The organism is Bradyrhizobium sp. SOJA106, assembly GCF_059448745.1.
In genome coordinates, this window is the sequence record NZ_CM182549.1 from 8,090,882 (window position 1) to 8,147,403 (window position 56,522).

At 64.8% G+C, this 56,522-nt stretch carries 49 protein-coding genes and 4 pseudogenes (2 of these 53 running past the window's edge); 30 read left to right on the forward strand and 23 right to left on the reverse strand.

Annotation, left to right across the window (positions count from 1 at the left end):
- Nucleotides 1–1,909, reverse strand: partial view of a preprotein translocase subunit SecA gene (secA, locus tag AC5V87_RS38230; protein WP_495369542.1) — the 5' portion only. It extends 932 nt beyond the left edge of the window; the window shows 1,909 of its 2,841 coding nt (coding positions 1–1,909); its start codon is at nt 1,907–1,909; the stop codon falls past the left edge of the window.
- 353 nt (nt 1,910–2,262) lie between these two features.
- Between secA and AC5V87_RS38235 the strand changes: the two genes are divergently transcribed.
- Entirely contained in the window at nt 2,263–3,183 is a 921-nt protein-coding gene (locus AC5V87_RS38235) for a peptidylprolyl isomerase (RefSeq protein WP_495369543.1), read from the forward strand.
- A gap of 129 nt (nt 3,184–3,312) precedes the next feature.
- Nucleotides 3,313–4,554 carry a bifunctional glutamate N-acetyltransferase/amino-acid acetyltransferase ArgJ gene (gene argJ / locus AC5V87_RS38240; RefSeq protein WP_456842022.1) on the forward strand — a complete coding sequence of 414 codons (1,242 nt, stop codon included), beginning with the start codon at nt 3,313–3,315 and terminating at the stop codon, nt 4,552–4,554.
- Between the two features lie 117 nt (nt 4,555–4,671).
- Here argJ and AC5V87_RS38245 read toward each other — a convergent pair.
- Nucleotides 4,672–4,910, reverse strand: a pseudogene (locus AC5V87_RS38245) (pilus assembly protein); the annotation flags it as partial.
- Nucleotides 4,911–5,014: 104 nt separating this feature from the next.
- Between AC5V87_RS38245 and AC5V87_RS38250 the strand changes: the two are divergent.
- Nucleotides 5,015–5,425 carry a (deoxy)nucleoside triphosphate pyrophosphohydrolase gene (locus tag AC5V87_RS38250; RefSeq protein ID WP_495369544.1) on the forward strand — a complete coding sequence of 137 codons (411 nt, stop codon included), beginning with the start codon at nt 5,015–5,017 and terminating at the stop codon, nt 5,423–5,425.
- A gap of 126 nt (nt 5,426–5,551) precedes the next feature.
- Here the strand turns inward: AC5V87_RS38250 and AC5V87_RS38255 are convergent, their stop codons facing one another.
- The gene (locus tag AC5V87_RS38255) at nt 5,552–6,430 is read right to left on the reverse strand and encodes a methyltransferase domain-containing protein (protein WP_495369545.1); all 879 of its coding nucleotides are present in this window, start codon (nt 6,428–6,430) and stop codon (nt 5,552–5,554) included.
- A gap of 199 nt (nt 6,431–6,629) precedes the next feature.
- Here AC5V87_RS38255 and AC5V87_RS38260 point away from each other — a divergent pair, with 199 nt between their 5' ends.
- Genes AC5V87_RS38260 through AC5V87_RS38275 form a run of 4 tightly spaced genes read left to right on the forward strand, consistent with a single transcriptional unit; the run spans nt 6,630 to nt 9,100 of the window.
- On the forward strand, nt 6,630–7,439 hold the full coding sequence (locus tag AC5V87_RS38260; RefSeq protein ID WP_495369546.1) for a ComF family protein: 810 nt from the start codon (nt 6,630–6,632) through the stop codon (nt 7,437–7,439).
- Between the two features lie 34 nt (nt 7,440–7,473).
- Entirely contained in the window at nt 7,474–7,749 is a 276-nt protein-coding gene (gene grxC, locus AC5V87_RS38265; RefSeq protein ID WP_456843507.1) for a glutaredoxin 3, read from the forward strand.
- Nucleotides 7,746–8,624, forward strand: coding sequence for a carbon-nitrogen hydrolase family protein (locus AC5V87_RS38270; protein ID WP_456842018.1), 879 nt, complete (start codon nt 7,746–7,748; stop codon nt 8,622–8,624). The genes grxC and AC5V87_RS38270 overlap by 4 nt, the downstream gene beginning before the upstream one ends.
- Entirely contained in the window at nt 8,621–9,100 is a 480-nt protein-coding gene (locus AC5V87_RS38275) for a DUF1178 family protein (RefSeq protein ID WP_456842017.1), read from the forward strand. The genes AC5V87_RS38270 and AC5V87_RS38275 overlap by 4 nt, the downstream gene beginning before the upstream one ends.
- A 118-nt stretch (nt 9,101–9,218) precedes the next feature.
- On the opposite strand, the gene AC5V87_RS38280 is transcribed toward AC5V87_RS38275, so the two are convergent.
- From AC5V87_RS38280 to AC5V87_RS38290, 3 genes are all read right to left on the reverse strand, one after another.
- A complete protein-coding gene (locus tag AC5V87_RS38280) occupies nt 9,219–10,118 on the reverse strand; it encodes an EamA family transporter (protein WP_456842016.1) in 900 nt (299 codons plus the stop codon).
- A 182-nt stretch (nt 10,119–10,300) separates the two neighbouring features.
- Complete coding sequence (gene ubiG / locus AC5V87_RS38285; RefSeq protein ID WP_495369547.1) at nt 10,301–11,074, reverse strand: bifunctional 2-polyprenyl-6-hydroxyphenol methylase/3-demethylubiquinol 3-O-methyltransferase UbiG; 774 nt, start codon at nt 11,072–11,074, stop codon at nt 10,301–10,303.
- A 14-nt stretch (nt 11,075–11,088) separates the two neighbouring features.
- Nucleotides 11,089–11,556 carry a PH domain-containing protein gene (locus tag AC5V87_RS38290; protein ID WP_456842014.1) on the reverse strand — a complete coding sequence of 156 codons (468 nt, stop codon included), beginning with the start codon at nt 11,554–11,556 and terminating at the stop codon, nt 11,089–11,091.
- A 150-nt stretch (nt 11,557–11,706) separates the two neighbouring features.
- Between AC5V87_RS38290 and AC5V87_RS38295 the strand changes: the two are divergent.
- From AC5V87_RS38295 to prfA, 3 genes and pseudogenes are all read left to right on the forward strand, one after another.
- Nucleotides 11,707–12,962 (forward strand): annotated as a pseudogene (locus AC5V87_RS38295) (aspartate kinase).
- A gap of 348 nt (nt 12,963–13,310) precedes the next feature.
- Nucleotides 13,311–15,578: a phosphoenolpyruvate--protein phosphotransferase gene (gene ptsP, locus AC5V87_RS38300; RefSeq protein WP_456842012.1), complete on the forward strand. Its 2,268-nt coding sequence runs from the start codon at nt 13,311–13,313 to the stop codon at nt 15,576–15,578.
- Between the two features lie 60 nt (nt 15,579–15,638).
- The gene (gene prfA, locus AC5V87_RS38305; RefSeq protein WP_495369548.1) at nt 15,639–16,724 is read left to right on the forward strand and encodes a peptide chain release factor 1; all 1,086 of its coding nucleotides are present in this window, start codon (nt 15,639–15,641) and stop codon (nt 16,722–16,724) included.
- 9 nt (nt 16,725–16,733) lie between these two features.
- On the opposite strand, the gene AC5V87_RS38310 is transcribed toward prfA, so the two are convergent.
- On the reverse strand, nt 16,734–17,210 hold the full coding sequence (locus AC5V87_RS38310; protein ID WP_456843506.1) for a MarR family winged helix-turn-helix transcriptional regulator: 477 nt from the start codon (nt 17,208–17,210) through the stop codon (nt 16,734–16,736).
- A gap of 117 nt (nt 17,211–17,327) precedes the next feature.
- Between AC5V87_RS38310 and prmC the strand changes: the two genes are divergently transcribed.
- Together prmC and AC5V87_RS38320 are read left to right on the forward strand one after the other, a co-directional pair.
- Nucleotides 17,328–18,218: a peptide chain release factor N(5)-glutamine methyltransferase gene (prmC, locus tag AC5V87_RS38315; RefSeq protein WP_495369549.1), complete on the forward strand. Its 891-nt coding sequence runs from the start codon at nt 17,328–17,330 to the stop codon at nt 18,216–18,218.
- A 464-nt stretch (nt 18,219–18,682) separates the two neighbouring features.
- On the forward strand, nt 18,683–19,450 hold the full coding sequence (locus AC5V87_RS38320; RefSeq protein WP_495369550.1) for a DUF4167 domain-containing protein: 768 nt from the start codon (nt 18,683–18,685) through the stop codon (nt 19,448–19,450).
- Between the two features lie 111 nt (nt 19,451–19,561).
- On the opposite strand, the gene AC5V87_RS38325 is transcribed toward AC5V87_RS38320, so the two are convergent.
- Nucleotides 19,562–20,308, reverse strand: coding sequence for a methyltransferase domain-containing protein (locus AC5V87_RS38325; protein WP_456842008.1), 747 nt, complete (start codon nt 20,306–20,308; stop codon nt 19,562–19,564).
- Between the two features lie 108 nt (nt 20,309–20,416).
- Between AC5V87_RS38325 and gloB the strand changes: the two genes are divergently transcribed.
- Nucleotides 20,417–21,184: a hydroxyacylglutathione hydrolase gene (gene gloB / locus AC5V87_RS38330; protein ID WP_495369551.1), complete on the forward strand. Its 768-nt coding sequence runs from the start codon at nt 20,417–20,419 to the stop codon at nt 21,182–21,184.
- Between the two features lie 23 nt (nt 21,185–21,207).
- Nucleotides 21,208–21,630 (forward strand): cupin domain-containing protein, encoded by a 423-nt coding sequence (locus tag AC5V87_RS38335; RefSeq protein ID WP_495369552.1) that lies wholly within the window; start codon nt 21,208–21,210, stop codon nt 21,628–21,630.
- 134 nt (nt 21,631–21,764) lie between these two features.
- Here the strand turns inward: AC5V87_RS38335 and yddG are convergent, their stop codons facing one another.
- The 3 genes from yddG to AC5V87_RS38350 form a co-directional block, all read right to left on the reverse strand.
- On the reverse strand, nt 21,765–22,634 hold the full coding sequence (gene yddG / locus AC5V87_RS38340) for an aromatic amino acid exporter YddG (protein ID WP_495369553.1): 870 nt from the start codon (nt 22,632–22,634) through the stop codon (nt 21,765–21,767).
- Nucleotides 22,635–22,749: 115 nt separating this feature from the next.
- Nucleotides 22,750–23,475: an acetoacetyl-CoA reductase gene (phbB, locus tag AC5V87_RS38345; RefSeq protein WP_495369554.1), complete on the reverse strand. Its 726-nt coding sequence runs from the start codon at nt 23,473–23,475 to the stop codon at nt 22,750–22,752.
- 240 nt (nt 23,476–23,715) lie between these two features.
- Nucleotides 23,716–24,894, reverse strand: coding sequence for an acetyl-CoA C-acetyltransferase (locus tag AC5V87_RS38350; RefSeq protein ID WP_495369555.1), 1,179 nt, complete (start codon nt 24,892–24,894; stop codon nt 23,716–23,718).
- Between the two features lie 315 nt (nt 24,895–25,209).
- Here AC5V87_RS38350 and phaR point away from each other — a divergent pair, with 315 nt between their 5' ends.
- Nucleotides 25,210–25,800 (forward strand): polyhydroxyalkanoate synthesis repressor PhaR, encoded by a 591-nt coding sequence (phaR, locus tag AC5V87_RS38355; RefSeq protein WP_080140538.1) that lies wholly within the window; start codon nt 25,210–25,212, stop codon nt 25,798–25,800.
- Between the two features lie 108 nt (nt 25,801–25,908).
- Nucleotides 25,909–26,526, forward strand: coding sequence for a class I SAM-dependent methyltransferase (locus AC5V87_RS38360; protein WP_495369556.1), 618 nt, complete (start codon nt 25,909–25,911; stop codon nt 26,524–26,526).
- A gap of 97 nt (nt 26,527–26,623) precedes the next feature.
- Here AC5V87_RS38360 and AC5V87_RS38365 read toward each other — a convergent pair whose 3' ends face one another.
- Nucleotides 26,624–27,511, reverse strand: a complete 888-nt coding sequence (locus AC5V87_RS38365; protein WP_495369557.1) for a branched-chain amino acid aminotransferase — start codon at nt 27,509–27,511, stop codon at nt 26,624–26,626.
- A gap of 137 nt (nt 27,512–27,648) precedes the next feature.
- Between AC5V87_RS38365 and AC5V87_RS38370 the strand changes: the two genes are divergently transcribed.
- Nucleotides 27,649–28,584: an alpha/beta hydrolase gene (locus AC5V87_RS38370; protein ID WP_456842001.1), complete on the forward strand. Its 936-nt coding sequence runs from the start codon at nt 27,649–27,651 to the stop codon at nt 28,582–28,584.
- Between the two features lie 9 nt (nt 28,585–28,593).
- Here AC5V87_RS38370 and AC5V87_RS38375 read toward each other — a convergent pair whose 3' ends face one another.
- Nucleotides 28,594–28,842: a hypothetical protein gene (locus tag AC5V87_RS38375; RefSeq protein ID WP_456843505.1), complete on the reverse strand. Its 249-nt coding sequence runs from the start codon at nt 28,840–28,842 to the stop codon at nt 28,594–28,596.
- Between the two features lie 518 nt (nt 28,843–29,360).
- Here AC5V87_RS38375 and AC5V87_RS38380 point away from each other — a divergent pair.
- Nucleotides 29,361–29,558 carry a hypothetical protein gene (locus tag AC5V87_RS38380; RefSeq protein WP_456842000.1) on the forward strand — a complete coding sequence of 66 codons (198 nt, stop codon included), beginning with the start codon at nt 29,361–29,363 and terminating at the stop codon, nt 29,556–29,558.
- On the opposite strand, the gene AC5V87_RS38385 is transcribed toward AC5V87_RS38380, so the two are convergent.
- Nucleotides 29,555–30,115, reverse strand: coding sequence for a carboxymuconolactone decarboxylase family protein (locus AC5V87_RS38385; protein ID WP_456841999.1), 561 nt, complete (start codon nt 30,113–30,115; stop codon nt 29,555–29,557). The genes AC5V87_RS38380 and AC5V87_RS38385 overlap by 4 nt on opposite strands.
- Nucleotides 30,116–30,230: 115 nt before the next feature.
- Nucleotides 30,231–30,695: an Lrp/AsnC family transcriptional regulator gene (locus AC5V87_RS38390; RefSeq protein WP_036014765.1), complete on the reverse strand. Its 465-nt coding sequence runs from the start codon at nt 30,693–30,695 to the stop codon at nt 30,231–30,233.
- Nucleotides 30,696–30,855: 160 nt separating this feature from the next.
- On the opposite strand from AC5V87_RS38390, the gene AC5V87_RS38395 reads away from it, so the two are divergent.
- The 6 genes from AC5V87_RS38395 (at nt 30,856) to AC5V87_RS38420 (ending at nt 37,644) form a co-directional block, all read left to right on the forward strand.
- The gene (locus AC5V87_RS38395; RefSeq protein ID WP_495369558.1) at nt 30,856–31,872 is read left to right on the forward strand and encodes a 1-aminocyclopropane-1-carboxylate deaminase; all 1,017 of its coding nucleotides are present in this window, start codon (nt 30,856–30,858) and stop codon (nt 31,870–31,872) included.
- A gap of 296 nt (nt 31,873–32,168) precedes the next feature.
- A complete protein-coding gene (locus AC5V87_RS38400; RefSeq protein WP_495369559.1) occupies nt 32,169–33,767 on the forward strand; it encodes an ABC transporter substrate-binding protein in 1,599 nt (532 codons plus the stop codon).
- 36 nt (nt 33,768–33,803) lie between these two features.
- On the forward strand, nt 33,804–34,751 hold the full coding sequence (locus AC5V87_RS38405) for an ABC transporter permease (protein WP_495369560.1): 948 nt from the start codon (nt 33,804–33,806) through the stop codon (nt 34,749–34,751).
- A 9-nt stretch (nt 34,752–34,760) separates the two neighbouring features.
- The gene (locus AC5V87_RS38410) at nt 34,761–35,654 is read left to right on the forward strand and encodes an ABC transporter permease (protein ID WP_495369561.1); all 894 of its coding nucleotides are present in this window, start codon (nt 34,761–34,763) and stop codon (nt 35,652–35,654) included.
- Nucleotides 35,654–36,661, forward strand: coding sequence for an ABC transporter ATP-binding protein (locus AC5V87_RS38415; RefSeq protein WP_495369562.1), 1,008 nt, complete (start codon nt 35,654–35,656; stop codon nt 36,659–36,661). The genes AC5V87_RS38410 and AC5V87_RS38415 overlap by 1 nt, the downstream gene beginning before the upstream one ends.
- Nucleotides 36,658–37,644, forward strand: coding sequence for an ABC transporter ATP-binding protein (locus AC5V87_RS38420; protein ID WP_495369563.1), 987 nt, complete (start codon nt 36,658–36,660; stop codon nt 37,642–37,644). Before AC5V87_RS38415 ends, AC5V87_RS38420 begins: the two co-directional genes overlap by 4 nt.
- A gap of 93 nt (nt 37,645–37,737) precedes the next feature.
- Here the strand turns inward: AC5V87_RS38420 and AC5V87_RS38425 are convergent, their stop codons facing one another.
- The 7 genes and pseudogenes from AC5V87_RS38425 to AC5V87_RS38455 form a co-directional block, all read right to left on the reverse strand.
- Nucleotides 37,738–39,711, reverse strand: a complete 1,974-nt coding sequence (locus tag AC5V87_RS38425; protein ID WP_495369564.1) for an acetyl/propionyl/methylcrotonyl-CoA carboxylase subunit alpha — start codon at nt 39,709–39,711, stop codon at nt 37,738–37,740.
- On the reverse strand, nt 39,708–41,324 hold the full coding sequence (locus AC5V87_RS38430; RefSeq protein WP_456841487.1) for an acyl-CoA carboxylase subunit beta: 1,617 nt from the start codon (nt 41,322–41,324) through the stop codon (nt 39,708–39,710). The genes AC5V87_RS38425 and AC5V87_RS38430 overlap by 4 nt, the downstream gene beginning before the upstream one ends.
- 100 nt (nt 41,325–41,424) lie before the next feature.
- Nucleotides 41,425–42,291: a beta-keto acid cleavage family enzyme gene (locus AC5V87_RS38435; protein WP_495369565.1), complete on the reverse strand. Its 867-nt coding sequence runs from the start codon at nt 42,289–42,291 to the stop codon at nt 41,425–41,427.
- A gap of 198 nt (nt 42,292–42,489) precedes the next feature.
- Nucleotides 42,490–43,290 carry a helix-turn-helix transcriptional regulator gene (locus AC5V87_RS38440; RefSeq protein WP_456841489.1) on the reverse strand — a complete coding sequence of 267 codons (801 nt, stop codon included), beginning with the start codon at nt 43,288–43,290 and terminating at the stop codon, nt 42,490–42,492.
- A 207-nt stretch (nt 43,291–43,497) separates the two neighbouring features.
- A complete protein-coding gene (locus AC5V87_RS38445) occupies nt 43,498–44,154 on the reverse strand; it encodes a glutathione S-transferase family protein (protein ID WP_495369566.1) in 657 nt (218 codons plus the stop codon).
- A gap of 63 nt (nt 44,155–44,217) precedes the next feature.
- Nucleotides 44,218–45,373 (reverse strand): annotated as a pseudogene (locus AC5V87_RS38450) (acyl-CoA dehydrogenase family protein).
- A 117-nt stretch (nt 45,374–45,490) separates the two neighbouring features.
- Nucleotides 45,491–46,629 (reverse strand): annotated as a pseudogene (locus AC5V87_RS38455) (acyl-CoA dehydrogenase family protein).
- A gap of 264 nt (nt 46,630–46,893) precedes the next feature.
- Between AC5V87_RS38455 and AC5V87_RS38460 the strand changes: the two are divergent.
- A complete protein-coding gene (locus AC5V87_RS38460; protein ID WP_495369567.1) occupies nt 46,894–48,444 on the forward strand; it encodes an acyl-CoA synthetase in 1,551 nt (516 codons plus the stop codon).
- A gap of 75 nt (nt 48,445–48,519) precedes the next feature.
- Entirely contained in the window at nt 48,520–49,743 is a 1,224-nt protein-coding gene (locus AC5V87_RS38465) for an ABC transporter substrate-binding protein (protein ID WP_495369568.1), read from the forward strand.
- 153 nt (nt 49,744–49,896) lie between these two features.
- Here AC5V87_RS38465 and AC5V87_RS38470 read toward each other — a convergent pair whose 3' ends face one another.
- Nucleotides 49,897–50,667, reverse strand: a complete 771-nt coding sequence (locus AC5V87_RS38470; protein WP_495369569.1) for a helix-turn-helix transcriptional regulator — start codon at nt 50,665–50,667, stop codon at nt 49,897–49,899.
- Between the two features lie 185 nt (nt 50,668–50,852).
- Here AC5V87_RS38470 and AC5V87_RS38475 point away from each other — a divergent pair, with 185 nt between their 5' ends.
- The 4 genes from AC5V87_RS38475 to AC5V87_RS38490 all read left to right on the forward strand — a co-directional run.
- The gene (locus AC5V87_RS38475) at nt 50,853–53,114 is read left to right on the forward strand and encodes a marine proteobacterial sortase target protein (RefSeq protein ID WP_495369570.1); all 2,262 of its coding nucleotides are present in this window, start codon (nt 50,853–50,855) and stop codon (nt 53,112–53,114) included.
- 94 nt (nt 53,115–53,208) lie between these two features.
- Complete coding sequence (locus AC5V87_RS38480) at nt 53,209–53,778, forward strand: class GN sortase (protein WP_495369571.1); 570 nt, start codon at nt 53,209–53,211, stop codon at nt 53,776–53,778.
- A 143-nt stretch (nt 53,779–53,921) separates the two neighbouring features.
- Entirely contained in the window at nt 53,922–56,138 is a 2,217-nt protein-coding gene (locus AC5V87_RS38485; protein WP_495369572.1) for an acetate--CoA ligase family protein, read from the forward strand.
- A gap of 88 nt (nt 56,139–56,226) precedes the next feature.
- A protein-coding gene (locus tag AC5V87_RS38490; RefSeq protein WP_456841499.1) for an MlaD family protein crosses the window boundary here: on the forward strand, nt 56,227–56,522 show its beginning. It continues 526 nt past the right edge of the window; 296 of the gene's 822 nt are visible here — the first part of the coding sequence; its start codon is at nt 56,227–56,229; its stop codon lies off the right edge, out of view.

Sequence of the window (56,522 nt, forward strand, 5' to 3'; positions counted from 1 at the left end):
AGATGCGCATCAGATCGTCTTCCAGCGACAGGAAGAATTTCGAGCGGCCGGGATCGCCCTGACGGCCGGAACGGCCGCGCAGCTGGTTGTCGATGCGGCGGGATTCGTGGCGCTCGGAGCCGATGATGTAGAGGCCGCCCGGCTTCTTCACGGTCTTGGCGGGTTTGCTACCCTTCGCCGGCTCGATCTCGACGGTCTCCTCGGCCTTCAGCACGATGTCGCGGAAGTGCTCGATGTCGGCCTTGATCTGCTCGATCTTCTTGGCCTTCTCGGCCTCGTCCGTGATGCCGACCGTCTCCTGCTGGATGCGCATTTCGAGCGAGCCACCGAGCTTGATGTCGGTACCGCGGCCGGCCATGTTGGTTGCGATGGTGATCGCGCCGGGCACGCCGGCTTCCGCGACGATATAGGCTTCCTGCTCGTGGAAGCGCGCGTTCAGCACTGCGAACAGTTTTGCCGGCTTGCCGGCACGGGCGGCGGCATAGAGCTTGTCGAGCGCGTGCTCCTTGCCGAAATCGATCTGCTTGTAGCCGTTCTGCTTCAGGAATTCGGCGAGCACTTCCGATTTCTCGATCGAGGCCGTGCCGACCAGCACGGGCTGGAGCCGTGCGTTGGCGCGCTCGATCTCGGCGAGGATCGCCTGGTATTTTTCCTTCTGGGTCCGGTAGACCTCGTCGTCCTCGTCGAGGCGCGCGATCGGCAGATTGGTCGGGATCTCCACGACCTCGAGCTTGTAGATGTCGAACAGCTCGTCCGCTTCGGTCGCGGCCGTGCCGGTCATGCCGGCCAGCTTCTCGTACATGCGGAAGTAGTTCTGGAAGGTGATCGAGGCCAGCGTCTGGTTCTCGGGCTGGACCTGGACGTGCTCCTTGGCCTCCAGCGCCTGGTGCAGGCCTTCCGAATAGCGGCGGCCCGGCATCATGCGGCCGGTGAACTCGTCGATGATGACGACCTCGTTGTCGCGGACGATGTAGTCCTTGTCGCGCGTGAACAGCGTGTGGGCGCGCAGCGCCTGGTTGATGTGGTGCACGACGGAGACGTTCTCGACATCGTAGAGCGACTCGCCCTTGAGCTGGCCGGCATCGCGCAGCAGCGTCTCGATCTTCTCCATGCCGGCTTCGGTCAGCGTCACCGTGCGCTGCTTCTCGTCGACCTCGTAGTCGGTCTTGTCGAGCTTGGGCAGGAAGCCGTCGATGGTGTTGTAGAAGTCGGAGCGGTCGTCGAGCGGGCCGGAGATGATCAGCGGCGTGCGCGCCTCGTCGATCAGGATGGAGTCGACCTCGTCGACGATGGCGAAGAAGTGCGGCCGCTGGACCATGTCCTCGAGCCGGTACTTCATGTTGTCGCGCAGATAATCGAAGCCGTATTCGTTGTTGGTGCCGTAGGTGATGTCGCAGGCATAGGCCGCCTTGCGCTCGGCATCATCGAGGCCGTGCACGATCACGCCGGTGGTCAGGCCGAGGAAGCTGTAGATCTGGCCCATCCAGCCGGAGTCGCGGCGGGCGAGGTAGTCGTTGACCGTGACGACGTGGACGCCTTTGCCGGCGAGCGCGTTGAGGTAGACCGCGAGCGTTGCGACCAGCGTCTTGCCTTCGCCGGTCTTCATCTCGGCGATGTCGCCCTCGTGCAGCACCATGCCGCCGATCAGCTGGACGTCGAAATGGCGCTGGCCGAGCGTGCGCTTGGCCGCCTCGCGCACGGTGGCGAAGGCGGGCACCAGGATGTCGTCGAGCGTCTTGCCTTCGGCGAGCTGCTTCTTGAACTCGGCAGTGCGGGCCTTGAGCTCGTCATCCGAGAGCTTGATGAGCTCGGGCTCCAGCGCGTTGATCGCGTTGACGCGGGACTGGTACCCCTTCACCCGCCTGTCGTTGGAGGAGCCGAAAAACTTGCGGGCGAGCGCGCCGATCATGACCAGTTCCTGTGTTCGCGATTTAACCGCGTGGCAGCCGAAAGGTTGTCACCCACCTGCCTATCAACTCACCGTGACGCCTGATGGCGTCAGAGCCCGGACTGCGGGGGTCGTCCGCCATATGGGTGGGAATTGGGCAAGTCAGGGTTCAACGGCCAAAAACGCAGCAAAATAAACGCCATCGCCATGGACGCGACCGGGCAGAGATATGGCCGGGTCAGAGCCTTGTCAACGGCGGCCGCATTGCGGCTAATTCATCAAATTGACAGACTTTTCGCGTTGCAAAGCCCCCCTGAATTGGGCGAGTGTCCGCCCCGCTCGAGCAGCCCCCTGCTTCAACAAAAGGATTTTCCATGACCACCTCGTACCCGGTAACCACCGGCCAGCGTTTGCGCCTTGCCTCCGCCCTGGCTGGCAGCCTCACTCTGGCGCTGACCCTGGCGTTCGCGGGCCCGCTCCGGGCCGCCGACGATCCGGTGCTGGCGAAGGTCAATGGCGCCGAGATCAAGAAGAGCGACGTCGCCATGGCCGAGGAGGAACTCGGAGCGAGCCTCGCCCAGATGGACCCGGCGACCAAGGACGAGAACGTCCTGTCGTTCCTGATCGACATGAAGATCGTCGCCAAGGCCGCCGACGACAAGAAGATCGGCGACAGCGATGAGTTCAAGAAGCGCCTGGCGTTCGCCCGCAACCGCCTGCTGATGGACAGCCTGCTCGCCGGCGAGGGCAAGGCCGCCACCACCCCGGACGCGATGAAGAAGGTCTATGAGGAGGCCTCCAAGCAGATCACCGGCGAGCAGGAGGTGCGCGCCCGTCACATCCTGGTCGAGACCGAGGACGAGGCCAAGGCGGTGAAGGCCGAGCTCGACAAGGGCGCCGATTTCGCCGAGCTCGCCAAGAAGAAGTCGAAGGATCCGGGCTCCGCCGACGGCGGCGACCTCGGCTTCTTCACCAAGGAGCAGATGGTGCCGGAATTCTCGGCGGTGGCGTTCGCGCTGGAGCCCGGCAAGATCTCCGACCCCGTGAAGTCGCAGTTCGGCTGGCACATCATCAAGGTCGAGGAAAAGCGCAACCGCAAGGCGCCGGATTTCGACCAGGTCAAGGCCCAGATCGAGAACTACGTCACCCGCAAGGCCCAGGCCGACTACGTCGCCAAGCTGCGCAGCGAAGCCAAGGTCGAGCGGATGGACCAGGCCGACGCGTCCAAGGACGCCAAGCCAGCCGACGCGGCCAAGCCGTCCGACAGCAAGATGGCGCCCCCCGCCAAGAAGTAAGAATTTGCTGTCACTTCGGTGACGTGAAGAGTATCTAAGCCTTCATGATGCCCGGCCCCAAGCGCGAAGCGCGTCTTCGCACAGAGGGGCCGGGCATCATCATATCCAGACCCACCAAGGCGCCCCGCGATGTCCTCCTCCGTCTCTCCCCTCGCCCCGAAGAACGTCCCTGATTTGCCCGTGATCGCGGGGGTCCGTCTTGCGACGGCCGAGGCCGGCATCCGCTACAAGAACCGCACCGACGTCCTGCTGGCGGTGATGGACAAGGGCACCGCCGTCGCGGGCGTCTTCACCAAGTCGAAGTGCCCGTCGGCGCCGGTGGAATGGTGTCGCGCCAAGCTGAAGGGCGGCAAGGCCCGCGCCCTCGTCGTCAATTCCGGCAATGCCAATGCCTTCACCGGCAAGACCGGCCGAGCCTCCACCGCACTGACCGCCAAGATCGCGGCCAAGGCGGTCGGATGCAGCGAAAGCGAGATCTTCCTGGCTTCGACCGGCGTGATCGGCGAGCCGCTGGACGCAACCAAGTTCGACGGCGTGCTGGGACGCCTCGCCGAGACCGCCGAGCCCGGCGACTACCTCGCCGCGGCCAAGGCGATCATGACGACCGACACCTTCCCCAAGGTCGCGACCGCGACGGTCAAGCTCGGCAAGGCCAAGGTCACCATCAACGGAATGGCCAAGGGCGCCGGCATGATCGCGCCCGACATGGCGACGATGCTGTCCTTCATCTTCACCGATGCTCCGATCGCGCCGGCCGCGCTCCAGGCCCTGCTCAAGGCCGGCGTCGAGGACACCTTTAACGCCGTGACGATCGACGGCGACACCTCGACCTCCGACACGCTGCTGGCCTTCGCCACCGGTGCTGCCGCTGCGCAGGGCGCGCCCAAGATCAGCCGCGCCAGCGATCCGCGCCTGAAGGCGTTCGTCAAGGCGTTCAACCAGATCCTTGCCAACCTGTCCGAACAGGTCGCCCGTGACGGCGAAGGCGCGCGCAAGCTGGTCGACATCACCGTCGAAGGCGCCAAGACCAAGGCCTCGGCGCGCAAGATCGCGATGTCGATCGCCAACTCGCCACTGGTCAAGACCGCGATCGCCGGCGAGGACGCCAATTGGGGCCGCGTGGTGATGGCGGTCGGCAAGGCCGGCGAGCCCGCCGATCGCGACAAGCTTTCCATTTCTTTCAACGGCATCCGCGTCGCCAAGAGCGGCGCGCGCGACCCCGATTACGACGAGGCCCAGGTATCGGAAGCGATGAAGGCGCCGGAGATCGCGATCAAGGTCTCGCTCGGCCTCGGCAAGGGCCGCGACCGCGTCATGACCTGCGACCTGACCAAGGAGTATGTGGCGATCAACGGGGATTACAGGTCGTAAGGCAGCCGTCATTCCGGGGCACGCGAAGCGAGAACCCGGAATCTCGAGATTCTCAGATGCGCGATTGCGCACCATAGCTGGATGCTGGCGCATCCCCCGGGAATGACGCCTCTGACATCACCCCGAAATCCGCGCGTCGGCGACGTCCTTCTTGAACAGCGCGGTCATGGCGTCCGAGATGCCTTGGGTCGGGCTCACCTCGAAATAAAGGCCGGGCGAGGCGCAGCTCTGCTTGATGGCGGTGCAGAGCGACACGTCGATTGGCGACTGGCAGCGGCCGTCGGCTTGGCGCAGCCAGCGGTGTACTCGTCGGCGACGCCGTCCGAGACGAAGAACAGATATTTCATCGGCGCGGCCTAGGAACCGACGATTAGATATGACTTATGAGGTTCCCGGAAATCCGGCCGCGGCGCAGTTAACGAAACGCTCCGGATCATCTTCAACGAGCAGTATTTTTGGCATGGCAGATCTCAAGCTGACATTGGTGGTGGCCTGTGCGCTGGTCGACGCCGACAAGCGCGTCCTGATCGCGCGGCGCCCCGAGGGCAAGGCGCTGGCGGGCCTCTGGGAATTTCCCGGCGGCAAGCTCGAGCCTGGCGAGCGGCCGGAGCAGAGCCTGATCCGTGAGCTCCACGAAGAGCTCGGCATCACCGTGGCCGAGCCGTGCCTGGCCCCGCTGACGTTTGCGAGCTACGGCTACGAGACGTTTCACCTCTTGATGCCGCTCTACATCTGCCGGCGCTGGGAAGGGATGGTCACCGCACGCGAAGGCCAGAACCTCGCCTGGGTCCGCGCCAACAGTCTGCGCGACTATCCGATGCCGCCCGCGGACATTCCGCTGATTCCCCATTTGATCGATTTGCTGATGTGACGATGCCCTTGCATCGTCATTCCCGGGCTCGCGAAGCGAGAACTATGGTGCGCAATTGCGCACCTGGGAACCTCGAGATTCCGGGTTCGGTCCTGCGGACCGCCCCGGAATGACGGCATCTGCGGCCTACCTTTCCCCCGCCTTCTTCACCGCCTCCGCCAGGCTCGCTTTCGCCGACCCGGGCTTGAGCGGCTGCTGCTGGCTCGCATGCGGGGTCCAGCCGGACAGCCAGATGATGTCGAACGTCGCCCGGATGCGGCCGTCGGCATCGGCGAAGCGCTCGGCGTAGATCTCGGCCATCCGCAGCAGCGTGGCTCGCCGGCTCGGCGCGCGGCGGCGCTCGATCAGCACATTGGCCGCGCCCATGCGGCGCAGGTCCTGCATCAGCGCGAACGCGTTGGCATAGCGCACCACGACGCGATCGACATCGGTCACCGGCAGCGCAAAGCCCACCCGCTGCAACAGCGCGCCGATGTCGCGCAAGTCCGCGAACGGCGCCACGCGCGGCGACACGCCGCCCTCGCATTCCGCTTCGGCGGCAGCCAAGGCCTGCCGCAGCTCGGTCAGGCTGTCGCCCCCGATCATCGCGGCGAGCAGCAGCCCGTCCGGCTTCAGCGCGCGGCGGATTTGCGCCAGCACGCCCGGCAGATCGTTGACGAATTGCAGCGCCAGCGCCGAGACCACGAGATCGAGGCTTTCCGGCGCGAAGGGTAATTTCTCCGAGCCCGCCGCATCGAGCGCAATCCGCTCGATGGAAGGAAGCCGCGCCCGCAGCCCCGCCAGCCCCTCACCGGGTGTCCAGAGATCGACGGGGGCGTGAAACTCGCGCATCACTGCGGTCAGCCGGTCGGACATGTCCTCGGCAACACGATCGAGCAGGAATGTGACGCCGCCTTGCGCCTGTGCCCGCCGCTGCCGCGCATGCAGCAAGGCGCGATCGAACAGAGCGGGTGGGGTTTGCGGGGTCTGGGCCATGTCGCTGGTTACGCCGATCACGCTGGCCATGGCAATCATTCTCGTGTCCCGGACGCGCTGCAGCGCTCTTAGCGCTGCTGCGCAGAGCCGGGACCCCAAAGGCAACGTCGTATGATGCGGTGGGATGGGCCCCGGCTCTGCAGCGCGCTGCCGAAGTGGCGCGGCGCGCTGCGTCCGGGGCGCGAGAGAGCGGCTTGAGCACGGTCCAGCTGAACGCTAGCCTCCTCTCATGGAAGCCGAAAGTGCCCCTTCCCGTTCCATCGCCGCGCCGCTGCGAACCGCATGGTCGGCTGGCCGCACCGTGCTGGCGCGGGCGGCCCGGCTCGCGCTCGACATCGCGCTGCCGACGCTGTGCGTCTCCTGCCGCGAGCCGGTCGACGGTGAGGGCGTCTGCGCGGCCTGCTGGGCGAGGCTGTCGTTCATCGAACGGCCCTATTGTCCCCGCCTCGGCATTCCCTTCGTCTATGACCCCGGCCCCGAGATGCTGTCGATGGAGGCCATCGCGAACCCGCCGGCCTACCAGCGGGCGCGCGCCGCCGTGCGCTATGACGACGTCGCCCGAACCCTGGTGCACGCGCTGAAATACCAGGACCGCACCGATCTGGCTCCGGCCATGGGCCGCTGGATGGCGCGCGCGGGCGGCGAACTGCTCGCTGAGGCCGACATGCTGGTGCCGGTGCCCCTGCATTGGCGGCGCGCCTGGCGCCGCCGCTACAACCAGTCCGGCGCGCTGGCGCGCATCATCGAGCGGCAGAGCGGGGTGAAAATGAAGGCTGAGGTGCTGCGCCGGGTGCGTGCCACCGAGCAGCAGATCGGCCTGTCGCGGGCCCAGCGCACCACCAATGTGCAGGGCGCATTTCAGGTATCCCCTGACCATCGGGCCGAAATCCAGGGCCGCCGCATCATCCTGATCGACGACGTCCTGACCACGGGTGCGACGCTGGACGCCTGTGCGCGGGCCCTGCTCCGCGCCAAGGCGGCCCAGGTCGACGTGCTGGTCTTCGCCCGGGTTGTCGAGAGCGCCCCCCGTCCCATATAATTCAATGAATTCTGACATGAAAGCGCTGGACGAGATGACCGTTGCTGTCGAGATCTACACCAGGCCGGGTTGCGGCTATTGTTCCGCCGCGAGGTCCCTGCTGACCCGCAAGAAGGCGACCTTCGCGGAATTCGATGTCGCCAAGAACCCGTCCTGGCGCCAGGAGATGTACGACCGCGCCGGCGAGGGCTCGACTTTCCCGCAGATCTGGATCGGCGGAACCCATGTCGGAGGCTGCGACGAGCTCTACGCGCTCGATCGCGAGGGCAAGCTCGACGGCCTGCTCGAGAGCGTGAAGGCCGTCTCATGAGTGATAACAGGACCTTCACCGCCGCGATGGTGCAGATGCGCACCGGCCTGATGCCCGGACCGAGCCTCGAACAGGCCACCAAGCTGATCCGGCAGGCGGCGGCCAATGGCGCCGACTACGTGCAGACGCCCGAAGTCAGCAACATGATGCAGCTGAACCGCAAGGCGCTGTTCGAACACCTGCAGACCGAGGAGAACGACACCTCGCTGAGGGCCTACCGCGCGCTCGCGGCAGAGCTCGGGATTCACATCCATGTCGGCTCGCTGGCGCTGCGCTTCTCGCCGGAGAAAGCGGTCAACCGCTCGTTCCTGATCGGGCCCGAGGGCAACGTGCTCGCGAGCTACGACAAGATCCACATGTTCGACATCGAGCTGCCGGACGGCGAGAGCTATCGCGAATCCGCCAATTACCAGCCGGGCGAGACCGCCGTGATCTCCGATCTGCCGTGGGGCCGCGTTGGCTTGACGATCTGCTACGACGTGCGGTTCCCCGCGCTTTACCGTGCGCTCGCCGAGAGCGGCGCCCATTTCATCACGGTACCATCGGCCTTCACCCGCAAAACCGGGGAAGCGCATTGGCACGTGCTGCTGCGCGCGCGCGCGATCGAGACCGGCTGCTTCATCTTCGCCGCTGCGCAGGCCGGCCTGCATGAGAACAAGCGCGAGACCTACGGCCATTCGCTGATCGTCGATCCCTGGGGCGAGATCCTCGCTGAGGGCGATGTCGAGCCCGGCATCATCATGGCGAAGATCGACCCGGCCAGGGTCGAGACCGCCCGCCGCGCGATCCCCTCGCTCCAGCACGGCCGCCGCTTTGGCGTCACCGATCCCAAGGCGGGGCCGGATCACCTGCACCTCGTGCGGGGATCGGCATGATCCGCTACGCACTGCACTGCGACCGCGGCCACGACTTCGAAAGCTGGTTCCAGAGTTCTTCGGCCTATGATTCCCAGGTGAAGCGCAAGCTCGTGACCTGCCCGATCTGCGGCTCGGCCAAGGTCGACAAGGCGATCATGGCCCCGCGCATCGTCGGCAAGAAGGGCCGCGGCCGTGCAGCCCCGCCGGAACCCGTGGCTGCCGCCACGCCCGAGGCTACTCCGTCAGGACCGACATCGCTGCTGATGGCCCAGGAGCGCGAGCTGCGCGCCAAGCTGAAAGAGCTGCGCGACCATATCGTCAAGAACGCCGACAATGTCGGCGAGCGCTTTGCGAATGAAGCCCGCGCCATGCATTACGGCGACAAGGAGCACCGCCCGATCTACGGCGAGGCCTCGCCGGAAGAGGCGAAGTCGTTGATCGACGAAGGCATCGAGGTCTCGCCGCTGCCGACGCTGCCGGAAGACAGGAACTGACGCACGAAGCGCGTCATCCCGGGATGGTCCGAAGGACCAGACCCCAGATGCGCAATTGCGCATCGGGGGATCTCGAGATTCCGGGTTCCCCCTTCGGGCGTCCCGGAATGACGGCCAGTTACACGCCCACCAGCAGCGCAACGCCCCCTACGATCAGCAGGATACCGAATATCTCGCGCGGTGCGATCGGCTGCTTGAACGAGTAGTAGGCTACGCCTTGCGCGAACAGCACCTCGATCAGCGCAAGCGTGCGGACATTGGCAGCGGCCGTCAGCGCAAACGCGAGAAACCAGAATTGCGAGGCGAAGGCGCCCATGAAGCCGGCGAGCAGCGACGGCTTCCATAGCCCCAGGATCGATTGCAGCACCTTTGGCGCACGCCAGAGCAGATAGATCGTCAGGATCAGCGTCTGCACGAACAGCCCGAGCACCAGCGTGCACGACGACGCCGTCACGAACGATACGTTGGGCACGGTGATGATGGCGCCACGAAAACCGACCGCAGAGAGCGCGAACGCCGCCGCGGCGACGAGGCCGGTGATCGTCGGCTTCAGCTCCGCAAAACTCTTCTCGCCGCCGGGCCGGAGCGCCGTGATGACGACGCCGACCGTCGCGATCACGATCGCCAGCACCTTCAGCCAGGTCAGGCGATCGCCGAGGAAGACGAAGCCGAAGATCGCGGTCTGGATCGCCTCGGTCTTCAGGTAGGCCGTCGTCACCACGAAGGAGCGATCGTTCATCGCGAGCAGCATCAATCCGGTGGCAACGATCTGGCTGAGTGCGCCAAGCAGGAGCCACGGCCAGAACGCGGACGGCGGCATGCCGAGGTGATCGCCGGTGATGATCAGCACCACGCCCAGGAACAGCAGCGAGAACGGGAAGCCGAACAGGAAGCGGATGTTGGTCGCGCCCCATGTCCCCAGCGGCTTCGTCAGCGACCTTTGCATCGCATTGCGCGCGACCTGCCCGAGCGCAGCGATGATCGTGAAGGGAATCCAGAGGCTGGTGACGGCGAGCATTGGGGGGGTGGCTAATACAGGAAGTGTGGGGCCAACCTGCAAGCTGGGACGCATGCGGTCAACCGCGGGGATGTCATGGGAGCGATGCTCTCGCAACAAACACACTGTCGTCCCTGCGCACGCACTGCGTTCGCAGCGACGACACCGCCCAGGAAGCGACAGCACGGGTCCTATTCACGACCTCACACCATGCCTTCCGCCACCACCATGTAGTTCACGTCCATGTCCGAGGAGAGGGACCATTTGTCGGCGAAGGGGGAGTAGACGACGCCGGTCTGCTCGGTGATGACGAGGCGGTTGTCGAGGAGATATTTGGTCAGCTCGTCCGGCGTGACGAACTTATTCCATTCGTGGGTGCCGCGCGGCAGCCAGCGCAGGACATATTCGGCGCCGACGATGGCCAGCGCGAAGCTCTTCCAGTTCCGGTTCAGGGTCGAGACCACCATCAACCCGTTCGGCTTCAGCATCGCGGCGCAGCGCTTGAGGAAAACGCCGACATCGACGACGTGCTCGATCACCTCCATCGCCAGCACGATGTCGAAGCGCTCGCGCGGGTCGATCTCCTCGACCGTGGTGCAGCGATAGTCGATCGCAAGGTGGCTCTTGTCGGCATGCAGCTTGGCAGCCGCAATGTTGCTCGCCGACGGATCGATGCCGATGACCTGCGCGCCGAGACGCGCCAGCGGTTCGCATAACAGGCCGGCGCCGCAGCCGATGTCGAGCACGCGCAAGGACCCGAGGCAGTTGAGGCTGCGCACATTGCGCTCGAACTTGCGGCAGGCGGCGTCGCGGATATAGCCGAGCCGCAGTGGGTTGATCCGGTGCAGCGGCGCCATCTTGCCCTTGGGGTCCCACCACTCGGCGGAGAGTTTTGAGAATTTCGCGATCTCGGCGGCGTCGACGGTCGAGCCGGGCTGGGCGGCTGCGGTGGCGGAAGTATTTTGCTGCATGCTCATGGTTACGCGCGGTCCTACCGCGTGGTGATCGAACTACGGAAGGCGAGCGGCGAGGCGATGGTTTTGATCGTCTCGATCCCCTCGCCGACGCCGCGAATGGTCACGTCGCCGTAGTTGAGAATTCGTCCAAGAATGGTCTGATCAACGTCGACACTCTCGACCTTATCCAGCGCCATTTCAAAGGTGCGGCGCTTGATGAACCCGGTCTTGTGCACAACCCTGAGATTGGTGACGTCGGTCTCGGTGGTGAAGCGGTGGAACCAGCCCTTCACGGTCCAGAACAGGGCCGCCAAGGCCACCACGCCCGCAGCGATGAGACAGAGGATCACGAGCCCGTCGCTCGCGGTCTGCCGCGACAGGATCAGCAGGCCCAAGGCCACGACCCAGGCCACAATCGCCGGAAAATAGAAGATCCAGTGCGCGTTGGTCGAATACAGCACCCGCTCGCCGGGCTGCAGGATTTCGTCAATATAGCGCGCCATGACCTCGGTTAACCCATTGTCCGGATTGGCCCCCGCAGGAACCCGCTTGCCCCCGGCCCCGCCCCTCTGTATACGCGCGGTCGGTATCCCCTGGCATCCGTCCAGCGCGGGTCACCATACTGATCCTTATGAAGGAATGCACGCGTCGTCATGAGCCGCCTCGTGATGAAATTCGGCGGCACGTCCGTCGCCAACATCGAACGTATCCGCAACGTCGCGCGCCATGTGAAGCGTGAGGTCGACGCCGGCCATGAGGTCGCGGTGGTCGTCTCGGCGATGTCCGGCAAGACCAACGAGCTGGTGGCCTGGTGCTCCGAGGCCTCGCCAATGCACGACGCGCGCGAATACGACGCCGTGGTCGCGTCCGGCGAGCAGGTGACGTCGGGCCTGCTTGCCATCGTGCTGCAGAGCATGGGCATCCAGGCCCGCTCATGGCAGGGCTGGCAGATCCCGATCAAGACCAGCGACGCCCATGCCTCGGCCCGGATCGAGGACATCGACGGCGGCGAGATCATCAAGCGCTTCCAGGAGCGCAAGGAGGTCGCGGTCATCGCCGGCTTCCAGGGCATCAACCCCGACACCAATCGAATCACCACGCTCGGCCGCGGCGGCTCCGACACCTCGGCGGTGGCTGTTGCCGCGGCCGTCAAGGCCGACCGCTGCGACATCTACACCGATGTCGACGGCGTCTACACCACCGACCCGCGAATCGTGCCGAAGGCCAAAAACTCGACAAGATCGCATTCGAGGACATGCTGGAACTGGCGTCCCAGGGCGCCAAAGTGCTCCAGGTCCGCTCGGTGGAACTCGGCATGGTCCACAACATGCCGATCTTCGTCCGCTCGAGCTTCGACAAGCCAGAGGATATCGACCCGCATGCCAACCAGCCGCCCGGCACGCTGATCTGCAGCGAGGAGGAGATCATGGAAAGCCACGTCGTCACCGGCATCGCCTTCTCGAAGGACGAGGCCCAGATCTCGGTGCGCCAGATCGAGGACAAGCCGGGCGTTGCCGCCTCGATCTTTGGTCCGCTGGCGGAAGCCAACATCAATGTCGACATGATCGTGCAGAACGTGTCCGAAGACGGCAAGACCACCGATCTCACCTTCACGGTGCCGGCCGCCGACTACACCCGCGCCAAGGACACCATCACCGCCGCTAGGGCCAAGATCGGTTATGCACGGCTGGATACAGCTACCGACGTCGCAAAGATCTCGGTGATCGGCAGCGGCATGCGCAGCCATGCCGGTGTCGCCGCCCAGGCGTTCTCGGCCCTTGCGGGCCGGAATATCAACATCCGGGCCATCACAACCTCCGAGATCAAATTCTCGGTCTTGATCGACACGGCGTACACCGAGCTTGCGGTGCGCACCCTGCACACGCTCTACGGCCTCGATCAGACCTGAAGCGCCACCTCGTCGCGCGTCAGAATGTCGTTTAAGCATGGTCCGGAAAGCCGCTTCGCACTTTTCCGGACCGTGCTTAGGCTAATTTTCTCTTAGCGGTCGCAGCAAACGCGAGGGTGTACACACCTTCGCGTTTGGCAGGCGTTTTGCTTGGCAAAACAAGCGTCAATTCGCTATACGGCGAACAGGGTGGGCTGCCGCAGACTGGGTCCCAGTTCAGGCTGCTGATTCGGTGCAAGCGAGGGCTTGCGCCAGCGCCGGACAAACAATTTGGTTGTTTTTCTGGAATTTTAGGCCAGCCGCCGGCCGACACCGCCGGGCCCGGCAGACGGAGGAGATTGACGGTTCATGCGGAGCGCGTCGGGAGGTCCCCGCGTCTTGTTGAGACGGCTCCGCGAAACCATGGCGGAGCAGGTCTCGGCCCAGGAGCGGCTGGACAAGATCGTGGTGCTGATCGCCGCCAATATGGTGGCCGAGGTGTGCTCGGTGTATGTGCTGCGCATCGACAACACGCTCGAGCTCTACGCCACCGAAGGCCTCAACCGCGAGGCGGTGCACCACACCGTGCTCAGCGCCCATGAGGGTCTGGTCGGCCTCGTCGCCAGCGAGGCGACCCCGCTCAACCTGAGCGATGCGCAGAGCCACCCGGCCTTCTCGTTCCGCCCCGAGACCGGCGAAGAAATCTATCACTCGTTCCTCGGCGTGCCGATCCTGCGGGCCGGCAACACGCTCGGCGTGCTCGTCGTGCAGAACCGCGCCAAGCGCAACTATGTCGAGGAGGAGCTCGAGGCGCTTCAGACCACCGCGATGGTGCTGGCGGAGCTGATCGCCTCCGGCGAGCTGTCCGCACTCGCCCCGCCGGGCATGGAGCCTGCGGCGCGCCATTCCGCGCAGAAGGTCGGCGCCATCCTGTCGGAGGGTATCGCGCTCGGCCATGTCGTGCTGCACGAGCCGCGCGTCGTGATCAAGGATTACATCGCCGAAGACCTGCCGAAGGAAATCAAGCGGCTCGACACTGCGCTTGCCAAGCTGCGCGCCGATCTCGACCGCATGCTGGAGCGCGGCGACGTCGCGGAAGGAGGCGAGCACCGCGAGGTGCTGGAAGCCTACCGCATGTTCGCCAACGACCAGGGCTGGTCGCACAAGCTGCACGAGGCGGTCGCGACCGGCCTCACTGCGGAAGCCGCCGTCGAGCGCGTGCAGTCCGACACCCGCGCGCGCATGCTGCGCTCGACCGATCCGTATTTGCGCGACCGGCTGCATGATCTCGAGGACCTCGGCTACCGCCTGATGCGGCAGCTGGTCGGCCAGGACCACGCGCCCTCGCGCGAACAACTGCCCGACAACGCCATCGTCATCGCGCGCGCGATGGGTCCCGCCGCGCTGCTCGACTACGACCGCAAGCGGCTGCGCGGCATCGTGCTGGAGGAAGGCACCGCCAACTCCCACGTCTCGATCGTGGCGCGCGCGCTCGGCATTCCCGCCGTCGGCGAGGTGCCGAATGCGCCGGGTATAGCCGATCCCGGCGATCCCATCATCGTCGACGGCACGTCTGGGTCGATCTATGTGCGTCCGTCGCAGGAGATCGAGGCTGCCTTTGCCGAGCGCGTGCGCTTCCGCGCCCGCCGCCAGGCACAATATCTGGCGCTGCGCGATCGTCCCTGCGTCACCAAGGACGGGCAGAAGGTCGAGCTGATGATCAATGCAGGTCTTGCGATCGACCTGCCGCATATCGAGGATACCGGCAGCGCCGGCATCGGCCTGTTCCGCACCGAGCTCCAGTTCATGGTGGGCCAGAGCCTGCCGCGCACCAGCGACCAGCTCGCGCTCTATCGGACCGTGCTGGATGCGGCCGGCACCAAGCCTGTCACCTTCCGCACCCTCGACATCGGCGGCGACAAGGCGCTGCCCTATATGGAAGCGGTGATCGAGGAAAATCCCGCGCTCGGCTGGCGCGCGATCCGGCTTGGGCTTGATCGTCCCGGCCTGCTCCGCGGCCAGATCCGTGCGCTGCTGCGCGCGGGCGGCGGCCGCGCGCTGCGCATCATGTTCCCGATGATCTCGGAGGTTGCCGAATTCGACGCCGCCAAGGCGCTGGTCGAGCGCGAGCTCACTTATCTGCGCCAGCACGGCCACACGCTGCCTGAAAGAATCGACATCGGCACCATGGTCGAGGTGCCCGCGCTACTCTACCAGCTCGACGAGCTGCTGAAGAAGGTGGACTTCATCTCGGTCGGCTCCAACGATCTGTTCCAGTTCCTGTTCGCGGTCGACCGCGGCAATGCCAAGGTATCCGAGCGCTTCGACACCATGTCGGCGCCGATCCTGCGCGCGCTTCGCGAGATCGCGCGCAAGGCGAACGAGGCGAAGAAGTCGCTCTCGCTCTGCGGCGAGATGGCCTCCAAGCCGATCGGCGCGCTGGCGCTGATCGCGCTCGGCTATCGCTCGCTGTCGCTCTCGGCGACCGCGCTCGGCCCGGTCAAGGCGATGGTGCTCGATCTCGACGCGAAGAAGGCCGAAGCGGTGCTCGGCCCGCTCGTCGACGCGCCTGCGGGCAGCGTCTCGATCCGGCAGAAGCTGACGGAATTTGCCGAGGCCGAAGGCCTGGCCTTGTAGCGGGCCTGTCGCCGCTTTCCGCCGCCCGCCCGCCGCTTTCCGCCATTTGAGACTGAACCGATGTCGTCACTCCCTGAAGCCAAACTGGACGTCCTGCTCGCGCATCATGCTTCGCTCGAGGCTGAATCGCTCGGCCAGCTCGCCTCCGACCGCTATGTCCAGATCACCCGCGAGCTCGCCGAGATCACGCCGCTGGTCGTGGCCGTGAAGGCCTATCGGTCTGCAGTCAAAGAGCTCGCCGACACCGAGGCGCTGATCGCCGACCCCGCAACCGATGCCGAAATGCGCAGCATGGCCGAAGCCGAGCGCGACGAGCTGACGCCGAGGATCGATGAGCTGGTCCAGAAGATCCGCGTGGCGCTGCTGCCCAAGGACGCCATGGACGAGCGCAACGTCGTGCTGGAAATCCGCGCCGGCACCGGCGGCGACGAGGCCTCGCTGTTCGCCGGCGATCTGTTCCGCATGTACGAGCGCTTCGCCAGCTTGCAGGGTTGGAAGGTCGAGGTGATCTCGGCGAGCGAAGGCACTGTCGGCGGCTACAAGGAAATCATCGCGGAGGTGCAGGGCCGCGGCGCCTTCTCCAAGCTCAAATTCGAATCCGGCGTGCACCGGGTGCAGCGCGTGCCCGACACCGAGACGCAAGGGCGCATCCACACCTCGGCGGCAACGGTCGCGGTTCTGCCGGAGGTCGAGGATGTCGATGTCGACATCAAGAACGAGGACCTGCGCATCGAGACCATGCGCGCGCAAGGCGCGGGCGGCCAGCACGTCAACAAGACGGAATCGGCGATCCGCATCACCCACATCCCGACCGGCATCGTGGTGATGATGCAGGACTCGCGGTCGCAGCACAAGAACCGCGCCTCGGCCATGAACATCCTGCGCTCGCGCATCTACGATGCCGAGCGCCAGCGTGTCGATGCCGCGCGCTCGGCCGAGCGCAAGGAGAAGGTCGGCTCCGGCGACCGCTCCGAGCGCATCCGCACCTACAACTTCCCGCAAGGCCGCGTCACCGACCACCGCATCAACCTGACGCTCTACAAGCTGCCGCAGGTGATTGCGGGCGAAGCGCTCGGCGAATTGATCGACGCGCTGACGACCGAGCACCAGGCCGCACAGCTCGCGGCGCAAGGCGCTGCGGCATAAGCTCGCGCCTCAGCGCGCTTTGGCCTGGAACGAGCGCAGGATCTTGCCCAAAGCGGGCGCGGCGACGCTCAGCTCGTCCAGATGAATGCGCGAGAGCGATCGCAGCTTCTGCTCGCCTTTGGCCGTCAGCTTGACCAGGACGCGACGCGCGTCCTCGGGATCGGCTTGCCGGCCAATCAGCTTCAGCTTCGCCATCCGATCCACCAGCTCCACTGCGGTGTGGTGCCGGATCAGGAGAAAGCGCGCGATATCGCCGACGCTGGCGCCGTCGGACTCAGCCAATCCCTTGATCGCCAGCAGCGCCTGGTGCTGCTGCGCCGTCAATCCCGCGTTCTGGGCCGCGGCTTCGCTGAAGGCCAGGAAGGTTCGAAGCTGATAGCGGAATTGCGCCAGCGCCGTGTAATCGGAGTCGCGCATCGTCCGGTTGCTTGAAGACCGTGCAGGCTTCGCCGCCGTCGAGCGTTGCGCCTTCTTCGCCTGAACCATGCCGTTCTGATCGTCATAGGCCGCCATGGATGCCTCCCTCGGCACGCGGCGCGATCAAACGCGCTCCTTTCCGTTGACGCAAGCAAGTCCGCCGATCTATCCACGATGCCAGGCAGGATGGTTCCATTGGCGACAGATTCCAGACACAGCATCGAGAGCGCACGGCGCGCGCTTGCCGCACGACTGCAAGCGGCGGGCATCGAGGAGCCCGGTCTCGACGCCCGCCTGCTCGTCGGCGCCGCAGTGGAGCTCGATCTCACCGCGATGGTGACGCAGGCGGCGCGAGGGCTGACGCAAGACGAGATCGCGCGGCTCGAAGCCTATGCGCAGCGCAGGCTCGCGCATGAGCCGGTCGCCCGCATTCTCGGCACGCGGGAGTTCTGGGGCCTGCCGTTCCGACTGTCGGAGGCAACGCTGGTGCCGCGGCCGGACACAGAGACTGTGGTCGAGCTGGCGCTCGAGATTTTTCGCGAGTTCAGGGGTTCGGGGCGACGCCCGCGAATCGCCGACATCGGCACGGGATCCGGCGCCATCCTGCTCGCTTTGCTGCACGAGATTCCGGAGGCGTTCGGCGTCGGCACCGATGTCAGCCTGACCGCGCTCCACACCGCGCGGGATAATGCCGCGGCACTCGGCCTGTCCGGCCGCGCCGCCTTCGTCGCCTGCTCCTACGCGGCGGCGCTTCAAGGCCCGTTCGACCTCATCGTGTCGAACCCACCCTATATTCCCTCGGCTGAAATTCCGAAGTTGAGCATCGAAGTGCGCGAGCACGATCCGCATCTGGCGCTCGACGGCGGCAATGACGGTTATGATGCCTACCGCGCCTTGATCCCGCAGGCGGCCGAGCGCCTTGCCGCAGGCGGGGCGGTGATCGTCGAGGCCGGTCAGGGTCAGGCCCGGAATATTGAAACCTTGATGGGGGCCGCGGCGTTATCGGTGGACAGGCCACCCAAGGCCGACCTGGGAGGCGTTCTCCGAGCCGTATCGGCCCGAAAAATGCCCCCATAAAAAGCCCGATTGGCCAGCAAAAAGCTCTTGGAATATCCCTTGGGAACGACTACGTTCCGCTCAACACATCGGTGCCGGCCCCGTAGACCTACGGGCGAAAGCCGGGGCTCTCGGGCGAGAGCGTTACTGATTATAGGTTCCAAGCCGCAGGTCCTGTTGAGCGCGATCGCCAGTGGAGCTGCGCTGCTCTCCGACCGCAACGTGAACGAAAGCCAGATATTGCGCTTGAAGACTTACGCAAGAAAGCTGGGCTTGTTTCGGCAGGCGAAATGAATGGGTTCGCTGGCGATGGATGCTGGCGAGTGGGGAACGCGTCTTTGTTGAACGCGACGGTCGACGAACATCGGCAGGGTTCGATCCGCTCTTGCGCGCGGCGCGCGCGAGACGTCTGAACCACTGTCAGCAGGTCACTCCTAGCAATCGGTAATGCGTGCAACCTTTAGGGCTGGAATTAAAGGCAGGACATGAGAAACGGTCAGAACAAGCAGCGGATGCGCAACCGCAACAACAATAACAACAACAACCGGCGCGGCCAGAACCCGATGACCCGGGTCTACGAGTCCAACGGACCCGACATCAAGATCCGCGGCACGGCCTCGCACATCGCTGAAAAGTATCTCCAGCTCGCGCGCGACGCGCGCTCCTCCGGCGACCCCGTTGCAGCCGAGAACTACTATCAGCATGCCGAGCATTATTTCCGCCTGATCGCGGCGGCCCAGGAACAGTTCCGCCAGAACCAGCAGCAGCCGCGCGGCGACGAGCCGATCAGCACCAGCGAGGACGGCGAGGACGACGGCGAGAATTTCTCGAATTTCGGCCAGGAGCCAGGCTTCGTCCCGCAGCCGCCACTGCAGCAGCCCTACATGCGCGAAGGCCAGCGCGATCATCACCAGCGCGATCACCAGAGCCGCGACAACCAGCAGCCCTATCAGCGCGACAACCAGCAGCCGCGCGAGCACCGCGAACGCGATCATCGCCCGCAACCGCAATATCAGCCGCAGCCGCAACCTGCGAACCAGCCGCAGCCCGTCATCGCCGATGCCGGCAGCGTCGACCGCCTGCCCTCCTTCATCACCGGCGCACAGCCGCAGGTGAATGGCGGCCAGGGCGGCTTTGAGGGCGGCGGTGGCGGCGAGCGCTATCCGCGCCGCCGGCGCCGGCCGCATGGCCCGCGCCCCGAGCGCGAGGCTGCTCCCGCCGGCCCGAGCGATGATCTCGCGCCCGGCGAGTAAGCTTTTCCGAAAATCTGAATGAGAATCGTCCCGGCTCGCCGGGACGATTTGTTTTTGACGGTGCGCGTTGGCTGAAGCGGTGAGGGCCGGATCACCTCTGGGGAGGTGAATTCAAGTGCGCGTCACCGTCGTGGAGGAAGGCACCAGCACCGGCTTGGTCAGCGCGGGAATGAGGCGTGCCCGCTCGCGCTTGGCGGGGATCGCGCGGTAGACCTGCTTGGTAGCTTCGACGATATGCACGCCGGCAAAGGGCAGCGACAGCGCCGCGCCGGCACGCTCCCACATCTGCGCCGATTTCAGCACCCAGCCGCCGGCATAGGGCGGCATGAACAGCGCCTCGCCCCAGGCGGTCGGTGTGAACCAGGTCTGGCGCAGCAGTTCGGTGATTTGCGAGCGCGAATACGGCCGGCCGTGGCCGAACGGCGTGTTGTCGGTGCGGGTCCACACACCGCGCCGGTTCGGGATCACCGCGATGACGCGCCCAGACGGCGACAGCACCCGCCACACTTCGCGGAGCAGCGCAGCCGGATCGTCCGACATCTCCAGCGCGTGGACCAGCAGGATGCGATCGACCGCGGCCTCGGGCAGCGGCAGGGTGAATTCATCCACCAGCGAGGCCAGCGCGGGCCGCCCCGTGGGCCACTTCAGCACGCCCTGGGCCGCCGGCATGAAGGCGATGCAGCGCTCGGCATCCTCGCGAAACAGCCCGAGATAGGGCGTCGGATAGCCGATCCCGAGCACGCGCTGTCCCTTGGCATTCGGCCAGCGCTCCCTGATGCCGCGATTGATCATTTGCCGCGCCACGATCCCGAGGCGGCGGGAATAGAACTCGCGAAGATCGACGACATCCATGCTCATGACGGCAATGTAACATGCAGAAGGGCGCTGCCGCGCGCGGAATATTGCATTGCCTGCGCAACGTTAACGCCATATTTGTCTGGCGGGGCTGAGCGCGATGGAGATGTCATGGCCGCCGAAATTCGTACTTTCAACTGTTTAAACGACAATTTCGGTTATCTGATCCACGATACGGAAACCAAGGCAACCGCGTCGATCGACGCGCCGGAGGCCGGCCCCATCCTTGCGGCGCTGGAGCGCGAGGGCTGGCAGCTCACCGACATCCTGATCACCCATCATCATGGCGATCATGTCGGCGGCGTCGCCGAACTCAAGCAGAAATACAATTGCCGCGTCGTCGCGCCGCACGACAAGACGACGAAGATTGCGAATGTCGATCTGCGTGTCGCCAACGCCGACGTGGTCAAGGTCGGCAATCTGCTGGCGCGCGTCGTGGAGACGCCCGGCCACACTCTCGACCACATCTCCTACGTGTTCGACAACGAGAAGACGGTGTTCGCCGCCGACACGCTGTTCTCGATCGGCTGCGGCCGCGTGTTCGAGGGCACCTATCCGATGATGTGGGATTCGCTGTTGAAGCTGCGGGCCCTGCCCGACGATTTCAAGCTCTATTGCGGCCACGAATACACCACTTCCAACGTCAAATTCGCCCTCACCGTCGAGCCCGACAACGCGGCGCTCCAGGCGCGCGCGGCGGAGGTGGCGAAGCTGCGTGCCGAGAACAAGCCGACAATTCCCTCACTGCTTGGTGATGAGAAGCGAGCAAACGTGTTCCTGCGGGCTGATGCGCCCGAGGTCGCAGCCAAGCTACACATGAAGGGCGCGGATGCCGCCGCGGTGTTCGGCGAGTTGCGCGAGCGCAAAAACAAGTCCTGAACACGCAAGCCCTGACTGGATCGATGCCGACCGCAGCCGAGATCATCGCACGCCTCGAACTCCGCCCGCATCCCGAGGGCGGGCATTATCGCGAGACGTTTCGCGACCAGGACACGGATGCCAATGGCCGTTCGCGCTCGACCCTCATCTACTTCCTGCTTGCGCGCGGCGAGCGCTCGCACTGGCATCGCATCGATGCAGTCGAGATTTGGCATTACTATGCCGGCAGCCCCTTGATGCTGCGCATCGCGCATGAGGGCTGCTCGCAGCACGAGGTGCGCCTCGGCACGGATCTCGTGAGCGGCGAGCGGCCGCAGGCAATCGTGCCGGCTGATGCCTGGCAGATGGCGGAGAGCACCGGCGAATGGACGCTGGTCGGCTGCACGGTGGCGCCCGCGTTCGAATTCGCGAAATTCGAGCTCGCGCCGACGGGCTGGGAGCCGTAGCCACCTACTGTCATCCGGGGCGCCGCGCGGCGGCGAGCTATGATGCGCAATTGCGCATCTGAGAATCCATTTCACCTTCATTGACGCGGACAGATGGATTCCGGGCTCGCGCTTCGCGCGCCCCGGAACGACGATCATCGCTTCCTCAGCACCATGTCTTTGGCCGCGATCAGGCCGCCGCCGGCGATCAGGATCGCAGCGATGGCGATGTTGGCGCTGGCCTTGGCAAAGCCGGCGGCGATGAGGAAGCCGGTCGAGAGCAGCGGCGTCGCGTAGGAGGCGGCGCCAAGCACGCGGATGTCGCCGCGCTTCATGCCGACGTCCCAGGCGTAGAAGGCGGCGCCGACCGGGCCGATGCCGAGCCCGATCACGGCGAGCCATTGCACCGCGGTCTCCGGCCACACCGTGTATTCCAGCACGCCATGCATCAGCGCGGCGAGCAGAGATGTGGCGAGGCAGAAGCCCGCGACCGCATCGGTCGGCACCGCCTTGAGCCGGCGCGACAGCACCGAGTAGGTCGCCCACACGAAGGCGGCGATGAACGCCGCAATCAATCCCGGCACCGCCCCCGGCGCAAAACCGCTGGTGTTGCCGGCGAACAGCAACACGGTGCCCACGAGGCCGAGCACGGCGCCGATGACGTGATGCACGGCAAGCCGCTCGCCCGGCAGGAAGGACGAGAACAACACGATCAAGAGCGGCCACATGTAATTCAGAAGGCCAGCTTCCGCCGGCGGCGCGAAGCGCAGCGCCAGGAAATACAGCGCGTGATAGCCGAACAGGCCGCCAACGCCGACGACCCACACGACCAGCGGCTGGCGCAGGCTTGTGGCGGTATCGCTGCGGCCGATCCAGGTCAAAAGGCCGACGAGACCGCCGATCGCAAAGGTCATCGCAGCGAGCTGGAACGCCGGGATCTTTCCGGTCGCGACCGTCATCACTGACAGCAGCGACCACATCAGGATCGCGGTCAGTCCGATCAGTGTGGCTGTGCGGGGGGTCATCGATCAAACGGCTATGAGGACGTTTATGCCCGGCGCGAGGCCGGGCATTTCGTCTTCACTATCGCCTTGTCGGGCCTGATGCTACAGGCATTTAGCCCATGGGCGTGCCGCCGTGTCAGGCCTGATACTGACCGCCATTGATGGTCATGGTCGATCCCGTGATGAAGCCGGCCTCGTCGGCCGCGAGGAACACGACCGCGCGCGCGATCTCCTCGGGCTCGCCGAGCCGGCTGACCGGGATCTGTGGAATCACGCTCTTCTCCAGAACGTCCTTCGGCACCGCCTGCACCATTTCGGTGTTGATATAACCGGGGCAGATCGCATTCACGGTGATGCCACCCTTGGCGTTCTCCAGCGCGAGCGCCTTGGTGAAGCCGATGTCGCCGGCCTTCGCCGCGGAATAGTTGACCTGGCCGAACTGTCCCTTCTGTCCGTTGATCGATGAGATCGAGATGATGCGGCCGAACTTGCGCGCGCGCATGCCCTCGATCACCTGCCGCGTCATGTTGAACAGCGAGCCGAGATTGGTGTTGATGACGGCATTCCACTGCTCGAGCGTCATCTTGTGGAAGGCAGTGTCGCGGGTGATGCCGGCATTGTTGACGAGCACCTCGATCGGCCCGAGATCGGCCTCGACCTTCTTCACCCCTTCGGCACACGCGTCGAAGCTGCTGACGTCCCACTTATAGACGGCGATACCGGTCTCAGCCTTGAACTTCTCCGCCGCCGCATCGTTGCCGGCGTAGCTCGCCGCGACCTTGTAGCCGGCCGCCTTCAGCGCCTTGCTGATCGCAGCTCCGATGCCCCGTGTACCACCCGTCACCAATGCAACACGTGCCATGTCGTATTCCTTCCCTTGGACTCTTCGGACGTTTCTGAGTGATCGTTTTTAACGGTGGATTATGCGGCTGGTTTGACGGACATCAAGAACAAAACGCCCGGCGTTGAGCCGGGCGTTCGTATTTAGTCGAGGCCTGCGCAGTTGCGAAGAATATTTGATTTGCACTCGCCGCCTTTTTAGTCGCGTGCAACGCACTCAATCAGGTGTGCGGCGCACGCGTCAGTTTCACGCCGGCGACGTTCAGTCGCGCGCCACACACATCGCGATACCCATGCCGCCGCCGATGCACAGCGTGGCGAGGCCCTTCTTCGCATCGCGCTTCTGCATCTCATGCAGCAGGGTCACCAGCACGCGCGCGCCGGAGGCGCCGACCGGATGGCCGATCGCGATCGCGCCGCCATTGACGTTGACCTTCGAGGTATCCCAGCCGAGGTCCTTGTTGACGGCGCAGGCTTGCGCCGCGAAGGCCTCGTTGGCCTCGATCAGGTCGAGATCGCCGACGCTCCAGCCGGCCTTCTTCAGTGCGGCGCGCGAGGCCGGGATCGGGCCCGAGCCCATGATCTTCGGATCGACGCCGGCCTGCGCCCAGGACACGATGCGCGCGAGCGGCTTCTTGCCTTCCTTGGCCGCCTGCTTGGCGGTCATCAGCACCACGGCGGCAGCGCCGTCATTGATGCCCGAGGCCGAGCCTGCGGTGACCGTGCCGTCCTTCTCGAAGGCGGGCTTGAGCTTGGCCATGGCATCGAGCGTTGCGCCATGGCGCGGATATTCGTCGTCGCTGACAACGACGTCGCCCTTGCGGGTCTTGATGGTGACGGGGACGATCTCGTCCTTGAACTTGCCGGCCTTCTGCGCGGCCTCGGCCTTCTGCTGCGAGGCGACGGCGAACTCGTCCTGCTGGGCACGGGTGATCTGCCACTGCCGCGCGACGTTCTCGGCGGTGTTGCCCATGTGGTAGCCGTTGAAGGCATCCCACAGGCCGTCCTTGATCATGGTGTCGACCAGCTCGAGGCCGCCCATCTTGACGCCGCCGCGCAGGTGCTGGGCGTGCGGGGCCATGCTCATGGATTCCTGGCCGCCGGCAACCACGATCTCCGAATCGCCATTGAGCAGCGCCTGGTAGCCCAGCGCAACGGTGCGCAGGCCGGAGCCGCAAAGCTGGTTCACGCCCCAGGCCGGGCTTTCGACCGGAATGCCGGCCATGATCGAGGCCTGGCGGGCGGGGTTCTGGCCCTGAGCCGCGGTCAGGATCTGGCCCATGATGACTTCCGAGACCCGGCCGGGCTCGATGCCACCACGCTCCAGCGCGGCCTTGATGGCAATGGCGCCGAGGTCATGAGCGGGAAGGGTCGCGAAGGCTCCGTTGAAGCTTCCGACCGGGGTGCGGGCGGCGCTGACGATGACGACATCGTCTGACATGGGCATCTCCTGGGGCTTGAGGTTTTCGAAAAAGGGGCAGGCGGGCGGTTGGAAAAAGGCCCGTCAGTCTCGTCAGGCATCCTGTTAACGTCGTTGAGGCATGTCAATCGGCCGGCGACCGAATTCATGCCGCAGCGCATTCAAAATAGCGTTCTTGGCGCTTTCGCAAGCACGTTTTTGCCGCCCGATTAACCGTGGCGCACAAAACGGTAGCGTGACCCCTTTGAAAATGCTTATTTTGTTGCGTTGCGTACTCTTCCCGCCCTGCGGCATAGCCGCCGGGTTCCCGTTCTCAGCGTTTGCAAGTGAGAGCCCATGGCGAAATCAGACCAACCCACCACCATCAAGAAATACGCGAACCGCCGGCTCTATAACACCGGAACGAGCACCTATGTGACGCTGGAAGACCTCGCCGCCATGGTCAAGGACGGCGAAGATTTCCTGGTCTACGACGCCAAGACCGGCGACGACATCACCCGCTCCGTGCTGGCCCAGATCATCTTCGAGCAGGAGAACAAGGCCGGCCAGAATCTGCTGCCGACAACCTTCCTGCGCCAGCTGATCCGCTTCTACGGCGACAGCATGCAGATGGTGGTGCCGAAATATCTGGAGCAGTCGATCGCGACGCTGACTCAGGAGCAGGAGAAATTCCGCAAGCAGATCGCCAACACGCTGTCCGGCACGCCGTTCGCACCGCTGGAAGAGCAGGTCCGCCGCAACATGGAACTGTTCCAGCAGACCTTCTCGATGTTCAAGCCGTTCGCCGCACCCCGCCCGGCAGCGAGCCCCGAGCCGGAGCCCGATGCCAACGCCGAGGCGCCGAAGGACAGCAACATCGACGATCTGCGCCAGCAGATGAAGGAAATGCAGGAGCGCCTCGAGCGGATGTCGAAGAAGGACGAGTAGCCCTTCGTTCGCGCCGGCGCGTCCGCACTCGGCGGACGCGCGAATTGCCACTTAATCACGGCAGCGCCGCTTACGCGCTGCTGTCCCGCGGCCGAGGCCGGAGCCGCCATGTCTGACCGCACCACGCACTGGCAGAACGTCTACGCCACCAAGGGCGAGGCAGAGGTCAGCTGGTTTCAGGCCAGCCCAACGATCTCGCTCGATATGATTCGCGCGGCCCGTCCGGACCATGACGCGGCCATCATCGATATCGGCGGCGGAGCCTCACGGCTGGCCGATGCGCTACTGCGAGACGGATACCGTGATCTCGCTGTGCTGGATCTGTCCACCAATGCGCTTGACGCGGCCAAGAAGCGCATCGGCGCCGTCGCTTCAACGGTCGACTGGATCGTCGCCGATGCCACGACGTGGCGCCCCGCGAAGACCTACGATGTCTGGCACGATCGCGCGGCGTTTCACTTCCTGACCGATCCGAACGACAGGGCTGCTTATGTCGAACGCCTGCGGACGGCAGTCAAACCAGGCGGGCACGTCATCATCGCGACGTTTGCGCCCGATGGTCCGGAGAAATGCAGCGGCCTGCCGGTGCAGCGGCACGACAGTGCGAGCCTCGCCGCGGAGCTCGGGCCGGAGTTCGCGCTGGTCGAGACGCGCCGCGAGACGCATCACACCCCGTGGGAATCGACACAGGCGTTTCAGTTCAGCCGGTTTCGGCGACAGGCTTAGCTCTGTCTTGGCCGGGCTTGTCCCCGGCGATCCACGCATACGCGAAGAAGAACGTGGATGCCGGGACAAGCCCGGGCATGACGGCGGAACGCACAGATCAAGCCGCGAGCTTCACCGCATGCGCAAAGTCCCAATAGAGTTTGCGCGCCTTGGCGTAGAGCGGCCCGGGCTTCAGCTCGCGCTCGTCGATGCGGATCACCGGCGCGACTTTTGCAAAGTTGCCGGTGGAGAAGATCTCGTCGGCGGCGAGGAAGTCGGCATAGCGCAGCGTCTTCTCGACCACGGTGACACCGTCGCCGCGGAGCAGGCTGATGACGCGCTGGCGCGTGATGCCGTTGAGGAAGGTGCCGTTCGGCACCGGCGTGAACACCACGCCGTCTTTCGCCATGAACACGTTGGAATTGCCGAACTCGGCGACGTTGCCGAGCATGTCGAGCATCAGCGCGTTCTGGAAGCCGCGGGAAGCGGCCTCCGCCAGTGCTCGCGAATTGTTCGGATAGAGGCAGGCCGCCTTCGCCTCCAGCGGGGCGCATTCGGCGGTCGGCCTGCGGAACGGCGATAGCGTGATGGCGTTGCCGACGGGCTTTGGCATCGGCGCCTCGTAGATGCACAGGCACCAATCGGTGGTCTCGGGGTCGAACAGCACGCCGCCGCCCGAGCCGTTCTGCGCCCAATACATCGGACGGATGTAAAGCTCGGCATTTGGCGCAAAGCGCGCGATGCCTTCATTGGCGAGCGAGAGCCAGGTGCCAGTGTCGACCATCGGCTTCAGGCCGAAATTGATCGCGGATTGGTTGGCGCGGGCGACGTGACGGTCGAGATCGGGCGCGACGCCCTCGAACGCGCGCGCGCCGTCGAACACGACCGAGCCGAGCCAGGCCGCATGCGTGCGGGGGCCCATGATCGGCACATTGCCGTCGTGCCATTTGCCCTCGAAGAAGGTCCAGCTCGGCGAATATTCGATGGGTTTCTTGATCTCGGCCATGGTTGGCCTCCCGTGGAAGTGTTCCGGCACTATTGTCCCAATTTCTAAACGATTTGCTGCGGGGACTCGACCCCTCCAGGGGAGGGGAAGTCAGAGCAAAACCGGCATATAATATCGGCCACGTCACGGAGACTCCCATGCCGCTCGATCCGCTCGCCAAGCGATTGTTGACCATGATGGCTGCGGCTGGACCGCAAGCAAGGAGCCGGCCGAGCGTCGAGGCGCGGCGGCAGTCGCTGGCAAAGCTGATGCAATTCGCGCGCGCTGACGCGCCTGACGTGACGACGTCCGACGGCACTCTCCCCGGCCCCGGCGGAGCGCTGCCCTATCGGCTCTATTCGCCCGCTTCTGCCGGCGAGCGCGCGCCGGGTTTCGTGTTCTTTCATGGCGGCGGGCTCGTCGCCGGCAGCATTGCCACGCATGACCGCATCGCCGCGGCGCTGGCGCATGCGACCGGCTGCCGCCTCGTTTCGGTCGACTACCGGCTCGCGCCCGAACATCAATTCCCAGCCGCCGTGGACGATGCGATCGCCGCCACCGAATGGGCCGCGCGCGAAGCAGCTTCGCTCGGAATCGACGCCGAGCGGCTGGTGGTCGGCGGCGATTCCGCCGGCGCCACGTTGGCTGCGATCGTGTGCCAGGAGGCCGCGCAAAGCGCCGGCCTCAGCATCGTCGCGCAATGCCTGATCTGCCCGGTGCTGGATTTCGAAGAGACCTCGCCTTCGCGCGAGGAATTCGCCGAAGGCCATCTGATCGATCGGGTCACGATCGAGGCCGATCTCGCCGACTATCTTCCCGAAGGCCAGGATGCCGCCGATCCCCGTATCTCGCCGCTGCGCGCGACACGGCTCGCGGGCCTGCCGACCGCGATCATCCACACCGCCGAGTTCGATCCGATGCGCGACGAGGGCAATGCCTACGCCCGCAAGCTGCTCGCCGCCGGCGTCGCCGTCGAGCACGTCTGCCACGACGGCATGGTCCACAATTTCCACGCCATGGGCGCGATCCTGCCGCAGGCCCAGCTCGTACTGTCGCAGATCGGCGAGCAGGTCAGGCGCGCGGTGGAGAAATAAAGGCGCGAATCACACGCGCACGCCGATCACAGCACGCGCCGCTACAACATATTCCGGCCAATGCGCGTCCGCATAACGCTCGGCCTGACGCGCGCAATTGATATCGGGCGCATGCGCAGCGGCGATCGTGCGGGCGAAGCGCTCTTCGGCAACCGTCACCTCGCCGGGCTCGGGCGACGGCACGGCAGCGGCGACAGCAGTCGGAGCAACAGCGAGCCCCGCCAGACCAGTGAGCAAAATGCGGCGTGACGTGTTCATGTCTGTCGTCCTTCCATTGTCCGGCCGCACTCTGGCCGGCGAGTGTGTCAGAGCAATCAGGGGAGGGTAACCGCGCACATCCGCCTCGTCCACCGCTAGCGGATAGCGCTTGACCGGGTGAATGATCACGTTCCATCTAAAACACGATTCCGTCATCAGAGCGCCACGCGCCGGATTGTCACGTGCCCCACCGAGCCGATCATACCGTCCGGCTCTGCCCGTCGTGATCGGGCTGCTTGGCCTGACGATTTCGGCAGGCGCCGCCTTCGCCGCCGGCGACGAAGAGGACGAGCCCGCAAAGCCGACTGTCCCGAACATCTATCTCGATCTCCGCACCATCTATGCAACGATTCCCGCAGGCGCGCTCGGGCTCGGCTTCGGCAACACGTCCTTGTCGGCCGCGTTCGAGGCGCTGGCGGCACAACGCGGAGCGGCACTGCCGAACGGCTTGCCGGCGGCGAAATCGATCGCCCTCGACCTGCCGCTGACGGTCGACGTCAGCGATCGGGTCTCGCCGCATGCAATCGTTCGGCGGCGCACAGCTCGCAGGCCGGACCCTGGCGGAGTCCTTCACCCAGCCGATCCTGCGGCTCGATCTCGACCGCATAGACGATAACGACAACCGCATGTTCGGCATCACCGCACAGATCGCGTGGATGCCGAAGCCGTCCTATCAGCTGACCTTGCGCACGCCGGTCTACGCCGTACGTAACTAGTCAGGCACCGGCACGTCGAAGGTGTTGAGCGTGACCGAGACCATGCAATAGACGCCGACGAGATAGGACAGCTCGGCCGCACCGTGCTCGCCGAACTCCTTCACCGCCGCCCGATAAGTCAGCTCCGGCAGCACGCCACCACTCACCAGCGCAGATGCCATGTCGTAGGCGACCGCTTCCTGCTTGGTGAGATCGACCGGCCGCTGGCCGGCGACGATGGTCGCGAGCTTCTCGTCGGAGAGGCCGCGTTGCTCGGCGACCAGCACGTGGGCATAGAGCTCATAGCCGGAGCGGAAATGCGAGCCGGTGACGAGGATCGCGACCTCGCGCACCGGCGCCGGCAGCAGCGGATTCGATGCGATCGCCTTGACCAAGTCCCACACCGGCCTGCCAAAGCGCGGCTCGCGAATCCAGGGGTTCCAGGGCCCGAGCAGCGCGCCGTCATCGCGCATGTTCACGAAGCCCTTGAAGTGGTCCGTGATGCCGGCTCGCATGTCGTCATAGAGCGGCTTCTGTTCGGCGGTCAGATCCTTCGGATCGAGAATGGGAAGGCGCACGGCAGGATCTCCTCGTTGAGAAGCGCCGAGGCTCGCCCGCATGTGCCTGCGTGGCAAGTGAAGTTGCCGTGACGACCGTGCGATTCGAAAAGTGGCGTCGGAGCATCGGCTCCGCTCAAAACTCCAGGGGCGCGTTGTCGACGACTTCCTTCATCACGAAGAAGGTGCGAGTCTGGCGCACGCCGGGCAGCGCGATGAGCTGCTCGCCGTGGATGCGGTTGAAATCCTCCATGTCGCCGACGCGGATTTTCAGGAAATAGTCGAAGTCGCCGGCGACGAGGTGGCAGTCGAGCACGAATTTCAGTTTTGCAACGGCCTGCTCGAAGGTCGCAAAACTCTCCGGCGTCGAGCGATCGAGCACGACGCCGACCATCACCAGGGTCCCCTTCGCCACCTTCTTCGGCGCCACCATGGCCCGCACAGTCGCGATGAAACCGTCCTCGAACAGGCGCTGGGTGCGGCGATGGCAGGTGGCGGGGCTGATCGCAACGGTTTCGGCCAGCTCCGCATTGCTGAGCCGGCCGTTATTCTGCAGCAATCTCAGGATCTTAAGGTCGGTGCGGTCGAGACGCGCGGCCATGGAAGAAGCTTCCACATATCCTCGTAAATTCGGAAGGAGTGTGCCGAAGTGGCTCCAACTCCGCAAGATCTGGCGCAATATGGCTGCAAAATTCGAGAGCACATTTTGCCGGGTTGATGCTAGCGACGTCCCCAGACCTCAACGCCAACCGGGATCTCCCATGAAGCTCGACAAATTTCCGCGCTATCCGCTGACCTTCGGCCCGACGCCCATCGAGAAGCTGGAGCGGCTGTCAAAGCATCTCGGCGGCAAGGTCGAGATCTATGCCAAGCGCGAGGACTGCAATTCCGGCCTCGCCTATGGCGGTAACAAGCTGCGCAAGCTCGAATACATCATCCCCGATGCGATCGCCTCCAACGCCGACACGCTGGTGTCGATCGGCGGCGTGCAGTCGAACCACACCCGCATGATCGCCGCGGTGGCCGCCAAGATCGGCATGAAGTGCCGCCTGGTGCAGGAGGCCTGGGTGCCGCACGAGGACGCGGTCTATGATCGCGTCGGCAACATCATGCTCTCGCGCATCATGGGCGCCGACGTGCGCCTGGTCGATGACGGGTTCGACATCGGCATCCGCAAGAGCTGGGAGCAGGCGATCGAAGAGGTGAAGGCGGCGGGCGGCAAGCCCTACGCGATCCCCGCCGGCGCCTCCGTGCACAAATATGGCGGGCTCGGCTATGTCGGCTTCGCCGAGGAGGTCCGCAAGCAGGAGAAGGAACTCGGCTTCAAGTTCGACTACATCATCGTTTGCACCGTCACCGGCTCCACCCATGCCGGCATGCTGGTCGGCTTTGCGGCCGATGGCCGTGCGCGCAAAGTGATCGGCATCGATGCGTCGTTCACGCCGGCGCAGACCAAGGCGCAGGTGCTCGAGATCGCGCAGAACACCGCAAAACTGGTCGAGCTCGGCAAGGAGCTCGTCGCCGATGACCTCGTGCTGATCGAGGACTACGCCTATCCCGCCTATGGCGTGCCGTCCGAAGAGACCAAGGAGGCGATCCGCCTCACCGCGCGGCTCGAAGGCATGATCACCGACCCCGTCTATGAGGGCAAGTCGATGCAGGGCCTGATCGATCTGGTGCAGAAGGATCATTTCGAGAAGGGCGCGAAGATTTTGTACGCACATCTCGGCGGCGCGCCGGCACTGAACGGCTATGCTTATGCGTTCAGGAATGGGTGAGTGAGGCGGCGGCGCGCCTCCCCTCCGCTGTCGTCCCTGCGAAAGCAGGGACCCATAACCACAGGGAGCAGTGAGGCGGAGGCTGGCAACTCCGAGTCTTCGCCAAACCACTCCATGTGGTTATGGATGCCGGATCGGCGCTTCGCTTGTCCGGGATGACGATTTGCGGCCTTCCGTCATCCGAATTGTCGAGGCGGCAAGCGGCCTTACGGGTTGCCTCGTTTTATGCGCGTCGCTATCGTCCTGACAAACAGGCCGAAAAGGCCCAAAAGAACTAATGTCCAGGGAGGACGAGGATGCGGAGCGTGCGGGCGCTTGCCGCGACGGCGGCGCTATCTTGGCTGGCGTTTTCGACCATTGCAGTCGCCGGCGAGCCCAAACAGGGCGGAATCCTGCGGATGTATCACCGCGACAGCCCTGGCAACGCCTCCATCCATGAAGGCGCGACCTATTCGCTCAATGTTCCCTTCATGCCCGTGTTCAACAACCTCGTCATCTACAAGCAGGACGAGCCCCAGAACAGGATGGATAACATCGTGCCCGAGCTCGCGGAGAGCTGGGCCTGGGTGAACGACAATAGGACATTGACCTTCAAGCTGCGCCAGGGCGTGAAATGGCATGACGGCAAGCCATTCAGCTCGGCCGACGTCAAATGCACCTTCGACATGCTGATGGGCAAGGCGCAGCAGAAGTTCCGCCAGAATCCACGCAAGAGCTGGTACGAGCAGGTCAACGACGTCTCGACCAATGGCGATTTCGAGGTCTCCTTCAACCTGAAGCGGCCGCAGCCTTCACTGCTGGCGCTGCTCGCCTCGGGCTACACGCCGGTCTATCCCTGCCACGTCTCGCCCGGCGACATGCGCACGCATCCGATCGGCACCGGCCCATTCAAGTTCGTCGAGTTCAAGGCCAATGAATCGATCAAGCTGACGCGCAACACCGATTATTGGCGCAAGGGCCGGCCCTATCTCGACGGCATCGAGTTCACCATCATCCCGAACCGCTCGACCGCCATCCTCGCCTTCGTCGCCGGCAAGTTCGACATGACGTTCCCGACCGAGGTCAGCATTCCGCTGCTCAAGGACGTCAAATCGCAGGATCCGAGCGCGGTGTGCGTCGTCGAGCCCAACAACGTCGCCACCAACATCATCGTCAACTCGACCGCCGCGCCGTTCGACAATGCCGACATCCGCAAGGCGATGGCGCTGGCGCTCGACCGCAAGGCCTTCATCAACATCATGTTCGAGGGTCAGGGCGACATCGGCGGCACCATGGAACCTGCGCCGGCGGGGCTTTGGGCGATGCCGAAGGAGATGCTGGAGAGCATTCCCGGTTACGGCCCCGACGTGAACGCCAATCGTGAGCAAGCCAGAAAGCTGATGCAAAAGGCCGGTTACGGACCGGACAAGCATCTCGCGGTGAAGATCTCGACCCGCAACATCCCGGTCTACCGCGATCCCGCAGTGATCCTGATCGACCAGCTCAAGAGCATCTATATCGACGGCGAGCTCGACGTGGTCGAGACCGCGAACTGGTTCCCGAAGGTCGCGCGCAAGGACTACATGCTGGGCCTGAACCTCACCGGCAATGCCGTCGACGACCCGGACCAGTCCTTCTACGAGAACTATTCCTGCGGCTCGGAGCGCAACTACACCAATTATTGCAACAAGGAGATCGAGAAGCTGTTCGACGTGCAGTCGCAGGAGACCGATATCACCAAGCGCAAGAAGCTGGTGTGGGAGATCGACAAGAAGTTGCAGGAGGACGTCGCCCGTCCGATCATCTTCCACGCGCGCACCGGCACGTGCTGGAAGCCCTACGTCAAGGGCGTGACGGTAATGTCGAACAGCTCCTATAATGGATACCGCTACGAAGACGTGTGGATGGACAAGTAGCGGCGGGCGGCTGACGGGTTCAGCAGGAGGCGATGCATGTTTGCCTATCTGGTGCGGCGCCTGTTCCTGATGCTCGTGACCCTGTTCGGGATCTCGGTCGTCATCTTCTTCCTGCTGCGGATCGTGCCCGGCAACATCGTCGACATCCTGTTCGCCGCCGCCGGCTATGTCGATCCCGCCGACAAGGCCAATCTGGAGAAGGAGCTCGGCATCGACCAACCGATGGTCGTGCAGTATTGGCATTGGATCAGCGGATTCCTGCGCGGCGACTTTGGCTACTCCTACGTCTCCGAGAAGCCGGCTCTCCAGGAGATATTGCCACGGATTCCGATCACGGCGCGGCTCGCCGGCCTTGCGCTGTTGTTCTCGGCATCGATCGGCGTCCCGCTCGGCGTCATCAGCGCGGTGAAGCAGGGCACGCGGCTCGACTACGCCTTGCGCGTCGTCAGCCTCAGCGGCCTGTCACTGCCCTCGTTCTGGCTTGGCCTTCTCATTCTCACCGCGTCGGTGGCGATGTTCGGCCAAATGCCGATCTTCAATCCCAATCCGCAGACCTGGCTCGAGGCGTTCGCGACCTACGCCGTGCCGGCCGCCGCCGTCGGATTTCGCAGCGCGGCGCTGACCATGCGCATCACGCGGTCTTCCATGCTGGAGGTGCTGCGGCAGGACTATATCCGCACCGCGCGCGCCAAGGGCGCCTCCGACGCCGCCGTGAACTATCACCATGCGCTGAAGAACGCGATTCTGCCCGTCATCACCGTGATCGGCATCGAAGCGGCGTTCCTGATCGGCGGCCTGATCGTCACCGAGACCGTGTTCAATATCCCCGGCGTCGCGCGTTTCCTGGTCGAGGCGATCCGCTGGCGCGATTATCCGATCGTGCAGAACCTCGTGATGTTCATCGCTGTCGTCGTCGTGTTCGCCAACTTCACCGTCGACATGCTCTACGCGGTGTTCGATCCGCGGATCAGGTACACGGATTAGGAGAGCTGTTTGGCCGCGATCGACTATGACGTTGAGCTGAGACGCGCCGGGGCGCATGCGACCGCGGGCTGGCGGCGCGTGCTGTTCATGGCGCAGCGGCACGTGCTGGGCGCGGCCGGGCTCGTCATCATGACGGTGTTCGTGCTGACCGCGATCTTCGCCGACTTCATCGCGCGCTACGATCCCCTAACGGTCGACGCCGCGCGCGCGCTGGCGCGGCCGAGCTGGGCGCACTGGATGGGGACGGATTCGTTCGGCCGCGACGTGTTCAGCCGCATCATCCATGGCGCGCGGATCTCGCTCGCGGTCGGCATCGGCTCGACCGCGCTCGGCGGCACCATCGGCGTCGTCGTCGGCCTCACCTCCGGCTATCTCTCCGGCTGGGTCGATCTCGTGTTCCAGCGCGTTTCCGACGTCCTTCAGGCGCTGCCGCTGCTGGTGCTCGCCTTGATCATGACGGCGGCGCTCGGCCCGTCGCTGCCGAACGTCATCATCGCCATCGCCATTCCGCTGATCCCGACCGTGTCGCGCGTCATCCGCGCCAACACGCTGGCGCTGCGCGAGCAGCCCTTCGTCGAAGCCGCCAAATCGATCGGCATGAGCGAGGTGCGCATCGCGCTGCGCCACGTGCTGCTGAACACGCTGGCGCCGCTGATCGTGCTCGCCACCGCCCAGCTCGGCTCGACCATTCTCACCGAGGCTTCCCTCTCCTTCCTCGGCCTCGGCATTCCCGAGCCTTATCCGTCATGGGGCCGCATGCTCTCCGAGTCCGCCGCCGAATATGTCCGCACCGCGCCGTGGCTGGTGATCTTCCCAGGCATCGCGATCAGCCTCGCCGTCTTCGGCGCTAATTTGTTCGGTGACGCCCTGCGCGACATCCTCGATCCCCGGCAGCGCGGCTGATGGCGAAAGAATCCGACCTCGTGCTCGATGTGAGGAACCTGAGGACGGTGTTCTTCACCAATTCGGGTCTCTTCAAGGCCGTCGACGACGTCTCCTTCACGGTGAAGCGCGGCGAGACGCTGGCGATCGTCGGCGAATCCGGCTGCGGCAAGAGCGTCACCGCGTTGTCCCTGATGCGGCTGGTGCCAGATCCGCCCGGCCGCATCGTCGGCGGCTCCGTCTCGCTGGAGGGCACCGATCTGCTGGCACTGGACGAAGCCGAGATGCGCAAGATCCGCGGAAATCGCATCTCCATGATCTTCCAGGAGCCGATGACCTCGCTCAATCCGGTGATGCGGATCGGTGACCAGATCGCCGAAGCGGTGCGGCTGCACCGGAACATCACGGCCAAGGAGGCCCAGAACATCGCGGTCGAGATGCTGCGGCTGGTGCGCATCCCCGAGCCGGAGCGGCGGGCGAAGGAGTATCCGCACCAGCTCTCCGGCGGCATGCGTCAGCGCGCGATGATCGCGATGGCGCTGGCCTGCCGGCCGGCCCTGCTGATCGCGGACGAGCCGACCACCGCGCTCGACGTCACCATACAGGCGCAGATCCTTGCCCTGATCCTCGACCTCCAGAAGGAGCTCGGCACCGGGCTCGTGCTGATCACGCACGATCTCGGCGTCGTCGCGCAGACCGCGCAGCGCGTGATCGTGATGTATGCGGGCAGGAAGGTCGAGGAAGCCAGTGTCGAAGCGCTGTTCGCCGCACCGAAGCATCCCTATACGCGCGGGCTGATGGCCTCGATCCCGGCCGTACCCGCATCCGGCGTCGCCGCGCAGGCGCGGCTGAACGAGATTCCCGGCACGGTGCCGTCGCTGGTCCGGTTGCCGAAAGGCTGCGCCTTCGCGCCGCGCTGCAAGCTCGCGATCAAGCGCTGCGAAGCCGAATATCCGCCGCTGGCGGACTGGGGCGGCGGCCATCTCGCGGCGTGCTGGCGCGCGGCTGAAGTTGCGGAGGTGGCATGAGCCGGGCTTTGCTCGAGGTCACCGACCTCAAGAAATATTATCCGGTGCGCGCCGGGGTGCTGCGCCGGCAGGTGGGCACCGTACACTCGGTCGACGGCGTCTCGTTCTCGCTTGGCGCCGGCGAGACGCTCGGCCTCGTCGGCGAATCCGGCTGCGGCAAGTCGACGGTGGCGCGCAGCGTGCTGCGGCTGGTCGAGCCGACCTCGGGCCAGATCCGTCTCGAAGGCGAGGACATCACGCATCTGTCCAAGACCGCGCTGCGCCAGCATCGCCGTTCGATGCAGATCGTGTTCCAGGACCCCTTTGCCTCGCTCAATCCGCGCATGACCGCGGGCGACATCGTCGGCGAGCCGCTCGCCGTGCACGGCCTCGCGAGCGGCAAGGCGCTGGAGGCGCGCGTCGCAAAACTGTTCGAGCAGGTGGGCCTGCGGCCGGACCAAATGCGCAATTTCCCGCACCAATTCTCCGGCGGCCAGCGCCAGCGCATCTGCATCGCGCGGGCACTCGCGCTCGAGCCGCGGCTGATCGTCTGCGACGAGCCGGTCTCCGCGCTCGACGTCTCGATCCAGGCGCAGGTAATCAATCTGTTGATCGACCTGCAACGCCAGCACGGCTTCTCCTATCTCTTCATCGCGCACGACCTCGCCGTGGTCGCCCATATCAGCCACCGCGTCGCGGTGATGTATCTCGGCCGCATCGTCGAGATCGCCGACAAGGACGAGCTGTTCAGGAATCCGCGCCATCCCTACACGCAGGCGCTGCTTGCCTCCGTGCCAGTCGCCAATCCGCTCGCGAAGAGGCTCGTGCCGCTGGTCGATGGCGACGTGCCGAGCCCGGTCACTCCGCCGCCCGGCTGCGCGTTTCACACGCGCTGCCGGTTTGCGATGGAGCGGTGCAAGACCGAGCGGCCGGCGCTGATGGATGCGGGCGACGGACACCAGGTGGCATGTCTGCTCAACGAGGGGACGGGGCGGCCAGCGTAGGTCTCGTGGCCCCGCGAAAGCGGGGACCCAGTGCCGCTCGTATGCTCGAAGACATGGGTCCCGGCTCGCGCTTCGCGCGTCCGGGACACGAGGCTATGCCCCGATCTCCGCCACGATCCTGCCCGTGGTCACCTGCTCGCCCTCGGTGACGTCGATTGCCGAAACCACGCCGTCGATGCCGGCCTTGTGGACGTGCTCCATCTTCATCGCTTCCAGCGTCATCACCGGCTGGCCGGCGGTGACGCGGTCGCCCGGCTTGACCAGCACCGCGACGACGCGGCCATTCATGGCGGCGCGGACCCTTCCGTCGCCGCCGTTGCTCGCACTGGCCTTCGGTGCGGCGAGGGTGAGGTCGGTGACCGCGAGCGGAATGCCGCGGTGCTGAACGAACAGGCGATCGCCATCGCGCAGGAATTTTGCGCTATCCATCACGCCGTCATGGCGGAAGCGGATCGCGTCGGCATAGAGCTGGTCGATCTCGAACTTGTCCTGGCGACCTTCGGCGGCGACACTATAGCTGCCATCGCGCTCGCGCGTGATTTCGAGGTCATGCGCCTGGCCGGCGATCTCGATTTTTGCCGGCAGCGGGAACGGCGCCGCGAGGCTTCGCCCGCTTTGCCACGACGGCGCCCGCGGATTGGTGACGTAGAGCAGCAGGCCCGCGAGCGCGGTATCGAATGCGGCGTTCGAGCGTGGTGTCAGCAGCTCGCCCCGATGCGCGCCGATGAACGCCGTCGTCGCCTCGCCCTTGACGAAGCCGGGATGACGCAGGCACGACATCAGGAAGGCCTGGTTAGTGGTCACGCCGAACGCCGTGAGTTGCTCGAGGCCAACGATCAGCCGCCCCCTCGCCTCCTCGCGCGTCGCGCCGTGGCCAATGATCTTGGCGATCATGGAATCGTAGAACGGCGGGATCTCCGAACCCGATTGCAGCGCGTGCTCGAAACGGACGCCGTCAGGCACCTGCCAGCGCGCCATGCGGCCGGACTGCGGCATGAAATCATGCGCGGCATCTTCCGAGCACAGCCGCACCTCGATGGCGTGGCCTGTGAAGCGGATGTCCTGCTGTTTCACCGGCAGCGCCTCGCCGCGCGCGATGCGCAGCTGCAGCTCGACGAGATCGAGCCCGGTGATCGCCTCGGTGACGGGATGCTCGACCTGGAGGCGCGTGTTCATCTCCATAAAGTAGAACGCGCCGCTGGCATCGAGCAGGAATTCCAGGGTGCCCGCCCCCTCATAGCGCAGTGCTTTCACTGCGGCGACCGCAACCTCGCCCATTTTCGCGCGCAGCTCGGGCGTCACCGCTGGCGACGGCGCCTCCTCGATCAGCTTCTGGTGGCGCCGCTGTACCGAGCAATCGCGCTCGCCGAGATGAATGGCGTTGCCATGGCTGTCGCCGAACACCTGGATCTCGATGTGGCGCGGATTCTGGATGGCGCGTTCGAGAATAACGGTGGGATCACCGAACGCGGCCTTCGCTTCGGAACGCGCGCTGCGTAGCGCATCGGGGAAAGACGCGGCATCGGTCACAAGTCGCATGCCACGTCCGCCGCCGCCGGCGACGGCCTTGATCATGACGGGGAAGCCGATCCTTTTGGCCTCCGCGAACATGATCTCGTCGCCCTGCTCCGTGCCCTGATAGCCGGGCACGACGGGCACGCCGGCCTTCTTCATGATCTCCTTGGCGCCGGCCTTATTGCCCATCGCCTCGATCGCCTGGGGCGACGGGCCGATGAAGACGAGGCCTGCATCCTTGCAGGCTCGCGCGAAATCTTCGTTCTCGGCGAGGAAGCCATAGCCGGGGTGAACGGCATCGGCGCCACTCGCCCTGGCGGCCGCGATGATCGCGGGGATGTTGAGATAGGATTGCGCCGGCAAGGCTTCGCCAATGCGCACGGCCTGGTCGGCCTGACGCACATGGAGCGCGTCACGATCGGCATCCGAATAGACCGCGACGACGCCGAGGCCCAGCCGTCGCGCGCTACGCATCACGCGCAGTGCGATCTCGCCGCGATTGGCGACCAGAACCCTATAGAACGGCCGGTGCTGCACTGATCCGTTCCTCATGGGCGGGCCACCGAGAACTGCATGCGCTGGGGCGTCCGCCGATCGCCCTCGCGGCAGATCGCGAGCACTTCGGACAGCACCGCGCGGGTGTCGCGCGGATCGATCACGCCGTCGTCGAGCACGCGGGCGCTGGTCGAGAACACGTCCATCTGGCCGTCGAACACGCCGACGATGTGCGCCTTCATGGCCTCCAACTTGTCCTTCTCGATCGGCTTGCCGCGGCGGGCGGCAGCGGCTTCGGTCACGATCGCCATGGTCTCGGCGGCCTGCTCGCCGCCCATCACGGCGGTCTTGGCGTTCGGCCAGGAGAAGCAAAAGCGCGGATGGAAGCCGCGGCCGCACATGCCGTAATTGCCGGCGCCGAACGAGGCGCCGCAATAGATGGTGATCTGCGGCACCGTCGCCGAGGTCACCGCCTGGATCATCTTGGAGCCGTGCTTGATCATGCCGGCTTCTTCATAGGCCTTGCCGACCATGTAGCCCGTGGTGTTGTTGAGATAGAGCAGCGGCGTGCGGGTCTGGCAGCAGGCCTGGATGAAATGCGTCGCCTTGTTGGCGCCGGCGGGATCGAGCGGACCGTTGTTGGTGATGATGCCGATGGCCTGGCCCTCGATGCGGGCATGGCCGCAGACGGTGGCAGGGCCATAGTTCGGTGCCATCTCGGTGAAATCGGAATCGTCGATGATGCGCGCGATCACCTGCTTCATGTCCACAGGGCGCTTGTGGTCCATCGGCATAATGCCGAGCAGCTCGTCCTGGTCGTAGCGCGGCGGCTTGAACTCCGATGCGGCGCGGCCCGGCCGCTCCCATTCCAATGCCGCCATGATCTCGCGCGCGATGCGCAATGCATCGCGGTCGTCCTCGGCGAGATAATCGCCGAGGCCGGAGATTTGCGTGTGCATCTCGGCGCCCCCGAGCTCCTCCTCGGTCGCGATCTCGCCAGTTGCGGCCTTCAGGAGCGGCGGACCGGCGAGGAAGGCGCGGGTGCGGCCGCGGACCATGACGATGTAGTCGGACAGGCCCGTTTGATAGGCGCCACCCGCGGTGGAGGAGCCGTGCGTCACGGTGACGACCGGCAAGCCGGCGGCCGAGAGCCGCGCCAGATTGCGAAAGATGTTGCCGCCGCGGACAAAGTCCTCGACGCGGTAGCGCAGCAGGTTGGCGCCAGCGCTCTCGACGAGCTGCACATAAGGCAGCTTGTTCTCCAGCGCGAGCTCCTGCACCCGCAGTGTCTTGTCGAGGCCGTAGGGCTGCAGCGCACCGGCATCGATGCCTGAATCGCTGGCGCTGACCATGCAGCGGATGCCGGAGACGAAACCGATGCCGGCGATGACGCCGCCGCCCGGCACGCTCTTGGCCGCATCCGGCACGTCGAACATATAGCCGGCGAGGGTCGACAGCTCGATGAAGGGCGCGCCGGGATCGAGCACCAGCGCGACGCGCTCGCGCGGCAGCAATTGTCCACGCTTGTGGAAGCGATCTTTTGCGGCAGCGGACGCGGCGCGCGTGCGCTCTTCCAATGCGCGCATGCGGTCGATCAGCGCGAGCATGCCGTCGCGGTTGGCGTGGTAGGCGGCGCTGCCGGGGGAAATGGTGTTTTCGAGAATGGACATAATAGACCCTGGTCGTCATTCCGCGGCACGCGCAGCGTGAACCCGGAATCTCGAGGTTCCGGGTTCGATGCTACGCATCGCCCCGGAACGACGGAGATGTTCAGCGATTCGTCCCAAAGATCTTCCGCGCCTCGGCCGGGCTCGCGATCTCGCGGCCGGCGCGGCGGGCACAGGCGGCGATGGCCTCGATCAGCTGGCCGTTCGACGTCACCTTCTTGCCGTCGGCGAGATAAAACGTGTCCTCGAGACCGGTGCGCAAGTGGCCGCCGAGCTCGGCGCAGCGCTGATGCAGCGGCCAGATCTCCTCACGGCCGATCGCCGTGACCTGCCAATGCGCTTCGGGACGCTTCAGCTTGATCAGGATCGGTAGCAGCTCGGGATCAGCGGGCATGCCGGAGGCGACACCCATGACGAAATTATACTCGAGCGGGCCCTTGTACATGCCGACCTGGTGATACATGCCGACACAGCGGACGATGCCGACGTCGAAGCATTCGAACTCGGGGATGGTGCCGACTTCGTTCATAACGTCGAGATAGTCCTTCACCTTCTCGACCGCGTTGTCGAACATCATCGGCGGCCAGGCCCACGTGTTGTCAGCCTTGACCTTCAAATAATTCAGCGAGCCGGCGTTGCAGGCGGCGATCTCTGGCCTGGTCTGGCGGATGCAGTCGAGCGCACCAGAGTAGTTCGGCCCTGACACGCCCGAGGTGTGGTTGATGACGACACCCGGGCAGGCTTCGCGGATCGCCTGCTGGATCTCCTTGGAGACACTGACTTCCCACGACGGAAGATGCCCTTTATCCGGCGCCTGCTGGCGCAGATGGATGTGCATGATGGAGGCGCCGGCATCGAACGCAGCCTTGGCCTCGCGCGCCATCTGCTCGGGCGTCACGGGCACGTTGTGCTGCTTCGGGTCGGTGAGCACGCCGTTCAGCGCGCAGGTGATGACGGCCTTGTCGCTCATGCCAAAAATGTCTCGCACGTTGAGAATTCAACGTTTGCGATCATGTGATGCGGGGCATGAGGCTTCTTGCGCGGAGAAGCTAGCCAAAGACGAGCTGTCGTAGGGTGGGCAAAGGCGCTCTTGCGCCGTGCCCACCACATTTCCGCATTGAGAAAGATCGTGGGCACGCTTCGCTTTGCCCACCCTACGAGAGCCGTGCTAGCCCGCCTCCGCGAGCCGCACCGTCTCGGTGCTGCGATAGATCGCGAGATCACGCGAGCCGACGAAGATCGCACGCGGCTTCAATCCATAGAAACGACGGATCGAATGGCTGAAATGGGTGCTGTCGGGATAGCCGATATCCTGCGCGAGATGGGCGAGGTTGAGATCCTGGTTGGCGAAGTGCAAGAGATACCGCGCGCGTTTCCAGGCACGGAAGGAGCGGAACGAGATGCCGGTCTCTTCCTTGAACAGATGCAGGAAGCGCGAGGCAGAGAGGCCGGCTTCAGCCGCACATGTATCGGCCGTCACCGGCTCGCCGGAGAAACGCTCGATGCGGGCGACCGCGCGCATCACGCGCGGGTCCAGCACGCGGCGCGGCAGGGCCTCGCCAAAACACATCTCGTCGAATTCGGCGGTGGTGATGTCGCCGTAGCGGCGCTGGCGCAGCAGCGCGTACGCAGCCAGGATCTTGCGGGCATAGACCGCCCGGTCCGGCCCCATCAGCCGCTGGGCCAGCGCTTCCAGCACGCCATCGGGCATGCTCTCAGGCTCCAGCGTGACGCTGATTGCGGTGCGGTAGTCACTGGCGATCGAATGGCGCTGGTTCGGCAGCGTGACGAACAATTCGCCGGTGGCGAGAGCGTCGTCGATGGTCAGGTGGAGATTGCCCTTCACGGCCACATAGACATGGCAGCAGCCCGGAGTCCGCTTCCGGGGCCTGCCGAGCAGGCCGGCGTAAAAGACTCGCTCGGGCGTGATCAGCATCAGATGGTCGGATTCGCGACCGCTATAATCCATTGGGCATCCTCCTCGCACGGCTCTTTGGCCGCTGCGGACGGAGGTCACCTTAGCGGAAATTTGGGCGCTGTCACGACGGGATAGCGCTGTCATGAAAACATGCGCCGTCGTTCCGGGGGCGGTCCCACCCGGTCCGCCAAAGCGCGGCAGATGTCGGCACGGCATTCCGCTTCGCGCTCTTTGCGCGGCCCGGAATGACAGCTTCCCTTACGCCCTCACGCGCGGCGCAACATTCTGCTCAAGGCCGGCCTTCTGCTCCGCAGCAACCGCGCGCTTGAAACCATTGCGCTGCTGCAGGCGCGCCCAATAGGCTGCGACATTTGGCCCGAAGTCCTTGGCGAGCTCGATATTGTCGGCGAGGCGGAGCGCATAACCGATGACAATGTCAGCGGCGGTGAAACGGCCCGCGCACAATGTTTCGGCATCGGCCGTCGCTGCCTCGACGGCGCGCAGCCTGCCCAGAAACCATTTGGCGTAATCGGTGGCGACCTGCGGAACGCGGCGCTCTTCCGGTTCGAGCTGGGTGTATCGGAGCACCAGCGTTTGCGGGAAGGTTAACGTGGCATCGCTAAAATACATCCAGTTCAGGAACGCGCCATAGGAGGGATCTTCGGAGCCGACCATCAGCGGCGTCGGGCCGTATTTGATGCCGAGGTAATGGCAGATGCCGGACGATTCGGTCATCCGCGTCTCGCCGTCGATCAGATAAGGGATGGTGCCGAGCGGATTGATGCCGAGATAGTCCTTGGCAAACACCCGCGGCGGGAACGGCAGCATCTTCAATTCATAGGGCAGCCCCATCTCCTCCAGCATCCAGAGCGGACGGAACGAGCGCGCGGCGTCGCAATGATAGAGCGTGATCATCAGGCGTTCCCCCTCAGAGCATGATCGGTGTGAAGCGGTTTTCCGACAAGATCATGCTCAAACTCAATGACTTCCCGGCAGCGTGCCCATCATCTTGCACAGCACCATCAGCATCACCTCGTCGGCGCCGCCGCCGATCGAGGTCAGGCGGCTGTCGCGATAGGCACGGCTGACCGGCGTTTCGTTGGTAAAGCCCATTCCGCCCCAATATTGCAAGCAGGCATCAGTGATGCTCGCGGCTGAGCCGGCCGGCTTTCAGCTTGGCCATGGTCGCAAGCCGCGTCACATCTTCGCCGGCGACCAGCTGCTCGGCGGCGCGATAGATCAGCGCGCGCAGCAGCTCGACCTCAGTCTGCATCTCCGCAAGCTTGAAATGGACGACCTGATTATCGAGGATCGACTTCCCGAAGGCCTTGCGATTGCGCGTGTACCCGATGGTCTGATCGATAATGTATTCGTGCGCCTTCAAACAGGCCGCCGCGCCCCACAGCCGCTCCTCCTGGAACTGGATCATCTGGTAGGTAAAACCCTTGCCCTCCTCACCGATCCGGTTGCGCTTGGGCACGCGGACATTGTCGAAAAAGATCTGCGCGGTGTCCGACGAGCGCATTCCCATCTTGTCGAGCTTGCGGGCAACCGTGACGCCCTTGCTCTTCATGGGAACGCAGATCAGCGACTTGTTGCGGTGAACGGGGCCATCGCCGGTGTTGGCGAGCAGGCAGATCCAGTCCGCCTGGGTGCCGTTGGTGATCCACATCTTGCCGCCATCGATGACGTAGTCGTCGCCATCGGAGCGCGCATTGGTCTTGATTGAAGCGACGTCGGAGCCCGCGCCGGGCTCGGAGACGCCGATGCAGGCGACGTAATCGCCTGATATCGATGGGCTGAGGAATTCGCGCCGCACCTCGTCCGAGCCGAACCGCGCCAGCGCCGGCGTTGCCATGTCGGTCTGCACCCCGATCGCCATCGGCACGCCGCCGCAGGTGATTGCGCCAAGCTCCTCCGCCATCATCACTGCATAGGAATAGTCGAGGCCCGAGCCGCCGAACTCGACCGGCTTGTTCAGCCCGAGGAAGCCGAGGCTGCCCATCTTCTTGAACAGCTCATGCGCCGGGAAGATGTCGGCCTTCTCCCATTCATCGACATGAGGATTGATCTCGTGCGCGATAAATTTTTGCAAGGAGCGGCGAATGTCGTCGTGGTCGGCGGTGAATAGCATTTTTTCCCTTTTGTCATTCCGGGGCGCGCATAGCGCGAACCCGGAATCCAGAGATGAGTCCTATAATATCCAGATTCCGGGTTCGACGCTTCGCCTCGCCCCGGAATGACGGTGAGTTCACAACCCCATCTGCCGCGACGCCAGATCCTTCATGATCTCCTCGGTGCCGCCGCCGATGGCGTTGACCTTGACCTCGCGGTAAATCCGCTCGGCCTTGATGCCGCGCATGAAGCCAGCGCCGCCGAAGATCTGCACGGCTTCCGAGGCGCAGAACGCCATGGTCTGGGTCGCCTGGTTCTTCATCATGCAGATCTCGGCGACCGGGCTCTCGCCCTGCTCCAGCCGCCAGGCCAGCATCTCCAGCATCGCCTGGCTTGCCGCAACCTTCTGTGCCATGTCGACGATCTTGTGGCGGATGACCTGGTGCTGGGCGAGCGGCTTGCCGAAGGTCTTGCGCTCCTTGGCGTAGGCGATCGCCTCGTCGAGACAGACGCGGGCGAAGGCGGTGCAACTCGCCGCCATGCCCATCCGCTCGCTGTTGAAGTTTTGCATGATGATCTTGAAGCCCTGGCCCTCCTCGCCGATCAGGTTCTCGGCCGGCACCCGGCACGCGTCGAAATGCAGCGTAGCGGTGTCGGAGGCCCACCAGCCCATCTTCTTCAGCTTGGTGCGCGACAGGCCGGGCGTATCGCCCTCGACCAGGAGCAGGCTGACGCCGCCCGCGCCCTCGCCGCCGGTGCGCACCGCAACGGTCAGATAGTCGGCGCGTACGCCTGACGTGATGAAAGTCTTCTCGCCGCTCACGACGTAGTGATCCCCGTCGCGCCGCGCCCGGGTGCGGAGGTTCGCGACATCAGACAGCCGCCGCCCGGCTCGGTGATCGCGAGCGCGGAGATCTTCTCGCCGGCCAGCACCTGCGGCAGCACCCTCGCCTTCACCTCGGGCCGCGCGGCCCGCGCGATCGGCGGCGCGCCGATGGTGTGGCTCATCAGGCTGGCGCTGACGCCGCCGGCCCCGGCGCGCGCCAATTCCTGGCTCGCGACGATCTTCATGAACTGGTCGGCGGCGATCCCGCCATATTCCTCGGGGAAACCGAGCCCAAGAAGGCCGATCTCGGCCGCCTTGCGATAGAGCGTACGGGGGAATTCGCCGGCCTCGTCCCATTCATGGGCGAACGGGGCGACCTCCTTCTCGACGAAGCGGCGCATGACCTCGCGGAAGGCGTCGTGCTCGGCGGTATAGAACGGACTCTTCATCACAACTCTCGCCCTGCTGGCGGATTCGGCTCATTCACCATGGCCGGAACATTTGCCGTTCACTTGCGCAGAGTGGCTGACCGGAGGAACCGCTCCACCGCACCCATGGCCTAGCAACTCAACGCAAGACGATTTTCACCCCTCGCAGGCCAACTCCGGATCAAAAAAGACTGCTGCACAGACTCCGGCTGGCCCCAGGCCATGCCGGGCATGGTGCACGGAACCAGCGACGCGAGGCGGCACAGGACGCCCAGGGAGGGATTTTTGGCCGTTCGTTATTACGACTGGATCGCCCACCATGGCCGCCGGACGCCAAACAAGGTTGCGGTGATCGACCTCGCCAGCGAGCGCCGCTTCACCTATTCGCAGCTCGATGGCCGCGTCTCGCGCCTCGCTTCGTTCTTCCGTGACACGTTGAAGGTCTCGCGCGGCGATCGCGTCGCCGTGCTGGCAATGAACACGACCGATACGCTCGAGGTGCAGTTCGCCTGCGGCCGGCTCGGTGCCATCTTCGTGCCGCTCAACACCCGCCTCACCGTTCCCGAACTCCAGTTCATCACCGGTGACTGTGCGCCGAAGGTGATGATCCACGACACCGATCTGGCCGAAACCGCGCTCGCCGTCGCCAAGCTTTGCGGCGTCGCGACCAGCCTGCTGCTCGGCCCCGGCGGCGCCTACGAGGCCGGCATCGCCGCCGCAAAGCCGCTCGACCGCGCCGAGGAGGTCACGCTCGATGACGTCTCGACCATCATGTACACGTCGGGCACCACGGGGCATCCGAAAGGCGCGACTATCACCCATGGCATGACCTTCTGGAATTGCGTCAATCTCGGCGGCCCCGCCTGCATCGGGCCGTCTTCGGTGTTGCTCACCGTGCTGCCGCTGTTCCACACCGGTGGTCTCAATTGCTACACGAATCCGGTGCTGCATGCCGGCGGCACCGTGATGATCATGCGCGCCTTCGATCCCGGCACGGCGCTCGGCCTGATCGATGATCCCGCGCAGGGCATCAACGTGTTCTTCGGCGTGCCCGCGATCTACCAGTTCATGGCGCAGCATCCGGCCTTCGCAACGACCGACCTGTCCCGGCTGATCGTCGGCGGTGTCGGCGGCGCGCCGATGCCGGTGCCGCTCTTGAAAGTGTGGGAGGCGCGCGGCGTCGCGCTCCAGCAGGGCTACGGCATGACCGAGACCTCGCCGGCCGTGTTGGTGCTCGATCGCGAGGATGCGGCGCGCAAGGCGGGCTCCGCCGGCAAGCCCGTGCTGCACACTGAGGTGCGCATCGTGCGGCCCGACGGCAGCGATGCAGATGTCGGCGAGCTCGGTGAGCTCTGGGTGAAAGGCCCCAACATCACGCCCGGCTATTGGAACAGGCCGGAGGCCAACAAGACCTCCTTCACCGACGGCTGGCTGCACACGGGCGACGCAACACGCGTCGACGACGAAGGCTTCTACTACATCGTCGACCGTTGGAAGGACATGTACATCTCCGGCGGCGAGAACGTCTATCCGGCCGAGGTCGAGAACGTCCTGCATCAGCTTTCCGCGATCGCCGAAGCCGCGGTGATCGGCATTCCCGATGCGCAATGGGGCGAGGTGGGCCTTGCCATCATCGCGGTCAAACCGGGCCAGCGGCTGAGCGAAGCCGAGGTCTTCGCGCATTGCGCGGCGAACCTCGCGCGCTTCAAATGCCCGCGCCAGGTCCGCTTCGTCGATGCACTGCCGCGCAACGCCACCGGCAAGATCCACAAGCCGACCTTGCGCAAGGAATTCTCGGTGGCCTCCGAAGTCGACAAGAAAGCCGCCAATGCCTGACCGAAGCGCCCCTCGCGGGCGCTTTTATGTTTTGAAAGTGCCTGCTCCACCCCAAGAGACGTCGAAGGAATTTCCATGAAGAACAAGAAACTCTCCCTGCTCGCCGCGGCAACGGCCCTGACATTGCTCTCGGCTCACGGCGCTTACGCGCAGAAGAAATACGACACCGGCGTCACCGACACCGAGATCAAGATCGGCAATGTCGAGGCCTATTCCGGTCCCGCCTCCGCTTACGGCATCATCGGCAAGACCGAGGAAGCCTATTTCAAGATGGTCAACGACCAGGGCGGTATCAACGGCCGCAAGATCAACTGGATCTCCTATGACGACGGCTATTCGCCGCCGAAGACGGTGGAGCAGATCCGCAAGCTGATCGAGAGCGACGAGGTGTTTCTCGTGTTCAACGCGCTGGGCACGCCGACCCAGACCGCCGTGCAGAAATATCACAACGCCAAGAAAGTGCCACAGCTGTTCCTTGCCACCGGCGCCAGCAAGTGGAACGACCCGAAGAACTTTCCATGGACCATGGGCTTCCAGCCCAGCTACCGGGTCGAGGCCCAGATCTTCGCAAAATACATTCTGAAGGAGAAGCCGGACGCGAAAGTCGCGATCTTCTATGCCAATGACGATTTCGGCAAAGACTACCTCGCCGGCATCAAGGACATTTTCGGCGACAAGGCGTCGAAGCTGATCGTGGCCGAAGAGAGCTACGAGACCTCGGAACCGTCGATCGACGCCCACATCGTCAAGCTCAAGGGCACCGGCGCCGATGTCTTCGTCAACATCGCGACCCCGAAATTCGCGGCTCAAGCCATCAAGAAGATCGCGGAGCTGGAGTGGAAGCCGATGCACCTGATGACCGACGTCTCGGTCTCGATCGGCGCGGTGATGAAGCCGGCAGGCCTCGATGCCTCCGAAGGCGTGCTGTCGGCCGGCTATCTGAAGGATGCGTCGGATCCGCAATGGAAGGACGACGAGGGCATGAAGAGGTTCATGAGCTTCATCGACAAGTACATGCCGGGCGCCAACATCTCGGACGCCAATCTGGTCTACGCTTACGCTGCGGCCCAGACCATGGTGCAGGTGCTGAAGCAGTCGGGCGACAATCTGACCCGCGAGAACGTGATGAAGCAGGCCGCAAGCCTGAAGGACTTCGTGCCCGACACGCTGATCCCCGGCATCAAGATCAACACGTCCTCCACGGACTTCGCGCCGATCGAGCAGCTCAAGATGTGGCGGTTCAAGAAGGGCCAATGGGAGCTGTTCGGCGACATCATCAGCGCCGAAACGGGCGGCTAAAGCATGATCCGGAAAAGTGCGAAGCGCTTTTCCAGAAAGATCATGCGTGAACAACAACCTGAAGCGCGATGACTATTCTCCAAATCTCACCGCGCTTTAACCTCTCATCACGGCGGCGGATGCGCAGCCGGTGCCGGACCTATTTCTTGCCAATCATACCGACAGAAACACTGCGAACGGCTCTTCCACCGCGCGCCGCAGATGCTTTCGGTACAATGCATGGTTGCCATCGTCGGGACCGACCCGTCCCAGGGACGGCTTCGGGACGTTCCGGAGCGGCACGTAGGCGATCGGGGCCGCGACCGGCGTGAGCTGCGAGCCGGGGCCGGCGCGGAGCGTCGAGATGATGCCGTACATCTCGCCATTCACCGTCGGCCGCGACACCGTGATCACCCGGTGCTGACCGTGCTTGATGATGACGAGATAGATGAAGCCGGACTGATGCGGCACCGCGACCTCGCCGGTATGCTCATAGGCGGCATCGGTCCGCTCACCCTCGCGAAAAACCAAGGAGGAGATCTTCGGCTCCCAGACGATCTCGGTGCGATAGGCAAAGATCGCGTTCTGGTCGCCGAACGACGGCCGCAGCGTGATGTAGACGTCCTCGAGCCAGGTCACCGCGCGATGCGCATAGGAGCCGAGGCTGTCGGGCGCGACATCGTTTGCGGCCGCGGGCGCCACCACGACGGCATTTTTGCGCAGGGAGACGCCCAGGGCCTGCTCCAGCCGCACGGTCGTCGCCAGCGTAAACGGCCGGCGACCGCCGAGCACCTTCTCCAGGGTCGACAGGCTGAGCTTGGCCTGCTCGGCCAGCGCCTGGCGGGAGATCCGGCGTCTCGCCAGCTCCTCGCGAATGGTCTCTGCGATCTCGCGGCTCTGCTCGTCCGAAAGCTGCCTGTCGTTGAGTTTGTCCTGCGTCTGCATCGTGGCCCTGCTCCAGGAGACCTATTCTAGCAGGGCGGACAAACCAGCACAAAACCGCACATGGCGACCCCGGCGGCGGCCGGGCCGGGCCGGCCGCGGCGGAACATTGCCGATCATTCTGCTCGCGACATCAGCGCCTCCGGCAGATGCTTTGGGCCAGCGAACATGCTTCGGGAGCAGGCCAAATGGACACCTACGACACCGCCGACAGCGACGATCACCCCATGCTCGGCCGGTTGATCAAGCTCGGATTGTTTCTCCTCGTGCAGGGCATCGCGGTGATGCTGGTGGCCTTCGTGGCCCTGCTGGTGAGCTTTGAGCCCGGATGGTCGGCGACGACGCAGCAGGCCAGCTTGCTCCAACCTGGCGCCAAATCTGGCACGCTCCTGCTGAAGGAGGATGGCGCCTATAGCGAAGCGATCCGCCTCGGCACCGATGTCGACATCACGGTATCAGGTCCGACGCTGCGCGCCCGCATCACCCAAATCTTCCGCAACCCGACGAAGGATTGGGTGGAGGCGACCTATGTCTATCCGCTCGCGACCGGCGGCGCCGTCGATACGCTGAAGATGGCGGTCGGCGACCGCGTCATCGTCGGCGACATCAAGGAACGGCAGCAAGCTCGCATCATCTACGAGCAGGCGCGCCGCGCCGGCCAGAAGGCTGCGTTGACCGAGCTGGAGCGGCCGAACATCTTCACCAACTCGGTCGCCAATATCGGTCCCGGCGAAACCGTGCTGGTGCAGATCGAATATCAGGAGCCGGTGCACCAATCCGGCAACGAATATTCGTTGCGCGTGCCGCTGGTGGTCGCGCCGCGCTACAATCCGGCGCCGATCGTGCAGAGCGTCGACTTCCGACAGGACGGCTCGGGCTGGGGCGCGACCAGCTCGGATCCGGTGCCGGACCGCGAGCACATTTCCCCGCCCGTGCTGAATCCTGCGAACAATGCGCCGGTCAATCCGACCAGCATCACGGTGCGCCTGAAGGCCGGCTTCGCGCTCGGCGAGGTCAAAAGCCACCACCACCACGTCAAGGTCGAGGGCCCGGATACCAAGACGCGTGTCGTCACGCTCGCTGATGGTGCTGTGCCTGCCGACCGCGATTTCGAGCTGACCTGGAAGCCGGCCGCGGAGAAGGCACCCTCGGTTGGCCTGTTCCGTGAACGTGTCGGCGACGCCGACTATTTGCTCGCCTTCGTCACCCCGCCCAGCGCCGAGCAGGCAATGCAGAAACCACTGCCGCGCGAGGTCGTGTTCGTGATCGACAATTCCGGCTCGATGGGCGGCACCTCCATCGTTCAAGCCAAGGCGAGCCTGCTCTACGCGCTCGGCCGCCTCCAGCCCAATGACCGCTTCAACGTGATCCGCTTCGACGACACCATGGACGTGCTGTTCTCAACCTCTGTGCCGGCCGATCCCGCGCATCTCGGCGAAGCACTCGCCTTCGTGAATGGATTGCAGGCGCGCGGCGGCACCGAGATGGTGCCGGCCATGCGCGCCGCGCTGGCCGACAAGCTCGGCGACACCAACATGGTCCGCCAGGTCGTGTTCCTGACCGACGGCGCGATCGGCAACGAGCAGCAATTGTTCGAAACCATCGCGGCGATGCGCGGCCGCTCGCGCGTGTTCATGGTCGGCATCGGGTCCGCGCCCAACACCTATTTGATGACGCGCGCCGCCGAGCTCGGCCGTGGCGCCTTTACCCATATCGGCTCGGTGGAGCAGGTCGAGGAGCGCATGCGCGGCCTGTTCGCCAAGCTGGAGAATCCGGCCGTGACCGGCCTCAGCGCAAAATTCTCCGACGCCAAGGCCGATGTGACGCCGGCGATCATTCCCGACGTCTATCGCGACGAGCCGCTGGTGCTGGCGGCAAGACTCGACAAGCTCGCGGGCTCGCTCGAGATCAAGGGCCGTGTCGGCGACCGGCCGTGGTCGGTGACGCTGCCGCTGCAAAACGCCGCCGAAGGCAAGGGCCTGTCGAAGGTCTGGGCGAGGCGCAAGATCGGCGATGCCGAAGTCGCACGCACCCTGCGCGAGATGACGCCCGAAGACTCCGACAAGGCGATCCTCGCGCTGGCGCTCGAGCACCAGATCGTCACGCGCCTGACCAGCCTCGTTGCCGTCGACAAGACGCCGAGCCGTCCCGAAGGCGAGCCGCTCAAGCTGAGCGAGCTGCCGATCAACCTGCCGGCCGGCTGGGATTTCGAGAAGATCTTCGGCGAGCGTCCGCATCTGACGCCGACGCAGCTGCGCGAGCGCCACGCAGATGCGCGCAACCAGCCTTCGGCAAGGCGGCCGACCCCCGCCGCGCCCGATGCGATCCGCCTGCCCAAGACTGCAACCTCGGCCGAGCTGAAGATAATCGCAGGCTTCATCCTGATCATGCTCGCCCTGATCCTGTTCGTGTTCAACCGGCGTCGGCCCTTGCTCACCGACGCTGTTTGAGAGAGGAGCCCCCCGACCTCCTCTGTTAGCGCGCGCGGTCGCCCGTCCCGTAACCAACGGCCGCGCGCGCCTTTTTCTGACGAGCATGAAAACAATGCCCCGCCTCATCTCTCCTGTGGTCTTGGCGCTAATCGGCCTCATCCTGTTCGGCGACGGCGCCTACATCCACGCCAAGGCATGGCTCGCGCAGGTGCTGCTGGAGCGGGCGTTCGAACGAAGCATTGCGGCGGGCCAGGCGGTGAAGCCCTGGTCGTGGGCCGACACCTGGCCGGTCGCGCGGATCGAGGTCAAACGGATCGGCGCCAGCGCCATCGTGTTGGAAGGCGCGAGCGGACAGGCTCTCGCTTTCGGACCCGGCCATATCCAGCACACGGCTGACGCGGGCGAGCGCGGGATTGCGGTCTATGCCGCGCATCGCGACACGCATTTTCGCTTCCTGCGCAATGTTGCGATGGATGACATCATCGATGTCAGGCGCAGCGACGGCCAACATTTTCGCTATCGCGCAGATTCCTCGGCCGTGGTCCGTTTCGATGAATCGGGTATCGACGCGACGGCACAAGGATTCGAGCTCATTCTCGCAACCTGCTGGCCTCTCGACGCAGTCACCTCCGGACCCGAGCGTTACATCCTGCATGCAACATTGATTGGAGCCGACAGATAGATCGCCCACCGGGCTGGCGACACGCACTGATACGAACTTCATTCCACCACACGGCATGAAACCCACATGGTTGCCACTGCGAAGGACTGGCCGTAGAACAGAGTGATGCGCCACCAAATAAGAACAACAGGTGAGGTCACGCCATGGAAGCCCATGTGTCTGCTGCGTCCGCATCCCGCCCATGGTCTCCGCCACCCGATGCAAGCGATGTCGTCAAAGGCATCCACGCCATGCTGCACCCGCACAACATCGTGCTGGTGGGCGCCACCGACAAGCCGGGCAATTACGCCGAACGCATCTGGAACAATCTGGTCAAATACGGCTTCGAGGGCGGGCTCTATCCGGTCAATGCCAAGCGCGAGACCATCTGGGGCGTGCCCTGCTACAAGGACTTTGCGAGCCTCCCGGAAAAGCCCGACCACGTGCTCGTGCTGGTGCCGGCGCGCTTTGCCGTGCAGGTGATCCGCGATGCGGCTGCGGCTGGCGCGCGCTCGGCCACCATCGTCACCTCGGGATTCAGCGAATTGCAGGATGCGGAGAGCCAGAAGCTCGCTTCTGAACTGCAGGCGGCCGTGCGCGAGACCGGCCTGGCGGTCACAGGCCCGAACTGCCTTGGTAATCTGAGCGCCGGCGAAAAGCTGTTCACCAATATCGACGACCGCATCGTCACCATGGAACAGGGCGCGGTGGCGATCGCCGGACAGTCCGGGGCGATCGTCATGGCGATCCGGCAGGCGCTGGAAGATCGCGGCGTCGGTGTCGGCTACATGGTGACGACAGGCAACGAGACCGGGCTCGAGACGCCGGATCTGATGCGCTATTTCGCCGAGGATCCGAGCATCAGGGTGATCGTCGTCTACCTCGAAGGCGTGCGCAACACCAAGGCGTTTCGCGATGCCTGCAAGGCGGCGCGTGCCGCCAGCAAGCCGGTGATCGCGCTCAAGCTCGGTTCGTCAGAGGGCGGCCGCGCCGCGGCGATGGCGCATACCGGCGCGCTTGCCGGCTCGATCGAGACCTTCGATGCCATTGCGACGCGCGAAGGCGTGATCCGGGTTGGCGGGCTCGACGAGCTGATCGAGACCACCGAATGCTTCGTCCACTCAGTCGTGCCCAAGGGCGACCGGCTCGCTGCGGTCACGCTATCCGGCGGCAAGCGCGGCATGCTGATCGACGCCTTCTATGCCGAGGGCCTGAACTTTGCTCCGCTCAGTCCACATGTCAGTGCGGAGCTGGCAAGAATGCTCGGGCCGGGATCGATCGTCGGCAACCCGCTCGACGCCGGCTTTGCCGCGGTGGTCGATCCCTCCGTCTACATGAAGTCGATCAAGCTGATGATCGATGATCCCGATATCGACATCGTCATCATCGATGCCGAGCTGCCCAAGGCGCCACACGAGCAGCGCGAGCGCAATTTGCGCATCGTCAACGAGATGGCGAGCCGGGCTTCGAAGCCCGTAATCTACATCAGCGCGATGTCGATCGGCTTCACCGAGTTCACCAAGGGCTTGAGCAAATCGCTGCCGCATCTCGCGGTGATGCAGGGCATGGACCGCGCGGTGACCGCGATCAAGTCGTTGCTCGCTTATTCGAAGCTGCGCAAGGAGGTGCCCGACATCGTCTCCAGCTCCAAGCCTGCCGCACGCGCGATGCTGGAGAAGGCGTTGAAAGCGACGAACGGCGCCGCACTCGACGAGGTCGCCTCGAAGAAGCTGCTGAAGGCCTATGGCATCCCGATCTCCAAGGAAGCCATCGCGCAGACCGCGGCGGAGGCTGCGAAGATCGCGAAGCAAATCGGTTTTCCGGTCGTGGCGAAGGTCGTCAGCGCCGAGATCCTGCACAAATCCGACATCGGCGGCGTGGTGTTGAACCTCAACAGTGCAGCCGAGGTCAAGAAGGCTTTCGCCGACATTACTGCGCGGGTGGCGAAGCTGAAGGGCAAGCCGAAGCTCGACGGCATTTTGATCGCGCAGCAGGTTAAGGCAGACCTGGAGCTCGTGGTCGGCGCCTCGCTCGATGCCGAGATGGGACCTGTGGTGCTGTTCGGCACGGGCGGCATCGACATCGAGCTGATGAAGGACGTCGCGCTTGCCGGCGCGCCGCTGGACGAGGCCGAGGCGCGGCTGCTGATCGGCCGCACCAAGGCCGGCATCAAGATGCGCGGCTATCGCGGCAGGCCGGCCCTGCAGGAGGCTTCCGCGGTGAAGGCGCTGGTCGGACTGTCCAACCTGATCACGGATGCCGGCGACCGGATCGCCTCGATCGACATCAATCCGTTCCTGATCAATGCGAAGACGGGCGTGGCGGTAGATGCCCTGATTGTGCTGAACAATGCCGTGGCGAAACGCGCGGCCGGACACTGATGCCATTGGGCGGATTAGTCGTTAACCCGTCCCGCGTATCATTGCGGCCTTCTTCCAACCTCCTCGTTTTGGCCGTAAAATCTCCCGCATGGCACGCGCGAGCAATCTGGTCGTCGGAACCGCGACGCTGGCGGTGATCGCCGTGGCGTTCGGCGGCCTGCTGGGCGTGCAGAAATGGCGCACGATCCAGAGCCGCAGCCAGCTGCGCGTGGTGTTCGAGGGCGGTTCTGCCAGCGGCCTGCGCCGCGGCGGGCCGGTGAATTTCGACGGCGTGCCCGCGGGCCAGATCCTGTCGATCAAGCTGGACAGTCCGCGCCGGATCGTGGCGCTGGTGACGCTCGACAACACGGCGCCGATCCGCAAGGACACCGTCGCGGGCATCGA

Bases quoted from the DNA above. Each gene is read 5' to 3' on its own strand.
- AC5V87_RS38375 (WP_456843505.1), bottom strand. From the start codon at position 28,842: ATGAACACGTCACGCCGCATTTTGCTCACTGGTCTGGCGGGGCTCGCT.
- AC5V87_RS38400 (WP_495369559.1), top strand. From the start codon at position 32,169: ATGCGGAGCGTGCGGGCGCTTGCCGCGACGGCGGCGCTATCTTGGCTG.
- AC5V87_RS38465 (WP_495369568.1), top strand. From the start codon at position 48,520: ATGAAGAACAAGAAACTCTCCCTGCTCGCCGCGGCAACGGCCCTGACA.
- ptsP (WP_456842012.1), top strand. From the start codon at position 13,311: ATGCGGAGCGCGTCGGGAGGTCCCCGCGTCTTGTTGAGACGGCTCCGC.
- AC5V87_RS38420 (WP_495369563.1), top strand. From the start codon at position 36,658: ATGAGCCGGGCTTTGCTCGAGGTCACCGACCTCAAGAAATATTATCCG.
- AC5V87_RS38405 (WP_495369560.1), top strand. From the start codon at position 33,804: ATGTTTGCCTATCTGGTGCGGCGCCTGTTCCTGATGCTCGTGACCCTG.
- AC5V87_RS38250 (WP_495369544.1), top strand. From the start codon at position 5,015: ATGGCAGATCTCAAGCTGACATTGGTGGTGGCCTGTGCGCTGGTCGAC.
- AC5V87_RS38370 (WP_456842001.1), top strand. From the start codon at position 27,649: ATGCCGCTCGATCCGCTCGCCAAGCGATTGTTGACCATGATGGCTGCG.
- AC5V87_RS38310 (WP_456843506.1), bottom strand. From the start codon at position 17,210: ATGGTTCAGGCGAAGAAGGCGCAACGCTCGACGGCGGCGAAGCCTGCA.
- ubiG (WP_495369547.1), bottom strand. From the start codon at position 11,074: ATGAGCATGCAGCAAAATACTTCCGCCACCGCAGCCGCCCAGCCCGGC.
- AC5V87_RS38440 (WP_456841489.1), bottom strand. From the start codon at position 43,290: ATGGATTATAGCGGTCGCGAATCCGACCATCTGATGCTGATCACGCCC.
- AC5V87_RS38415 (WP_495369562.1), top strand. From the start codon at position 35,654: ATGGCGAAAGAATCCGACCTCGTGCTCGATGTGAGGAACCTGAGGACG.
- AC5V87_RS38475 (WP_495369570.1), top strand. From the start codon at position 50,853: ATGGACACCTACGACACCGCCGACAGCGACGATCACCCCATGCTCGGC.
- AC5V87_RS38390 (WP_036014765.1), bottom strand. From the start codon at position 30,695: ATGGCCGCGCGTCTCGACCGCACCGACCTTAAGATCCTGAGATTGCTG.
- AC5V87_RS38365 (WP_495369557.1), bottom strand. From the start codon at position 27,511: ATGGCCGAGATCAAGAAACCCATCGAATATTCGCCGAGCTGGACCTTC.
- AC5V87_RS38320 (WP_495369550.1), top strand. From the start codon at position 18,683: ATGAGAAACGGTCAGAACAAGCAGCGGATGCGCAACCGCAACAACAAT.
- prfA (WP_495369548.1), top strand. From the start codon at position 15,639: ATGTCGTCACTCCCTGAAGCCAAACTGGACGTCCTGCTCGCGCATCAT.
- AC5V87_RS38275 (WP_456842017.1), top strand. From the start codon at position 8,621: ATGATCCGCTACGCACTGCACTGCGACCGCGGCCACGACTTCGAAAGC.
- yddG (WP_495369553.1), bottom strand. From the start codon at position 22,634: ATGACCCCCCGCACAGCCACACTGATCGGACTGACCGCGATCCTGATG.
- AC5V87_RS38290 (WP_456842014.1), bottom strand. From the start codon at position 11,556: ATGGCGCGCTATATTGACGAAATCCTGCAGCCCGGCGAGCGGGTGCTG.
- phaR (WP_080140538.1), top strand. From the start codon at position 25,210: ATGGCGAAATCAGACCAACCCACCACCATCAAGAAATACGCGAACCGC.
- AC5V87_RS38395 (WP_495369558.1), top strand. From the start codon at position 30,856: ATGAAGCTCGACAAATTTCCGCGCTATCCGCTGACCTTCGGCCCGACG.
- AC5V87_RS38325 (WP_456842008.1), bottom strand. From the start codon at position 20,308: ATGAGCATGGATGTCGTCGATCTTCGCGAGTTCTATTCCCGCCGCCTC.
- AC5V87_RS38425 (WP_495369564.1), bottom strand. From the start codon at position 39,711: ATGAGGAACGGATCAGTGCAGCACCGGCCGTTCTATAGGGTTCTGGTC.
- AC5V87_RS38480 (WP_495369571.1), top strand. From the start codon at position 53,209: ATGCCCCGCCTCATCTCTCCTGTGGTCTTGGCGCTAATCGGCCTCATC.
- AC5V87_RS38360 (WP_495369556.1), top strand. From the start codon at position 25,909: ATGTCTGACCGCACCACGCACTGGCAGAACGTCTACGCCACCAAGGGC.
- AC5V87_RS38430 (WP_456841487.1), bottom strand. From the start codon at position 41,324: ATGTCCATTCTCGAAAACACCATTTCCCCCGGCAGCGCCGCCTACCAC.
- gloB (WP_495369551.1), top strand. From the start codon at position 20,417: ATGGCCGCCGAAATTCGTACTTTCAACTGTTTAAACGACAATTTCGGT.
- AC5V87_RS38445 (WP_495369566.1), bottom strand. From the start codon at position 44,154: ATGATCACGCTCTATCATTGCGACGCCGCGCGCTCGTTCCGTCCGCTC.
- phbB (WP_495369554.1), bottom strand. From the start codon at position 23,475: ATGGCACGTGTTGCATTGGTGACGGGTGGTACACGGGGCATCGGAGCT.
- AC5V87_RS38485 (WP_495369572.1), top strand. From the start codon at position 53,922: ATGGAAGCCCATGTGTCTGCTGCGTCCGCATCCCGCCCATGGTCTCCG.
- AC5V87_RS38435 (WP_495369565.1), bottom strand. From the start codon at position 42,291: ATGAGCGACAAGGCCGTCATCACCTGCGCGCTGAACGGCGTGCTCACC.
- AC5V87_RS38380 (WP_456842000.1), top strand. From the start codon at position 29,361: ATGCAATCGTTCGGCGGCGCACAGCTCGCAGGCCGGACCCTGGCGGAG.
- AC5V87_RS38270 (WP_456842018.1), top strand. From the start codon at position 7,746: ATGAGTGATAACAGGACCTTCACCGCCGCGATGGTGCAGATGCGCACC.
- AC5V87_RS38350 (WP_495369555.1), bottom strand. From the start codon at position 24,894: ATGTCAGACGATGTCGTCATCGTCAGCGCCGCCCGCACCCCGGTCGGA.
- AC5V87_RS38470 (WP_495369569.1), bottom strand. From the start codon at position 50,667: ATGCAGACGCAGGACAAACTCAACGACAGGCAGCTTTCGGACGAGCAG.
- AC5V87_RS38335 (WP_495369552.1), top strand. From the start codon at position 21,208: ATGCCGACCGCAGCCGAGATCATCGCACGCCTCGAACTCCGCCCGCAT.
- AC5V87_RS38280 (WP_456842016.1), bottom strand. From the start codon at position 10,118: ATGCTCGCCGTCACCAGCCTCTGGATTCCCTTCACGATCATCGCTGCG.
- grxC (WP_456843507.1), top strand. From the start codon at position 7,474: ATGACCGTTGCTGTCGAGATCTACACCAGGCCGGGTTGCGGCTATTGT.
- AC5V87_RS38260 (WP_495369546.1), top strand. From the start codon at position 6,630: ATGGAAGCCGAAAGTGCCCCTTCCCGTTCCATCGCCGCGCCGCTGCGA.
- AC5V87_RS38255 (WP_495369545.1), bottom strand. From the start codon at position 6,430: ATGGCCAGCGTGATCGGCGTAACCAGCGACATGGCCCAGACCCCGCAA.
- AC5V87_RS38235 (WP_495369543.1), top strand. From the start codon at position 2,263: ATGACCACCTCGTACCCGGTAACCACCGGCCAGCGTTTGCGCCTTGCC.
- argJ (WP_456842022.1), top strand. From the start codon at position 3,313: ATGTCCTCCTCCGTCTCTCCCCTCGCCCCGAAGAACGTCCCTGATTTG.
- prmC (WP_495369549.1), top strand. From the start codon at position 17,328: ATGGTTCCATTGGCGACAGATTCCAGACACAGCATCGAGAGCGCACGG.